Here is a 51,265-nt window from a genome sequence, read left to right on the forward strand (position 1 = left end):
TATCGGCGGTCGTGAAGTGGCAAATGGTTTCTCTGAGCTAAATGATGCAGAAGATCAAGATGCACGCTTTAAAGCGCAAGTGAATGCAAAAGACGCGGGTGATGATGAAGCAATGTACTACGACGCTGATTACATTACAGCGCTAGAACACGGTTTACCGCCAACGGCTGGCCAGGGTATCGGTATTGACCGTTTGGCTATGCTATTTACGAATACTCATACTATTCGTGACGTTATTTTGTTCCCAGCGATGCGTCCTCAGCAGTAATTAACTGGCAATAAATATTTTAAGCCTCTCTATTGAGAGGCTTTTTTTATGCCAAAAAATCAAGAACTTTTGTAGAAAAATAAAAAACTGTGCACTAGTCTTAAATATGAGACAGGTAAAGTCGGCAATAATGTAAGAGTTACCTTGTGAGAATAGTCCTATTCAATAGAATTAACCAGTTGAATCCTAAAAGTAATAATAAGGAATGATGTAATGGGAACCGAGTTTAAGATGGATTCCATCCCCGGCGCTTTAGTGGTAGTGGGGGGGACCTACGAGCCATGGTTATCAGTTTTAGAACAAGCTGGTTGGCGATGTACGCAGTGTTCTGATCTACGTAAAGCGGACGCCATTTTCTCCGAAATAGGTCCTTGTATTGGTATTGTGGATTTAACACGAGATGACTTTAGCCTAAATGGGATTGCAAAACTGGTGAGCACCCATAAACAGGTAAGGTGGATTGCTTTTATCAGAGAGTCTCAATTAAGTTCAGACACCATATGCCAATTTATCGTGAATTTCTGTATCGACTTTTTTACTGTACCTATTCCAGACTCACGCTTAATGGGCACGATTGGTCACCAACTTGGTATGCTTAAACTTGAGCAGAAAGTTTGGCCGCATAATGGCAATAATCATGATCTTGGTCTTGTTGGGCAATCTCTACCTGTAAGGCGATTGAGAGATCAAATTAAGCGTATCGGCCCAACAGATGTCAGTATTATGATTCATGGTGAGGTGGGCTGTGGCAAAGAAACGGTGGCGAAGGCTATTCATCGTTGCTCTTCTCGCTCGCAAAAACCCTTTATCGCGGTTAATTGTCGTGCTTTCTCTGACGCTCGCTTTGAAAATGAATTTTTTGGCCTACATAACCCAGATCAGGTTTCGTTGCTTGAGCAAGCGGCGGGAGGCACGATCCTACTTAATGACATATTTACCTTGCAGCCCAAACAACAAATGAACTTACTGAAGTTTTATCAAGAGGGCAAAGTAGAGACGGTCAATGGCTGGAAAGAGTATGATATTCGCATTTTAGCGGCAGATTCATCCGATATCGAAAAAGCGCTTGGTGACGGTTTGTTTAATGATGAGCTGTTCCATTGTATTAATGTTCTTAGAATTAATGTTCCGAGTCTGAAAGAGCGGGCAACAGATATTGGATTATTGGTAAATCATTATATTGGCCAGTTTTCTAAAGAATTTAATTCTCCAGTTAAATCTATCGACGATGATGCTCTTAAAACCCTGACTTACTACCATTGGCCCGGCAATGTAAAAGAGCTGTTGAACCAAGTTAAGCGAGCGGTGCTGATGACTGAAGAAGAAGTGCTGTCTAAGAAGCACTTTGAATTACCAGGTACCTATTCTGGTAAGCGTAGCTTAAAGAGCATTAGAGAGCGCTCTGAGCGAGATGCACTAATATTGGTACTCGACAGCCACAATGGTCAGGTAACACTTGCTGCCAAGGAGTTGGGCATATCGCGAGCGACGATGTATCGTTTGCTAAATAAGCATAACTTGATCGCGGAAGAAACGTTGTAAATAGTTAACTGTCCCAGTTATAAACCATCGCTTGATTGAGGTGGTTTTTTTTATCACTATCTGGAACCGTACACAGCCAGTCCTTTCTTTTATATGCCAATCTGCAATGTATAACCGTTTTTAAATGTGTCGTATGGCGATTTGTATAAGCTTTGCTCTTAATTACATTATTTTTGTGAAGTGTGTTTTAGCAACGGAATTATTTTATTGATCTGGTTGTTATTTGTTCGGTTGAAATGAATCACTACTAAGGCCTCTATATACAATGTATTGCTTCATCCTAGCGTGGCTTAGTCGCAAGAATATAGAATATTTCATGTTATTGTTTTTTTTTGTAACAAATTTGTTGAAAATAGCGACGCTTTGATTGAAAATTGACCATGAGTTTCGAGCTCACACCATTCAAATTATTTCGGATTATTAAGTTAACGTGGAGGCGTAAATGATGAATCGTAACATTACTATCAAGACTATCGCACTTCCGCGTGAGTGTATGAAACGACAATGGATGCATATTGCGCTGTTTTCAGCTAGCCCTGCATCTATGTCCGATACCAATAAACTTTAATATCCGTACCTCTAGAGGCTGCGGAAATAGCAGTCTCAAAGTCACTGAAAATTTTCTTTAGATCGCTATTTCTCTCCTCAATATTTGTAAAATTAGGAGACACTATTATGCGTACATCTGTTTATCTGACTCTTGCTACTTGGTTAATTAAAGCGGATCTTCACCATGAAGAGAGGGAATGGAAACGTCGCTATCGCCGCAATGCTTATCAGCTTCCTCTGCACAATGAGCATTTGCTGCGAGATATTGGCTTAGATAGCCAAGGTCGTCCACTCGGCACAGTGACGGTTGCTCCGGCTGTTGTTGCCAAACGTAAAGCTCGTCATCTTCGAAGGGTGTTACGGTCAACAATAGCGACGTAATCCTAGGCGGGCTGTGATATTGCCCGCCTAGAAATACACTTTTGCTTAGTTAGCAGAGCGTGAGCTTAGGCTCAAAATGTTAACGTCAATTAGGGACATGGGTTTGAATAACGTGTCCCTAATTCTTGAATATCGCTCATAAGTTCATCAGAAAGCGTAATGTCAATGCTATTAATATTTGCTTCAAGTTGAGATAAATTTGTGGCTCCAATAATATTTGATGCCACAAAAGGACGTTGATTAACAAATGCGAGTGCCATTTGTGAAGGATCAATATTATGTTTGTTTGCGATGTCAATATACGCTTGTGTTGCAGCAATACCCTGCGGTGTGAAATAACGAACAAAGCGTTCAAACTCGGTGCAACGAGCCCCTTTCGGTCTTTGACCATTAAGGTATTTTCCGCTTAAGCATCCAAAAGCAAGAGGGGAATATGCGAGCAGCTCAACACCTTCATGATGGCTTATTTCAGACAGGCCGACTTCGAAGCTGCGATTGAGCAAATTATAAGGGTTTTGTATGGAAACAATTCTCGGTAAATTATGTTTTTCAGCTAATTTTAATAGCGACATTACACCCCAAGGTGTTTCATTTGAAACGCCAATATAGCGGATTTTTCCAGCGTTAATTAATTCACTGAGTGCTTCTAATGTCTCAATCAAAGAGACGCCTTCGTTCCCTTCAGAGTAGGGGTAATTTAATTGACCAAAGCAGTTGGTTTGCCTTTGAGGCCAGTGAAGCTGATAGAGATCGATATAGTCGGTTTTGAGCCGTGTGAGACTATCGTCGATTGCTTGATGAAGGTTACGACGATCTAAACTCATATTATCTCTAATATAAGGAAGGGATCTTGGGCCTGCGACTTTAGTTGCAAGTATGACTTTTTGCCTTTTATCTGATTGTGATAACCAATCTCCGATGTAGCTTTCAGTTAGCCCCTGTGTTGTTGAGTTAGGTGGTACCGGGTACATTTCGGCGGTATCGATAAAGTTGACGCCGCGCTCTAGGGCAAAATCCAGTTGGTTGAATGCGTCTTTTTTTGTATTTTGTTCACCAAACGTCATTGTGCCCAAGGCGATTTTACTAACTTCAAGAGAGGAATGAGGGAGTGAATGATATTTCATTGAGCCTTCCTTGTTGCGATGGTTTTCTTTCACTATACCGCTTTTATCTAAAACTTCTGTTTAATTCCGACACTTCTGAATTTCTTTTACTAAACTGTAGTTTATTAATAAAGAATTAAAGCAATAAAGCATTGTCCACATGGATGACTAAAGGAGGTGGAATATGCAAAAACATCAGCTCGATCGGTGGTTACATGGGTATCATAAAGACAGCTATACCCCACCTAAACTCTTTGTAATTGGTTGTGCTGATATTTCACATTATTTATTAGCAGTGGAATATAAACATAAACTAGAACCGATTAAGGAAGATGATGAACCTATTCATTTTGAGTCCCTTGATTCAGTAAAAGAAGTGTTACAAAAACTGGGTGTTGAAAAGGCCTATCTTCGTTTACACAACGCCTATGATGAATGTGGTAGTGCAGGGGAAATGAATCGTTACTGCGATATCGAACTGAAACTACATTGAACGACTAAAGTAGGTCTCAAGAATGTAAGCCGTGAACTTGGCTCTTAGATAGAAACCACGTGGTAAGGTTTTGATAGGTTGACCGTTTACTCCATAAGCGCCAGTCGTTACGCGACTGTTAGCGGCTTTTGGTCGTATCTGCAAGATTTCACCATTGTGCGCAGTAAGTTGATTGATTTGACCTAGCGTGATGTGTTCCATCAACTCTTCCCAATCATTTTTTAGCATTAGTTCTTCTGCTGCTGACGGGCTCCAAATTAAAGGTGACCCTACTCGTCGCTCTGCGACCGGAATTTCTCTTTCACCCTCTACCGGCAACCAAAGCACGCGCGATAATTTATTACGAATGTGGCTGCGCTCCCATGTCAGTCCGTGCACACCAACAAGTGGGGCGACGCAGACAAATGTCGATTCTAATGGTGTTCCTGAATAACTAATCGGAATGCTTTTAAGCTCTATACCGATGTCGGGAAAATCTTGGGTTGGCTTACTCCCCGCTTTTGCGCCAAGGTGCCATTCCAACAATTGTCCAACCCAACCTTTATCTCGTTTTAGTGTTTCTGGGACGTGCATTTTCGCTTCTTGTGCGAGTTCACCAAATGTCAGGCCAGCAATGGCTCGGGCTCGGGCAAGTAATTCGGCTTCAGATGTTGGGGTTGCTTTCATAATAATGAATGTAATAAAGATGAATGACCCGTTTAGTTTACCATGGAGTATGGTGGCTGCCTGTACAAAAAAAGATCACAAGAGAGGCGGTTTGGATCTATGTATGAGTTATCCACAGCTTGATTTTTTATTTCTTTTATCTTTGATTGTCTGTATGAATAAACAGGTATACTGGTGAAACTAATGCTTGATTATTCGTGATTGATAAAATTGTTAGCTTACTGAGTGTGGATAAGCTTGCCTTTGGTCGATCTTTGACCGATCTAAGATCCTGCTTTGAAGTGCAGATCTATTTACGCTCTATATTTCTCCGTGCCTGTTTAATGCGTTGTTATTACTGGGTTTATTTTTTGGTGGTGATTTTTATCATGATGATGAGTAAGAAAACACTGATGAGTTAGAGTAGAAGATCAAAGATTCTTCACATGGTTATTCACAGAAAAGGTGAATAAATGTGGTCTAGGTCTCATTGTGATGTTGATAAGTAATGCAGTGAGCAAAACTTATCCATAGAAGTTCGATTAACTGGTAAATGTTCAAATTTACGGATGTCTACGTTTGCTCAACTTGGGGATATGTGGAAAAATCAAGGTAATGAAAATTTAATTGAGGTTGGCCAGTGATAGATGGCGATGGTTACCGACTAAATGTGGGTATTGTAATCTGTAACAACCATGGTCAGGTCTTCTGGGCTAAACGATACGGGCAACACTCATGGCAGTTTCCTCAGGGCGGTATTGACGAAGGTGAATCCCCTGAGCAGGCCATGTTCCGAGAATTATACGAAGAAGTCGGGTTAACAAAAGATGATGTAAAAATTGTCGGTGTTAGCCGCCATTGGCTAAGGTATAAGCTACCTAAACGATTGGTTCGTTGGGACTCGAAGCCTGTCTGTATTGGACAAAAACAGAAATGGTTCTTACTGCGTTTAGATTGTGATGAATCTAAGATTAATATGCAGCGCGGTAGCACCCCTGAGTTTGATGGTTGGCGTTGGGTAAGTTATTGGTATCCTGTTAGGCAAGTTGTCTCTTTTAAGCGTGATGTGTATCGTCGTGCGATGAAAGAATTTGCTTCTCTCGCAATGCCTTTTAAGGAACGTAAGTTTAAAGGCAAAAGAAAACACCGAAGAGGGTAAGTATGCTTTCGCAACTAAGGGAAATAGTTGAGCACGTATCTAAAGAAGATAATGTGCATGTGGCCCTCGAAATCTTAGTTAAACAGACTTGTGCAGCTATGCATACGGAATGCTGCACAATTTATCTGGCTAACGAGCAGCAACAGCGCTTAGAGCTTATGGCGACCCAAGGCCTAACGTTTCAAGGTGATACTATCCATATCAACTTTGACGAAGGTCTGGTAGGGCTAGTAAAGCGCACGGCTGAGCCGATCAATATCGCGCAAGCGGCCAAGCATTCCGCATTTAAATTTTTCCCTCAGCTAGGGGAAGATACCTACAATGCATTTCTAGGAACCCCTATCATTCACCGCAAGCAGGTGCTAGGGGTGCTTGTTATTCAACAAAAACAATCCCGTCAATTTAGTGAAACAGAAGAATCGTTTTTAGTAACACTTGCGGCGCAAGTTGCGGTACTTATTGCCCATGCCAAATCACAAGGGCTTGGTTTTTTTGACGATAATCAGCTAACGGTGGTTAAAGGAATTGCGGCTTCTTCAGGGGTTGCAATCGGTCCTATGTGGTGGGACAACACGCAGCCTGAGCTAAGTAACGTATTTCCAGCCTCTGCGTTAGATATAAATCGTGAACAAGAGCTGCTATCGCTTGCTATTGATAATGCCTTAGCAGATTTCAAGCGAATGCGTAAGAAGCTGGATCTTGAACTCAACAAAGATGCGTTAGCAATATTTGATCTCTTTACCCATTTGCTGAATGATCCCATGTTGCGAAAAGATCTGAAAATTCAGATAGCAAAGGGGGATAGAGCCGATTGGGCACTTCGCCAAGTGGTAGAGAGTTATGCGAACCGTTTTGCCAAAATGTCCGACATTTACCTTCGTGAGCGAGCACAAGATGTTCGAGAGCTCGGTCAGCGATTATTATTTTTCCTCCACAATTCTGAACAGCCAGTACACGAATTTTCTGAGCCGATAATTTTGGTTGTTAGAGAGCTAACCGCCTCTATTTTAGCGTCAGTACCCAAAGATAAGTTGCTTGCGGTCGTATCGCTTGAGGGTGCAGCGAACTCCCATGCGGCTATCTTATCTCGAGCAATGGGCATACCTGCGGTCATGGGCGTGAGTATTAACCCAGAGCTTTTAAGCGGCAAACTGTCAATTGTTGATGGTTATAGCGGTGAGATATTCCCGGATCCAAGCGCAGAGCTGTTAAGCGAATACCGTGAATTGGTGACGGAAGAGAGCGAGTTGTCTCGCATGGTTGAGCAGACGCTTGATTTGAGTGCGGCCACGAAAGATGGTCAACGCATTCAGGTGTTGCTCAACGCTGGATTAAGCGCCGATACCAGCATTTCATTGAACAAGGGTGTCGATGGTGTCGGGCTATATCGAACAGAAATTTCCTTTTTGTTGCAGCAGCAGTTTCCCTCAGAAGAAGAGCAGGTGCAACAATATCGCTCGGTATTACAGGCTTATCCGACGAAACGCGTTGTGATGAGAACGCTGGATATTGGGGGAGATAAGGCGCTGCCGTACCTGCCGATTGAAGAGGATAATCCATTTCTTGGATGGCGCGGTATTCGATTTACGCTCGACCACCCCGATATTTTTCTTATTCAATTACGAGCCATGCTAAGAGCCAGTCAAGGGCTTGATAATCTAAGTATTTTGTTACCAATGGTGACTTCGGTTCAGGAGCTAGATGGTGCGATTACGCTGATTAATCAAGCTTATGATGAAGTCGCGCAATTACAGCAAGATATTGTTCCACCGCAGATTGGTGTGATGATCGAAGTTCCTTCCATGCTTTATTTACTGCCATTTATGGCGGAAAAAGTCGATTTTGTTTCAGTAGGCACCAACGATTTGACACAATATTTGCTGGCAGTAGATCGAAATAATGCACAAGTCGCTGATATCTATGAGACATTACATCCTTCGGTGTTAGCGGCGATGAAGCATATTTTCCAAACATGTCAGTCTTATCAATTACCCGTGTGCATCTGTGGTGAATTAGCGGGTGACCCGATAGGCGCCTTATTGTTGGTTGGCTTAGGCTATGACACATTGAGTATGAATACCTCGAATGTTGCTAAAGTGAAGTATCTTCTTCGTCAAACCACAATGGAAGAATTGAAACACTTAGCCAGCCAAGCATTGCTGCAACCGTATGGCAATTCGATTTATAATCAGATGCGTGACTATTTTGAGGAAAAAGGCTTAGCTGGCTTTATTCGTGCCGGTAAATCTTAGTGCCCGCCTGTTGGAAATATTATGAACTTTGAACTTCTTTTTATGCTGCTTATTTTAGGAGCAGTAGTTGGCACGATGTCGGGTTTGCTGGGGATTGGCGGTGGTTTGATCGTAGTACCTGCGCTGGCTTATCTACTGCCGATGTTTGGCATTTCTGCAGAGTTGGTGATGCAAATCGCTCTGGCTACCTCACTCGCGTCTATCATTATTACTTCCGGTTCTTCCGCGTTGAATCATCTGAAACTTGGCAATGTGGATATTTTCGTCATTAAGTGGCTGTTGCCTGGTGTGATTGTTGGCGGTCTGGTTGGCTCGTTTGTCGCGGATTGGGTCCCTTTTCAATACTTACCTAAACTCTTTGCATTGATTGTATTGGCATTAGCGATCCAGATGATTTTGTCGATATCCTCGACATCGACTCGTCCACTCCCTTCCCCGGTAGTGACAAGTTGGTATGGGGCAATAATTGGCATGGTATCGAGCTTGGCGGGTATTGGCGGTGGTTCGATGTCGGTGCCCTTTTTAAGTAAGCATGGTGTAGAAATGCGTCGAGCTGTCGGCTCTTCCTCAGTGTGTGGTTGTGTGATTGCGATCTCAGGTATGATAGGCTTCATCTTCCATGGCACCAAGGCTGATGGGCTACCAGAATATAGCCTTGGTTATGTGTATGTACCTGCATTGTTAGCAATCGCGATGACCTCGATGCTGACGACGCGATTTGGCGCTAAGTTGGCGACAACAATGCCAACTCCGAAACTTAAAAAGATTTTCGCGGTCTTCTTAGTATTCGTATCATTTTCAATGATGTTTTAGCCTTTATTACCCAAACGTTAAGAGAGCAGTTTATGTCTCAGGGATTTATTGAATTTCCTAGTATTGACCCCGTTTTATTCGAGATTGGCCCTATTTCAGTTCGCTGGTATGGCTTGATGTATCTAGTTGGTTTTGCTTTCGCGATGTGGTTGGCGAATAGGCGTGCAGATAAGGCCGGTTCTGGCTGGACTCGTGAGCAGGTATCTGATTTGCTCTTCGCGGGTTTTTTAGGGGTGGTGATTGGCGGCCGTGTAGGTTACGTATTGTTTTATGGATTTGATACCTTAATACAAGATCCATTATACCTATTTAAAGTCTGGACAGGCGGTATGTCTTTCCATGGTGGGCTACTTGGCGTGATTACTGCCATGCTGTGGTATGCCCGTAAGAATGGTCGTACATTCTTCAATGTTGCTGATTTTATCGCGCCACTTGTGCCGTTCGGTTTAGGGATGGGACGTATTGGTAACTTTATGAACAGTGAACTTTGGGGGCGTGTAACCGACGTGCCTTGGGCGATTGTATTCCCTAATGGCGGCCCGCTTCCAAGGCACCCGTCTCAGCTGTATGAGTTCGCGCTAGAAGGCGTGGTGCTTTTCCTTATTCTAAATTGGTTTATTAAACGACCACGCCCTGAAGGTGCGGTATCTGGCTTATTCTTGTTAGGGTACGGTTGTTTCCGATTCCTTATTGAGTATGTTCGCGAACCTGATGCGCATTTAGGCCTATTTGGTGGTTTCATTTCAATGGGGCAGATCTTATCGTTGCCGATGGTTATCTTAGGTGCCTTGATGGTGGCATGGGCCTACAAGGTCAATAGCAACACGACACATAACGCAGCAAAGTAGTAGGAATTGTTATGAAGCAGTATTTGGATTTATGTCAGCGTATTGTTGATGAAGGCGTTTGGGTTGAAAATGAACGAACAGGGAAGCGCTGTTTAACCGTTATCAACGCAGATCTTACTTATGATGTTGCGGGCAATGCGTTTCCTTTAGTGACGACTCGTAAAAGTTTCTGGAAGTCTGCGGTTGCTGAATTGCTTGGTTATATTCGTGGCTATGATAATGCGGAAGATTTTCGTAAGTTAGGCACAAAAACTTGGGATGCGAACGCGAACCTTAATGAAGCTTGGTTGAACAATTCATATCGTAAAGGTGAAGACGATATGGGACGTGTGTATGGTGTTCAAGGGCGTGCTTGGGCGAAACCCGATGGGGGGCATATCGACCAACTTGGCAAAATTGTGGATGATTTAACGCGTGGTGTTGATGATCGTGGTGAAATCTTAAATTTTTATAATCCAGGTGAATTCCACATGGGTTGTTTACGCCCGTGCATGTACAGCCACCACTTTTCATTGCTTGGTGATACGTTGCATTTAAACAGTACGCAGCGTTCATGTGATGTTCCGCTGGGGCTGAATTTTAACATGGTGCAAGTCTATGTCTTTTTGGCCATCATGGCGCAGATCACTGGTAAGAAACCCGGTAAGGCTTATCATAAAATCGTCAATGGGCATATTTATGAAGATCAACTCGAACTTATGCGTGATGTGCAGTTAAAGCGTGAACCGCTTTCTGCTGCAACGTTCCACATTAACCCCAAGATTAAATCATTAAAAGATTTAGAGACATGGGTGACCATCGATGACTTTGAGGTCCGTGACTATCAGTGTCATGAGCCAATAAAATATCCGTTTTCTGTGTAACAAAAATGGCCGAGCATTACTCGGCCATTTTTATATGGTGCTAACGGAGAGGCTACCAATCAATACGAGTTCGATCGGTAAAGAATCCTGCCGTTGGGCCATCTTCGTTGAGTGTCGCTAGCCAAACGGCGGTATCAGCGCCTTCTCGTGGTGTCTTTGGTCTTACGTTATCACCATAGTCTGGTAAGTCATCGCTATTCATAGCGGAGTCAACCCAGCCTGGGCAGCAAGAATTGACTTTAATACCATAGGGCTCAAGTTCTTTGGCAAAGAGCACAGTGTTCGCATTAATCCCAATCTTTGATGCTTGGTAGGCAGCGCAAATATCTTCTTTAATCGGGGAGTTCATATCCGAAAGTTGCGCGAGTTGCCCAACTTGACTGGAGACATTCACGATGCGCGCTTGTTTGGCATTCTTTAGCAAAGGCGTTAGCGCTTTCGTTAACAAGAACGGACCTATTTGGTTGATCTCAAGCACTCTGCGGTACGTATCTTCATCCAGTTGGGAGGGGTGCTGCCCCATATCGACTAAGATAGCGGCATTGTTGATCAATACATCCAGTTGACCAAATTGCTCATCAATTAGATTGGCGATAGCAGGAAATATTGAGGACATGGCAAGATCGAGCTTTAGGTGCGAGGCAGAGTAGCCTTGTCGACGAAACTGATTGGCAAGTGGGCTACAAGATTGCACATCGGCCATAATGACATGGTAATCTTGTTCCATTAATAGAGCCGAAGTGGCTAGCCCAAGACCTTGATAAGCACCAGTAACTAAAGCAATCTTTTTCATTATGACCATACTCCCGTTTTAATTATTAGGCAGTGTAAGATAAATTTCTTATTACGGTCAGTAACAAACTCAAGGTTACTTTAGTTACATAGGTAACAGTTAGTCGTAGTACTCGTCTTCGATGATCTCTTCTTCGACGATCTCCTCCTCAATGACATCTTCTTCCACTACATCACCGACCACTTCACAAGCTTCTTCATCGTAAGCGCCATCGATTGCACCGCCTACCGCGCCTGCACCACCACCAATAGCCGCTCCTGCCGCCGCGCCTGAGCCACCATCCACGATACCGCCCACAACGGCACCAGTAATGGCTCCATCAACCGCGCCGTCGATAGCACCATCAGAGGTTTGATCACAGTAATATGCATAAGAAGGCGAGCTCAACATAGCGATAAGAAGAAGTGTTTTGATTTTCATAAGGAATTCACATTGTTATTGGACTTTGAGGTAGGGTAAATAACCGCTGAGAAAAACATAACCCACCGCAGGTAAACGTTTAGTCAGCATCGTGTGTGTTTATTGCTGTTGGTGATAATTAGCTTGCTTGTATCGGGTGCTCGCATCACTGTCGGCGTTTTGGGGCTGAGACATTAATAGGCTGAATAGCCCCTTCACCTTGCGAGCAACGGTCTGTGTCGCTCATAATAGTAAAAGAGGCGTTTGCAAAGGAGCATATTATGCGATGGTTTGGACTTGTATTGTTGGTGGTGTTAGCGGGTTGCAGCAGTGCGCCCTCGGAAATAAAAGTCGCGGATGAAAAGCAATTAGTGGCCTATAAAACGGCAGTGAGTGATGGAAATAGTGTCGTTGGCCAGCCAGCCAGATGGGGAGGGGTTATTGCGAAAGTCAGCAACCCTACAGAGGGTTCAAGTGTAGTAGAAATCAGCCAATTTGAACTCGATGACAAAGGAAGGCCAGATGAAACACAGCAAGGCTCTTCGCGTTTTGTCGTTAAGGTGGAACGATTTTTAGACCCTGCGGTGTTTATGCAAGGAAAACCGATGACATTTGTCGGGGTCATAGCGGCCAGTGAGACGATTAAGGTTGGTCAGCAAGTGTTACAAGTTCCGGTGCTTAAAGCATCGAATTACTATCTATGGACCAATGATAAGCGTATTAAAACCTACTATGTAGGCGATCCCTATTATGACTACTATTACGACCGCCATTATTATTGGGATTACGTGGATGAAGTGGATTTGATTGAACACTATGACGTGTACGATGCCTATGACTATGGTGACTACTAGCTATGCCCACAATTGGTAACAGATAACGAAAAAGCCCAACTTATCGTAAGTTGGGCTTCGTTTTTTCGTTCACCACTTTATGTGGAGCGGTGTCGTTCTTGGTTTTATGCTTATGCTGTTAGTGCGAGGATCGTACCCGGAATCACAACAAAGATAGAAGCAAGGTATCCAGCAACTACGGCTTTGTTTTTGATCGCCATCTCAGAAAGGTAGTCTGCCCCTTTAATTGGTAGCTCTCTTAAGAACGGAATACCAAAGATAAAGATGGTTGAGAATACGTTAAAGACCAAGTGAACCAGAGCAATCTGAAGAGCGAAAATAGCGAATTCTCCAGAAACAGCAGTCGCGGCAAGCAGGCCAGTGATACACGTGCCGATATTAGCACCCAGAGTGAATGGGTAAACATCGCGTACTTTCAACGTACCAGTACCAACAAGTGGAACCATTAGGCTTGTTGTTGTTGAAGAAGACTGAACTAAGACCGTTACGATAGAGCCCGAAACGATACCGTGGATAGGGCCACGACCAATCGCGTTTTTCAGGATTTCACGAGCACGTCCTACCATTAGGCTCTTCATTAGCTTGCCCATCACGGTGATAGCGACAAAGATAGTGGCGATACCAAGCACAATCAGTAGTACACCGCCTGTCACGTTACCAAATTGCATTAATGGCTCTTGGATAGCAGAGACGACAGGTTTTGTCATTGGTTTGATAAAGTTCAAACCGCCCATACTCATATCACCTGTTGCAAGCATTGGTGAAACTAGCCAATGGGAGACTTTTTCAAAAATGCCAAACATCATTTCTAATGGTAAGAAAATGAGGACGGCTAATAGATTAAAGAAGTCATGAATGGTGGCACTTGCAAAAGCACGCTTAAATTCAGTATTACAACGCACGTGGCCAAGACTAACCAATGTATTGGTTACCGTGGTGCCAATATTTGCACCCATGATCATCGGAATAGCGACGGTGACCGGAAGTCCGCCGGCAACAAGACCAACAATGATTGAAGTAACGGTACTTGATGATTGGATCAGGGCCGTAGCGACGAGACCAATCATTAACCCAGCAATAGGATGAGATGCAAACTCAAACAAGACCTTAGCCTGTTCACCCGTTGCGATCTTAAATCCACTGCCTACCATAGATACAGCAAGAAGTAGTAAATACAGCATGAATGCCAAGTTAGCCCAGCGTAGCCAACGTGTCGAATTCGACGTAGGTGTCGCAGCTGTCGTTGCTTGGTTAATCATAGTTTTCTCCGTGTGACCTTAATAAGTTTGTTGTAGGTCTGTAGTTGAATCTGCAGCGATAGTAGATCTGAAATATGACAGTAATATGACGATAATGTGTCGCTCGTTAATAACTGCGATATTTGTGGTTTTTTTAAAGTACTAATCGAGCGGTTTTGTTTTAACTTATTGATTTTTAATTGGTTTATTGATCGTGAGAAAAATAGATAAATAGACGATTTTTAATGAGTAAATTCGATTTTATCGTTTTATAGCGATCGTAATATGACAGCTATGACTGTGACTTATTCGGTAAAAGCGATGTTTGTGCTTGTTTGGTTCGGTTTTATCGATAATTGATGGGTTCGAGAGATTTTGCTATAAAGGTGTGGAGAATTTTAAGGCGGTAAGTCATGTCACATTTAAACTATAACCACGTGTACTATTTCTGGATGGTGTGCAAACAAGGCTCGGTAACTAAGGCGGCAGATGCTCTATTTTTAACGCCTCAAACGGTGACTGGGCAGATCAAAGCACTAGAGGAAAGAATGGATGGCAAGCTAACGAAGCGAAATGGAAGAAGCGTTGAGCCGACAGAGTTAGGCCAGCTTGTTTATAAATACGCGGATCGCATGTTTGGCTTGAGTTATGAAATGCTCGATATTGTTAATTACAGCCAACGCTCAAATATTCTTTTTGATGTCGGCGTAGCAGATGCATTATCAAAACGTTTAGTGAGCAAAATACTCATGACTACTATTCCTGATGACAACAGTATTCACTTAAGGTGTTTTGAGTCGACTCACGAAATGTTATTAGAACAGCTTTCTCAACATAAACTGGATATGATTTTGTCGGACTGTCCAGTAGATTCCAGTCAAAGCCCTGGGCTATTTAGTAAAAAGCTTGGAGAAAGTCGTATGAGTTTCTTTACTTCCGGCCATGTTGAGGGGGGGCATTTCCCTGAAATATTGGAGCAAAGAAAGCTCCTTCTTCCCGGAAGTCGAACATCGATGGGACGAAAAATTCACCAATGGTTCGATCGACAAGGCATTCAGCCCAACATTTTAGGCGAATTTGATGATGTCGCCTTGATGAAAGCTTTCTCCATGTATAAAGAAGACGTCATCTTTTTGGCTCCAAGCTTGTATATGTCCGAGATTTCCGATCGGCGCCCACTTCAGCATATTGGTGATATTGATGATCTTAAAGAAGAATATTATGTCATTTTTGCAGAGAGAATGATTCAGCACCCCGCGGTGAAAGGGGTATGCGAAGCAGACTTTAGCGAGTTGTTAAACGTTTAGGAAATTGTCTATCGTTAAAGAACCATGAATTTGTTTAAAAACTGTTACGCAGTTTGATTATAGCCATGTAAAATGTGATGAATTGTACTAATTGACAAGGCATGGCTATTAAGACAAAAGCTCGTGTCTGACGTTGCTGAAAAGAAAGAGGTAAAATATGAATTTGCAGGAGATGGAAAAAAACGCACCACAAGCGGTTGTTCTCCTAAAAGCGATGGCCAACGAGCGTCGTCTGCAAATACTTTGCATGCTGCATAATACTGAGTTGTCAGTTGGTGAGTTGTGCGATTATTTAAAGCTAAGCCAATCAGCGCTTTCTCAGCACTTGGCGTGGCTGCGTCGGGATGGGCTAGTGTCGACACGCAAAGAGGCTCAGACTGTCTTCTACACATTAAGCAGTGTCGAAGTTCGTCAAATGATTGAGTTACTACATGGCTTGTATTGCAAAGAAGAGTAAGCAGTACCGTGTTGGAGGATTATCGTTGCGTGAACGTAGTCCTTCATTAGCAACGAAGTATAAAAGTAATAGATACAAAAAAACCGGCCAAGGCCGGTTTTTTAATGCAAATCAAGTTCTAATTAAAGAGCTTTGATTGCTGCAGTGAAGCGAGACTTATGACGAGCCGCTTTATTCTTATGAATAAGGCCTTTAGTCGCCATACGGTCTAGAAGAGGTGTAACTTCAACTAGTGCCGCTGTTGCTGCTTCTTTATCGCCTGCTTCAATAGCAGCGATAGTTTTTTTCATGTAAGTGCGCATCATAGAACGACGGCTAGCATTGTGCTGACGACGTTTCTCAGCTTGGATAGCGCGCTTCTTAGCAGATTTACTGTTTGCCAAGGGTCTAACTCCCAAAAACTTAGTTCGGTGACAATTTAAGGGCGAGGAATATCCTCTATTTGCACTTAAATGTCAACTGATTTGTGCAAAAACCCAACGATATAAAACAAGTTTTGATATCTGGAGGTCTTCGCGGTTAAGATGGCGGGGATTCTAACAGTATTTTTCAACCAATGCTAATACTAATCCGCTCTTCAATAACAAAGACGATAGAAACCTTTCTGTGACAAGGTATTAGCAAGGTAATTAGGGGTTCAAGTGAGTAAAAGGCTTCTTAAGTCAGGCATGATTGTGAGTGCAATGACACTTGTGTCCCGAGTATTGGGACTGGTTCGCGATGTTGTCGTGGCAAATTTAATGGGAGCCGGTGCCAGTGCGGATGTGTTCTTTTTTGCCAACAAAATACCTAACTTTTTACGTCGCTTGTTTGCTGAAGGGGCATTTTCGCAAGCTTTCGTACCCGTTTTAACAGAGTACCATGCCGCGGGTGATAAAGAGAAAACTCGAGATCTTATTGCCAAGGCGTCAGGGACGCTTGGTGTGCTTGTATCGATAGTGACACTGTTTGGTGTCCTCGGTTCCGGTGTCGTGACGGCGTTATTTGGTTTTGGTTGGTTCCTAGATTGGCTTAATGATGGGCCTGCTGCGCCTAAGTTTGAGCTAGCCAGCTTGATGTTGAAGATCACCTTTCCCTATTTATGGTTTATTACCTTTGTCGCCTTGTCCGGTGCCATTCTCAATACCTTGGGGAAATTTGCGGTCTCATCGTTTACACCTGTTTTCTTAAACGTGATGATTATTGGCAGCGCATGGTTTATTGCCCCAGGTCTTGAACAGCCCGAAATTGGTTTGGCGATAGGTGTTTTTCTTGGTGGCTTTGTGCAGTTTGTGTTTCAAATTCCCTTCCTAGTTAAGGCTGGGGTATTAGTGAAACCTAAGTGGGGGTGGCGTGATCCTGGCGTTGTTAAAATTCGAACGTTAATGATTCCTGCTCTTTTTGGTGTGTCGGTCAGTCAAATTAATTTGTTGTTTGATACGTTTATTGCCAGCTTTCTTGCTACGGGTTCTATCAGTTGGCTGTATTACTCCGATCGTTTACTAGAGTTTCCGTTAGGGTTATTTGGTATTGCGATTGCCACCGTTATTCTTCCCGCCTTATCTCGAAAACATGTCGATGCCCATAGCCAAGGGTTTGCATCGACGATGGATTGGGGAGTAAGAATGGTGGTGTTGCTTGGGTTGCCAGCCATGCTTGGTTTGATGGTACTCGCTAAACCAATGCTGATGGTGTTATTCATGCGTGGTGAATTTACCCCTCATGATGTAGAGCAAGCTTCGATGTCTTTGTTGGCTTATGCGTCAGGGCTACTTAACTTTATGTTGATTAAAGTGCTGGCTCCGGGGTATTTCTCGCGACAAGACACCAAAACGCCAGTTAAGTACGGCATTATCGCGATGGCTTCTAATATGGTGTTTAATGCCATATTCGCTTATTTCTATGGCTATGTTGGTCTTGCGATGGCGACAGCCTTATCGGCGTTGGTCAATATGGTGCTGTTGTATCGAGGTCTTCACATTCAGCAGGTATACCGAGTAACTAAGCAAACGCTGATTTTTATTGCCAAACTAGCCGTGAGTGCCATCGTGATGGTGGCGGTGGTTGTGTGGCGTTTAGATGACATGCAACAGTGGTTATCTTGGGGGCTCGCACAGCGCGCTACAACGCTAACAATGTTGATTGTGCTTGGTGGGGCAACCTACCTATTTACACTCTTGCTACTTGGCATTAGAGTGAAGGATTTAAAAGCAGCGACAGATTAGCAATGTTTCGTTATAATCCGTCGGTTTCACACTGCTATTATTAACTTCAACAGGTGGTTTAGTCGTTTCATGGAACTTATTCGAGGCATCCACAACCTAAGAGATCAACATCATGGCTGTGTGTTGACGATTGGTAATTTCGATGGTGTACATTTAGGTCACCAACGTGTACTCGAACAGGTAAAAGAGAAAGCACAGCTTTTGAATTTGCCTTCTGTGGTAATGACATTTGAACCGCAACCGATGGAGTTATTTGCCAAAGATAAAGCACCGGCGCGTTTAACACGCTTACGTGATAAGTTTGAATTACTTGAGCAAATGGGCATAGACCGTTTGCTTTGTGTTAATTTCAATCGTCATTTTGCGGATTTGTCACCAGAGTCATTTATACGTGATTTATTGGTGAGTAAGCTCGGTGTTAAATACTTGGTAATCGGTGATGACTTTCGGTTTGGTAAAGGCCGACTAGGTAGCTTTGACATGCTTAAGCAAGCTGGAGAACAGTTTGGCTTTGAGGTCGTCAATACACATAGTTTTCGTGTCGGTGAGGCACGGGTCAGCAGTACGGCGATTCGTCAAGCATTAGCGAATGATGAACTTGATGCCAGTGCAAAAATGCTGGGGCGGGACTATACCGTATCGGGCCGTGTCGCTCACGGTCAAAAATTAGCGCGTGATTTTGGTTTTCCGACGGCTAACGTTTCTTTGAAGCGCCATGTTTCACCAGTAAGTGGTGTCTATGCTGTACAAGTGATGGGGATAGACTCTATACCACGAGGCGGCATAGCTAACATCGGAAATAAACCAACCGTCAATGGTACTAAGCAAGATTTAGAAGTACATGTGTTTGACTTTGAAGGCGATCTGTACGGAAAGCAAATTGAAGTCGCATTGCTTCACAAAATACGCAATGAGAAGAAATTTGACTCGTTGCAGCTGTTAAAACAGCAAATAGAATTGGATGCTGAAGTCGCAAGGGTGTGGCTACTTCAGTGTATGGGTTAGTGGGAGATTCCACCGCTAACATAATGTCTAACTGTCGCCCAATACAACGGAATTAAGAATCGATGAGTGAGTATAAAGATACCCTGAACCTACCTGAAACAGGGTTTCCTATGCGCGGTAATCTGGCTAATCGTGAGCCAGAGATGCTGAAGCGTTGGTATAAAGAAGATCTTTACGGTGAAATCCGTAAGGCTAAAAAAGGCAAAAAGTCATTTGTTTTACATGATGGCCCTCCATACGCGAATGGTGATATTCATATCGGCCACGCACTGAACAAGATTCTTAAAGACATTATTATTAAATCCAAAACCCTTTCTGGTTTTGATGCGCCTTACATTCCAGGTTGGGATTGTCACGGTCTTCCTATCGAACTGATGGTAGAGAAGAAAAAAGGCAAGCCAGGACAGAAGATTTCTGCCTCTGAATTCCGCGAAGAGTGCCGTAAATATGCCGCTGGCCAAGTTGAAGGTCAAAAAGAGAGCTTTAAGCGTCTTGGTATCATGGGTGAGTGGGATAAGCCTTATCGCACAATGGACTTTGGTACCGAAGCGAACATCATTCGTGCGTTAGGCAAAATTGCCGACAACGGTCACTTGTTGAAAGGCTTTAAGCCCGTTCACTGGTGTACGGATTGTGGTTCAGCGCTGGCTGAAGCAGAAGTTGAATATAAAGATAAAGTGTCGCCATCTATTGATGTTAAATTTACTGCCGCAGATGAAGCTGCCCTACTAGAGAAATTTACTCTAGCTGAAGGCCACGCTGGTCAAGGTGAGTTGTCTATTGTTATTTGGACAACGACGCCTTGGACGCTGCCTGCTAACCGTGCAGTATGTTTACGTGACGATTTAGAGTATGTATTGGTTCAAGTTGAAGCCAAAGGTGAACAGCAAGAGCAACGTATCATCGTGGCATCTGAACTTGCGAAAGATGTGATGGATCGTGCGGGTATCGAGCACTTCCATAATCTTGGTTTCGCAAAAGGTGAAGATCTTGAGTTAGCTCAGTTTAATCACCCGTTTTATGATTTTACTGTACCGGCCATTCTTGGTGAGCACGTCACGACAGACTCTGGTACTGGTGTAGTCCATACAGCGCCTGGTCACGGTCAAGAAGACTTTATTGTTGGTAAAAAATACGGCTTGGAAGTTGCGAACCCTGTAGGTTCTAACGGTGTTTACTTGCCAGACACGGAATTGTTTGCTGGCCAGCACGTTTTCAAAGCGAACGACTCTGTTTTAGAAGTGCTAAAAGAGAAAGGGGCGCTATTGCACCATCACGCGTATGAGCACAGCTACCCGCACTGTTGGAGACATAAAACACCAATCATCTTCCGTGCAACACCACAGTGGTTCATTTCAATGGATCAAGCTGGTCTGCGTGCTAAAGCACTAGAATCGATTAAGAATGTTGAGTGGATGCCTGAATGGGGTCAAAGCCGTATTGAAGGTATGATTGAAGGTCGTCCTGAGTGGTGTATCTCTCGTCAACGTACTTGGGGTGTGCCAATTGCTCTGTTTGTTCACAAAGAAACTGCAGAACTACACCCGGATAGCCCTGCTCTTATCGAGAAAGTGGCTAAATTAGTTGAAGAAAAAGGCATTCAAGCGTGGTGGGATGTTGATCCTGCAGAGCTGATGAGTGCTGAAGACGCTGATAAATACGAAAAAGTATTGGATACGCTAGACGTATGGTTTGATTCAGGCGTGACGCACTACTCGGTAGTGGACTCTCGCGAAGAGTACAACGGTCACAGTGCCGATCTTTACCTAGAAGGTTCAGATCAACACCGTGGTTGGTTCCAGTCTTCATTAATTTCATCCATTGCGATGAAAGACGAAGCACCTTACAAAGAAGTGCTAACGCACGGCTTCGTTGTTGATGGGAATGGACGTAAGATGTCTAAATCTATCGGTAACGTTGTGGCACCGAAAGATGTCACTAACAAGCTTGGTGCTGATATCCTTCGCTTATGGGTTGCTTCAACGGACTACACTGGTGAAGTCGCGGTTTCTGATGAAATCCTTAAGCGCTCTGCGGATGCGTACCGTCGTATTCGTAACACAGCACGTTTCTTCCTTGCTAACCTAAACGGCTTCAACCCTGAGACCGACTTGGTGCCTGCTGAAGAAATGGTGGCGTTGGATCGCTGGGCTGTGGGTCGTGCATTTGCGGCGCAAGAAGAGATTGTTAAAGCTTACGGCGAATATAACACTCACGGTGTGACTCAACGTCTTATGCAGTTCTGCTCCATCGAAATGGGTTCTTTCTACCTGGATGTGATTAAAGATCGCCAATACACAGCAAAGCAGGGCGGTCACGCTCAACGCAGCTGTCAAAGTGCGCTTTACTACATTGTTGAAGCACTCGTTCGTTGGATGGCTCCAATCATGTCATTTACTGCAGATGAAATCTGGAACGAAATGCCAGGCGCTCGTGATAAGTTTGTATTCACTGGCGAGTGGTATGAAGGTCTGTTTGATCTTGCTGAAGGTGAAGAGCTGAACAATGAGTTTTGGACTCAAATTCAAGCGGTTCGCGGTAGTGTAAACAAGCTGCTAGAAGACGCTCGTAAAGAGAAAACCATTGGTGGTTCACTGCAAGCAGAAGTAACCATTTTTGCTGATGATGCGTTAGCTGCGACGATCAACAAGCTAGAAGATGAGCTACGATTTGTTCTTCTGACGTCGAAAGCGCAAGTGAAGCCGTTGAGTGAAAAATCAGAGGCAGCACACAGTACAGACGTTGAAGGTCTGTTCGTTGAAGTCGCGGCGACGGAAGCTAAAAAATGTGATCGTTGCTGGCATCACACGCCTGATGTTGGCACTATTGCAGGTCACGAAGAAATTTGTGGTCGTTGTGTGACTAACGTAGAAGGTGAAGGCGAAGTTCGTAAGTTCGCCTAAACGATATAATGACAGAGCAGACGTTTTCATTAAAACAATCTGGAGTCCGCTGGCTATGGCTAGCGGCACTCATCTTCGTTGCTGATATTGCTATCAAGTTAGTTGTGATGGACAGCATGGGGTATGGATGGGCAAATCGTATTGAGATTTTGCCATTTTTCAACCTCTTATATGTTCATAACTACGGCGCTGCGTTTAGCTTTTTAAGTGACCAAGCAGGTTGGCAGCGCTGGTTCTTTACTGGTATCGCTTTTGTTGTTACGGGAATGCTGACCTACTGGATGAGCAAATTACCGGCAACGGAAAAGTGGAACAACATTGCTTACGCCATGATTATTGGTGGTGCTGTTGGTAACGTATTTGACCGTGTGGTACATGGTTATGTCGTGGACTACCTAGATTTTTACTGGGGAACTTACCACTGGCCTGCTTTTAATCTGGCTGATATGACTATTTGTATTGGTGCGGGCCTGATTATTCTCGACAGTTTCCGCAAAAAACAGCCGAGTTAGCGACATAATTTGAATAACCTTAAGCGCTGTACGTTGATTCGTACGGCGCTTTTTTATATAACAGCGTTTGATAACAGTAATTTTGAAAGTAGTCGTTTGATAATAAGCGCTTGATTACAAGGAAGCCGTAACGTGACAACAATAAAGCAAGATAGCGCAGTAACGCTGCATTTCACCATTAAACTTAAAGATGGTTCCGTCGCAGATAGCACTCATAACATGGGCAAGCCTGCCAAGCTTGTCATTGGTGATGGTAGCCTGAGTGATAACTTTGAACAGTGCTTGATTGGGATGTCTGAAACAGACCAACAAGCGATAGAACTAAAAGCCGAAGACGCGTTTGGCTTACCAAATCCTGATAATATTCACCATATGGACCGAGCCAAGTTTGTGGGTGACTCTGAGGTGGAAGTCGGTACAATAATGGCTTTTTCTGGCCCAGATGGGATGGAAATTCCTGGCATTATTACTGACATTGCCGGGGATTCTGTGACGGTGGATTTTAATCATCCGCTTGCAGGACAAGATGTAACATTTGAAGTCGAGATTCTCACCGTAGAATAACGTTTCGTCGCCCTGTTTCTAAAGAGTAAGCAACAATCGGTGTGTACTGATGAGTAATGACATGAAAATTAAATTAGCAAATCCACGCGGCTTTTGTGCTGGAGTCGATAGAGCAATTAGTATCGTAGAGCGCGCGCTTGAGCTATATCAGCCACCGATTTATGTTCGACATGAAGTGGTGCACAACCGTTTTGTCGTTGAAGGCCTTAAGCAGCGCGGTGCCGTGTTTGTCGAGGAGCTAGCGGAAGTTCCTGATGACAATATCGTTATTTTTTCGGCGCATGGTGTTTCTCAGGCGGTTCGTAAAGAAGCCAAAGAACGTGAGCTCACGGTCTTTGATGCGACCTGCCCGTTGGTGACAAAAGTGCATATGGAAGTGGCTCGTGCGAGCCGTAAGAATATGGAAGTGGTGCTTATTGGGCACGCTGGCCACCCTGAAGTCGAAGGGACGATGGGGCAGTATGCCAGTAGCACAGGCGGCATGTATTTAGTAGAGCGACCCGCTGATGTGGATTCATTGCAAGTCAAAGATCCAAGTAACTTGCATTACGTGAGTCAAACCACCTTGTCTGTGGATGAAACGGCCGATGTTATTGAGCGTCTAAGAGAAGTCTTCCCAGAGATCCAAGGGCCGCGTAAAGATGATATTTGCTATGCGACTCAAAATCGTCAAGATGCGGTACGTGAATTAGCTGAAGCAGTGGATGTCATGGTGGTCGTCGGATCGACCAATTCCTCGAACTCTACCCGCTTAAAAGAGCTTGCAGAAAAGTTGGGTACACCAGCGTACTTAACCGATACTCCAGATCTTATCGATTCAGCATGGTTTGAAGGTAAGGTGATTGTTGGTGTGACAGCGGGGGCTTCTGCTCCGGAAGAGCTGGTTAATCAAATCATCGATCGCATTCGAGATTTAGGGGCGAGCGATGTTGAAGAAGTTTTAGGGCGTGAAGAGAACATGTTCTTTGAAGTGCCAAGAGAGTTACAGATTAAGCAAATCGATTAACACCCAATTTCGAATACGTTAAACAAGCCCCAACTGTATTGCAGCTGGGGCTTTTTATTATTTGGTTATATGGGAATCAACGAGGGTAGTATTAACGACAAAAAAATCCGAGCCCATGAACAGGACTCGGATTGAATAGCGTCTTTAGGGGGAAGCGCTATAAGGGTTAGGCTGTTTCAGTTTTACCCTGTGGTTTTTCTTCTTCCTCAGCTTCAATATCGCCTTTTCCTTTCGACTTCTTCATCACGTATGCAGTGATAGAAAGTGAACCTACGATACCAAGGATGGTGGATAGTTGCATTGGTAGTCCAAAGCCTAGCGTGCTGTTATTTAGGATGAAAGTGATAACAACCGTTGTCATAAACATGGCTGGAACTGTCGTGACCCAGTGCAGTTTATTGTGACGTAGTAAGTAAGCGGAAGCCGTCCACAACATCATTACCGCTGTTGTTTGGTTAGCGAAGCCGAAGTAGCGCCAGATGATACCGAAGTCAACTTGAGTCAAGATGCCACCGATAACAAATAGTGGTAGTGCCATAAGTAGGCGGTTACGCAGCGTCTTCTGTTCCATGTTGAAGTATTCAGCAAGGATAAGACGGCTAGAACGGAACGCGGTATCACCAGAGGTAATCGGTAAGATAACAACACCAAGGAAGGCTAGGATGCCACCAAATACACCGAGTAGACCAAATGAAGCACTGTAGACAACATTACCTGGGCCGCCATTTTTCACCGCTTCTGCTAATGAATCGACTGAGCCAAAAAATGATAACGCAAGTGCACACCAGATAAGCGCGATAATACCTTCACCAATCATTGCTCCGTAGAAAACGAAACGACCATTTTTCTCATTTTCCATACAACGCGCCATTAATGGAGATTGCGTCGCGTGGAAGCCTGAAATCGCACCACAAGCAATAGTAATGAATAGCGCAGGCCATAACGGCAAGTCATTCGGGTTCATGTTGCTAAACATGTCGCTGATTTCAAAGTTGCCCATGACCGTGTGCTCACTCGACATCGCTACAGCAGTAATTAGACCGACCGACATGAAGATAAGCAGCGCGCCAAACAGTGGGTAGAAGCGACCGATGATTTTATCAACAGGTACAATCGTTGCGATGATGTAATACGCGAAAATTGCAATAACCATGGTTGTCATGCTCATAGACATATCAAACTGGTCGTTGACCAAGTTGGTGATCATGCCAGCAGGGGCTGAGACAAACACGACACCAACAAGCAATAGCAGGACAATGGCAAAAATGTTCATAAAATGTTTGGCGCCATTGCCTAGATATCGACCTGTGATAGTGGGTACGGAAGCACCGCCGTTGCGAATGGATAGCATGCCAGAGAAGTAATCATGCACTGCGCCGGCAAAGATACAGCCAAGTACAATCCAAAGCATTGCAGCAGGGCCATAGAGTGCACCCATAATTGGACCAAAGATTGGACCAACACCCGCTATATTTAGTAGTTGCACTAAGTAAACTTTCTTTGTCGACATGGGAACGTAATCCACGCCGTCAGCTTTGGTATGGGCGGGAGTTTGACGCTTTTCGTTAATGCCAAACACTTTCTCGATAAAAGCGCCGTAAAGAAAATAACCGCCAATCAGTGCGGCAACGCAGGTTAAGAACCACAACATAGTTTGTTATCCTTTGTTTGTAATAGTATTAAAATCTGTCAGTGATCATAACGTGACTTGATGGCTAGGATCGGCTGTTATTCGGTGAGTGGTGAAATAGCTGATTAAGTGGTCAATAGCTAGGTTAAGTGGTTTTATGGTCGCTTAAGAGGTCTAAATAATAGGTTGAGCGGTCGTAGAGAAGCGTGAGTTGCATCACTAAAGCCTGTGAATAGTGGCTTTCTTAAGGGAATACTGGCATTGTGTCAGCATTCATATGTGATACAAAAGGATGACGATGAAAGCCATTATTACTGTACTTGCTGGGCTATTATTATTTGGGTGCGCCAATGGTGTTGAAGAGCTCGCCAAGCAGGGAAGCTGGAATAAAATAGGGTATCAAGATGGCGTGAGAGGGCAATTGCCTCGCACGTACTCTGCGCTACAAGAGCTAGGTCCTGCTAACCATGCCGAATATGAACGCGGCTATCAAATCGGTGTCATCGAGTTTTGTGATGCGGATTTTGCTTATCAGATTGGTCTTTCTGGGCAGTATTATACTGGCGCTTGTGAAGGGCTTCCCGACGCACAGCGCTTTCGCATGGAATGGCAGCGCGGTTGGAGCGAGTACTCGAATTAAGCCTCTATTTGTATTAAGCCTCAATTTGAAAGAGTAATGGGACCTAATGGTCCCATTACTCTTTCAGCTGTAGGTTGTTTTTTAGCGCATAGGCTAGCTTGACGCCGGGTTCTTATCAGTCTCGAGAAGTCTTCGTGTTGGAAGTATTTGTATTGGCGTTGACGGCCTTTCGTAAGAAGCCTTCTTTTTCCATTAACTGTTGTTGTGCATCCTGTTTATTAAGGCCTGTCAGGATCATCAAAATGGCAAGTTTGACATTGTGGTCTGTGTCTTTTAAGGCTTGCTTGGCAACGTGTTCAGTACAGTCTGTTGCTTGCATAACGATACGAGCGGCACGGGCGATTAATTTCGCATTTGTGGCTTTTACGTCCACCATAAGGTTCTCATAGCTTTTACCAAGACGAATCATACTGGCAGTTGTTAACATATTGAGCACCAGCTTTTGCGCGGTTCCAGACTTGAGTCTTGTCGAGCCTGTTAACGCTTCTGGTCCCACAACCGGGCTAATAGCAATAGAGGCGATAGTCGCCAATGTCGAATCTGGGTTACAACATAGTGAGACAGTTGCTGCTCCAATCTCATTGGCATACTCGAGTGCACCAATCACATAAGGGGTTCGTCCGCTAGCCGCAATACCGACAACGACATCATTGGCGTTAAGCTCGATATTGATAAGATCGCCCTGACCTAATTCAGGATCATCTTCCGCGCCCTCTTTTGCTTTAAACATGGCATCATTGCCGCCTGCGATAATGCCAACCACCATCTCCGGTGACGTTCCAAAAGTAGGGGGGCACTCTGAAGCATCTAATACCCCAAGGCGTCCGCTGGTCCCAGCTCCGATATAAATAAGCCGACCATTGTTTTTGAAAGCATGAGTAATAGTATCTACAGCTCGCGCAATGTCAGGAATGACTTGTTCCACCGCGAGTGGGACAAGACGATCTTGCTGATTGAGGCGCTGGACAATATCTTGGCTTGATAACAGGTCGATATCCATCGTGTCAGAGTTGCGCCCTTCAGAAACCAATTGAGTCAGGGCATGCAGTAGTGCGTCGTTAGTCATAATGTTTCCTAGTTTGCGGAGTAAAGCACGCCAAGTGGCACGGCCTTACTTGCGCCTGTTACTGAAGGTAAGTTGCTTGGAATTTGGTGAATATAACAATGCGCTAACCACGCAAATGCCATGGACTCCATATAATCACCACTGATGGCTTCGCTGTCGGTTTTTGCCACATGCCAGCCATCAAGGAGTGCATTGAGGCGCTGCATAATGATTGGATTGTTAGCGCCGCCGCCACAAACTAATAATTTAGGGTGTGTGCCTTGTTGGTATGGAATCAGTGCATCAACGATCGTTTGTACCGTAAACTCAGTGAGTGTGCGCAAGGTATCGTGAACCGATAGTAAAGGCGTCTGTTGAGCGCATTGAAAGTCTAGCCACTCTTGGTGGTAGTATTCTCGACCAGTGCTTTTAGGGGCAGGGCGAGATAGGTACTCATCAGTAAGTAACTGTGTTAGCCATGGCTGGCTAACCAGTCCCTGCTTGGCTTCTTGTGCATCTTCATCAAAGGCTTTGTTGAGGAAAGTTGAGCACCAGGTATCCATTAGAGTATTTCCAGGTCCGGTATCAAATCCTATGACAGAGCCATTGGGCTGAAGAATCGATACGTTGGCGATGCCGCCAATATTAAGAATCACGAGTGAGGAAGTATTGGTGCCATAAAGGTAGCGGTGAAACGCAGGAACAAGCGGTGCCCCTTGCCCACCAAGTGCCATATCTTTACGCCTAAAGTCGCCAATAGTATTGATGCCGGTTTTTGCTGCCAGTATATGGTTATCACCTAACTGAATGGTAAAAGGCGATGCGCCATCTGGTTGATGAAATACGGTTTGACCGTGGTTACCGATTGCTGTGATTTGTTCGGGGGAATAGTTAGCTTTGTGCAGCAGTTGCACTGTGGCTTGTGCGTACAAGTGCCCTAGCTGGTGGTCGAGTTCACCAATGGCTCGTAAGTCAGTATGTTGACCATGACATATTGCAAGCACGCCCTCCTTGAGGTGGGCAGGATAGCTATGGAAATGCGTTTCTATTAGAGAAATTTGTTTGCCATTAATGGAGACTAACGCAACGTCTACGCCATCTAAGCTCGTGCCAGACATGACACCAATATAATACTCGGCTTGACTCATCGCGATATACTCCTTGCTATCTGGTGCGAAAACTCAGTCGTTACTTAGCGATAGTCATTGTAAATCAAAAATAAACGGAATAATCTTTTCGCACCCCTATTTGATAATAAAATTGCAGAGGACAACTAATGGGACCGTTATGGCTAGATGTAGAAGGTTTTGAACTAAGCGCCGAAGATCGTGAGGTTTTAGAGCACCCTACGGTTGGAGGTTTGATCCTATTTTCTCGCAATTATCATGACTCAGAGCAGCTCATTGAGTTAAACCGTCAAATACGAGCGGCAGCGAAGAAGCCTATTATTATTGGTGTTGATCAAGAAGGTGGTCGTGTACAGCGTTTTCGAGAAGGCTTTACGCTCTTACCCGCCGCGCAACGTTATGCGGAGCTGGGTGACGAGGCGCTAGCTAAGCAAGCGGGTTGGTTAATGGCGGCGGAGCTTATTGCTCATGACATTGATTTGAGCTTTGCTCCGGTATTGGATCAAGGGCACGCTTGTAAAGCCATCGGTAACCGTGCGTTTGGTGACGATATTGCGAGTATTATACGCTTTAGTAGTGCATTTATTTCTGGTATGAAACAGGCTGGTATGGCAACAACGGGTAAGCACTTCCCGGGTCATGGGGGGGTGATTGCTGATTCGCACTTGGAAACGCCATATGATGAACGGACTGATTTGTTTGAAAAAGATATCTTAATATTTAAACAGCAAATCGAAGCAGGGCTGCTTGATGCGATGATGCCAGCCCATGTTGTCTATCCTCATTACGATGAGCACCCTGCGAGTGGTTCGCCTTACTGGCTGAAGACAGTGCTAAAAGAGCAAATGAACTTTAACGGTATTGTCTTTTCTGATGATTTATCTATGGAAGGCGCGGCCATTATGGGAGGGCCTGCCGAGCGAGCATTGCGATCCATGCAAGCTGGGTGCGATATGCTCCTCATGTGTAATAACCGACAATCAGCCGTAGAGGTATTAGATAACTTGCCAATCACAGCGGTACCTAAAGCGCAGGTAATGCTTCGTAAGCAAAATTATCACTTATCTGAACTATTCAAGTCAGAGCAATGGCGAAGCGCTAATGATAAGGTCAGACGAGCGCTAAATCCTGAATAATAGTGCAATGAACGCTTGAGAGCTTAATTGTATAAGAGCTTGAGCGTTTATGATGTTTTGGGGTGTGGTGGCAAATAGACGCGCCCCAAAAAGTGGAACTTATTGAAAACCTAATGTTTCTTTCAGGTTTTTCAGGTAGCGCCGACTTACAGGAACAGAAAAGTCACTATGAGTGATGATTTCAGCCAGTCCATGCTCTAAAAGTTTGATCTCTTTTATGCTTTTCACGTTGATAAGATATTGGCGGTGGCAACGTAATAGCGGTGTTTTTTCTTCGAGTATTTTCAGTGATAGCTGACTATTGGCTTGTTGTGTCGGCGTTTTAACTTGAACTCCAGTAATATCGCTAAACGCGCACTCGACCTCTAGGGTTGGAATTATGACGATTCGGTTGTGTCCGACACAGGGGATCTGATCTAACGTCGCAGGCGACATAGATTGGACGAGATCGTGAGTTCTTTGCTCTTGTTTTAGCAGTCGATTCACGGTTTTGTTGAGCCTTGTTGGGTCAATAGGTTTAAGCAGGTAATCAAAAGCATTGTCTTCAAACGCTTGTACCGCGTATTGATCATAGGCCGTGACGAAGACGACGTTAGGCATGGAGTCAGGATCTAACATTCCTAGTAGTTCTATGCCGGTAATCTGTGGCATTTGTATGTCTAAAAAGACGACATCAGGCTTTAGGCTATTAATCTTTTTAAGCCCTTCAATAGCATTGCTTGCCTGATCAATCACGTTAATGCCTTCCATATCGGCCAGCAGCTCAATGAGCTCTTCGCGGGCAAAGCACTCATCATCAATTATTAAAGCAGTCATAGTGGTCATGAGGTCACAGTGTTCCTTGTGTGAACGTGATTTTCTTGCGCGGGAATAATAAAGCTCATTCGAGTGTAGGTGTTTTTTTCTACCTCAATTTTTAGCGCTGCGTCACGACCAAATTTGTTGCTTAGCCGTTTATCGACGATTTGCATTCCCAGTCCTTGATGATCGTTTTTGGGTGCACAATAGGTTCCTGCGTCATCTTCAACAATAATGCGATGCCCTGTCTCTGATTTCACGCTATAAATTCGTACGCTGCCCCCTTCTATTTTGGTGGAAATACCATGTTTGATAGCATTTTCAACCAATGGTTGCAGGGTGAAACTCGGGACTTTTCGGTCGAGTAGTGACGGTTCGATATCAATATCGACAGTGAGTCTGTCAGTAAATCGAGCTTTCTCGATCGTCAGATAGGCGTTTACATGCGAGAGTTCATCGTGCAGTGATACGGTATCGATATTTTGCTTTAGGTTACTACGGAAAAACTGGGAGAGGTGCTGAATTAGACTGCGCGCTTTGTCTGGGTCACGACGAGTGATGGCGCTAATCGTATTAAGGGCATTAAACAAGAAATGAGGGTTAACCTGTGCATGCAGTAATTTGATTTCTGATTGGTTAAGTAATGTCTGCTTATGAATATACTCACCATGGAGGATTTGGCTCGACAGCAATTGCGCAATACCTTCAGCCATTGACATGTTTATAGTCGAGAACAGCTTTCGTTTCGGCTCGTACAGCTTAATGGTACCAATGACTTTATTCCCTGCACGAAGGGGGATGATAAGTGCAGAACCAAGTTTACAGTCTTGGGAGATTGAGCATTGGTATGTGTTGTCTTTACCATCAAGATAGATGATGCGATTCTCGGTAATGGAATCCAATGTGCTCTGAGATGAGATTGGTCGGTTGAGCTTATGGTGGTCATCACCGATGCCAACGAAGGCGAGAATTTTATCATTGTCGGTTATTGCGACTGCGCCGACCTTTGTCTCTTCGTAGATAATACGAGCAATCTTACTGGCATTTTCAGAGTTGAAACCATGTACAAGGATACCAACGGAGCGCTCTGCGATGTTTAAAGCGCGTCGAGAAAATGTTGCTGAGTATTCTTCAAAGATGGTTTTACGATCTTGCAGGATACTCATAAATAGCGCGGCACCGATCGAATTTGCAATAATCATAGGTGCGGCAATGTCGCTAACAAGTGAGGCCGCTTGGTCGAAAGGTTTGGCGATGGCGAGAATAATCAACATTTGGATAATCTCGGCGCTAAATGTGACATAGAAAACAACGAGCGGATTAAAAAGCGCTTCTTTTTTTGATTTCTTAATGAAGTAGAGGTGCACCATACCGCCAATCAACCCTTCGGCGGTGGTTGATATGGTGCAGGCTAGATCGGTAAAACCACCTAAGGTGTAACGATGTATTCCTCCTGTTAACCCCACCGCAAACCCAACAAGGGGGCCACCAAACAACCCGCCCATGACTGCCCCAATGGCGCGAGTGTTCGCAATTGCATCGTTGATTTGTAACCCAAAATAGGTGCCAAGTATGCAAAATGAAGAGAACAAAATATAGATACTGAGCTTATGGCTTAGGTGGTTCGACAGACTGAACAGTGGGATGAAAATAGGTGTTTTGCTTAGCATGTATGCGAGCATGAGATAAACACACATCTGTTGAAGTAAAGAGAGGATTAAGTCCATCGGATGTCACCTAAAGTTGCAGTCTTGATATTGTATACCGAAATGATGGGAGAGGGGGATTCTTGTTGGTGTCTGTTATCTGTAGACATAAGGTTCAATAACAGGCATGGTGTAAAATTTAACTTACAGTTGTTGTTTTTTAAAGTTTACACTTGCATGTCGTATATATTTAAGTATATTGGTTTTCATTAGCTGGCTAGGTGAAAAAGCCTGTAAGTCAGGTGTAAGTTATTTTGTACGGGTAGGGTTATGAAGAAGAGTGAATTAAGTAATATTAACATTAGCGATGAACAGGTACTTATCACGCCAGAAGCACTGAAAGCGAAGTTGCCACTAAGCGAAAAAGCGAGAAAGTTCATTCAAGAATCGCGAGATGCGATTGCTGATATTATTCATAAACGTGATCACCGACTGTTAGTCGTTTGTGGTCCGTGTTCCATTCATGACATAGACGCAGCCAAAGAATATGCAAAACGCCTTAAGGCACTCTCTGCCGAGCTCAATGACCAATTATACATTGTTATGCGTGTGTACTTTGAAAAGCCTCGTACCACCGTTGGTTGGAAAGGTCTGATCAATGATCCGCAATTGGATGGCACATTTGATATTGAGCACGGTTTGCATGTGGGACGAGAGCTTTTGACCGATCTTGTTGAAATGGATATCCCTCTAGCAACGGAAGCATTAGACCCCATTAGCCCGCAATACCTAGCGGACACATTTTCATGGGCGGCGATAGGTGCACGTACCACAGAATCTCAAACCCATCGCGAAATGGCCAGCGGTCTTTCTATGCCGATAGGTTTTAAAAATGGTACTGATGGTAGTTTGTCGACAGCAATTAATGCGATGCAAGCTGCGTCTTCTAGTCATCGTTTCATGGGAATTAACCGTGAAGGGCAAGTTGCATTATTGACGACGCAAGGGAATGTGGATGGTCACGTTATATTACGAGGCGGTAAGCAGACGAACTACGATTCGGTCTCTGTTAATGAATGTGAACAAGAACTCGAAAAGCACAACCTAGATGCATCTTTGATGGTTGATTGCAGCCATGCTAATTCACGTAAAGATTACCGTCGTCAGCCGTTGGTTGCAGAAGATGTCATTCATCAAATTCGTGAAGGGAATAAGTCGATTATTGGTGTGATGATTGAGAGTCATTTGAATGAAGGTAATCAGAGCTCAGATATTCCATTAAATGAAATGCAGTATGGCGTGTCCATCACCGATGCCTGTATCAATTGGGATGCAACTGAGGCACTATTACGTCACGCTCACAAAGAGCTTGTCCCATTCTTGGAAAATCGTATTAAGGAATAATCGTATCCATGTCTGCTGAATTGACCCCGCTTCGTAACAAAATTGATGAAGTTGATAAGAAGATGCTTGAGCTGTTGGCCCAGCGCCTCTCTCTTGTTGAGCAAGTTGGTGAAGTAAAGAGCCAACATGGTTTGCCAATTTATGCCCCTGATCGAGAGGCGGCGATGCTGGCTTCGCGTCGTGCAGAAGCGGAGAAGGTGGGGGTACCACCACAACTTATCGAAGATATTCTACGTCGTACGATGCGAGAATCTTATGCAAGTGAAAAAGACTCTGGCTTTAAATGCTTAAATCCAGATTTACGTTCAGTGGTGATTGTTGGTGGTAACGGTCAACTGGGTGGATTGTTTGGTAAAATGTTTGCCTTATCTGGTTACCATGTGAAAGTCCTAGGAAGCCAAGACTGGGACCATGCCGATGAACTCCTTGAAGATGCTGGGCTGGTGGTGGTGACGGTACCGATTCACTTAACGGAAGGGGTTATCGAAAAACTCTCTAACCTACCCCAAGATTGCATCTTATGTGATTTAACGTCAGTGAAAAAACGCCCACTGACGACCATGTTACGGGTGCATCAAGGGCCTGTTGTCGGTTTGCATCCGATGTTTGGTCCCGATGTGCCGAGTATGGCGAAACAGGTGATTGTCTACAGCGACGGTCGTGGTGAAGAAGAGTACCAATGGCTACTTCAGCAGTTTAAAATCTGGGGAGCAAGCTTGTGTCAGATGGAAGCGGATAAGCATGATAATGGCATGACGTTGATTCAAGCGCTCCGTCACTTTACCTCGTTTGCCTACGGCCTACATTTGAGTAAAGAAAATCCAGATTTAGATACTTTAGTGACATTGAGCTCGCCCATTTACCGTCTAGAATTAGCGATGGTTGGTAGGCTCTTTGCACAAGACCCAAACTTGTACGGTGACATTATTCTTTCATCGGAAGAAAACATTGCGATGATTAAGCGTTTCCATCAGCAGTTCGGTGAAGCGTTAACCTTGTTAGATAACAAAGATAAGGCGGGCTTTGTTTCACAATTTGAGCAAGTGAGCGAGTGGTTTGGTGATTACTCTCAGCAGTTTATGTCAGAGAGTCAGAATCTCCTTAAGCAAGCAAATGATGCGATTCACCGATCTTAATAGTTGAAAAACATCAACTAAATAGAATGCATAAAAAACGCAGCGTAAGCTGCGTTTTTTAGTATTTATGGTTGAGATAGCTAGCTAGCCTTTAATGCGTATGTGCTTCTTCTGATGAAGGATCTTCGTTGCCCGCTGTTTTCATTGAGGCATCGACATAAGGTGCATTGGTTAAGTTAATCTGCAGTTTAACCACACTGGTGATCAGATCCACTAAGGGTGCCCACTGTACTTTCTTCTCTTTCTCGAACACATAATCAAAGTTTTCCGGGCTCCAATCCATTAGGTACTGCGGATTAAGTGTGCGTCCGAGAAAACGGACTTCATAGTGCAGGTGTGGCCCTGTAGAGTTACCACTATTGCCACATTGCGCGATCACGTCGCCTTTGCGAACAAATTGTCCACTCTTAGCTTTAAATCGATTTAGGTGTGCGTAAGAACTCATAAAACCAAAAGCGTGACGAATGGTCATGTAGTTGCCATAACCTTTTCGGCTTGGGCGAACGGTTTCTACCACACCATCGGCGGGTGCTAGAATTTCTTCCCCGGTTTTGCAGGTAAGATCAATGCCGGTATGCAGCTGTCTTTTGCCTGAGATGGGATTAGTTCGGCGGCCATAGGATGAGGAGATCCGTTGATAAGCCATTGGACTATCATTGGGAATCAATCTAAACATGGTTGCGCGCACTGCAGAATCAATAGCTGCTGCGTCAATTCTTTGTTCTAGCGGCATTTCTGTATCGTAGAGCTCTTCATCGACAAGACCTAGTACCGCTTCAACATCATTGACACGTTTTCCAAGGAGTTGCAGCTCGTCGCGCTTTTCTTCGAGTTCTTGAGAGAGGTCGTGGGTGGCGTTCACTTGCTCTTCAAGCTTTGCTTCCAGTACGGCGTTTTCTGTTTGTAGGCTAGACACGGTGACTTCTGTTGAGGTCAGTTCAGTCTGTGATTGTTGATACGAATAGCTCACTAAGCCAAAAGCAACGGGAAAAGCGGCTGCCATTAGAATCGCGGTATAGGTTCGCTTTCTTCCTAGACGTAGCGTTTTCTTAATCTTTCCCTGAGTTGTTGGTATAACAACCTTAATTTTATTTGGCATGATGATTTAAATTTGAACTGTCAGGATTGGGTGGGTTTATTGAAATTTTTGTGAGTTTTTACAGAAAAAGGGAAGGCAAATCACAAAAAAACAGGCCGCTATTATTAGCGACCTGAAGTGAAAACACAAGTTTATCTCAAATTCCAATGATTATTTTGAGATGCGCTTATATTTAATGCGGTGTGGTTCTGCAGCTTGTGGCCCTAGTGTTTTCTTCAACCAGTCCATGTATTCGGTATAGTTACCTTCATAGAAGTTCACTTGACCTTCATCACGGTAGTCGATGATATGAGTCGCAATACGGTCTAAGAACCAACGGTCATGCGAGATAACCATGGCACAGCCTGGGAACTCAAGCAGAGCTTCTTCAAGCGCACGTAGCGTTTCAACATCGAGGTCATTGGTTGGTTCATCGAGTAGCAACATGTTGCCACCAGCTTTAAGCAGTTTTGCAAGGTGAACACGGTTACGTTCACCACCAGATAGCTCACCGATGATTTTTTGTTGATCTGAACCTTTGAAGTTGAAGCGAGAGCAGTAAGCACGCGCTTGGATTTCAAAGTTGTTGATCTTAATGATATCTGAACCTTCAGAGATCTCTTGGAATACGGTGTTCTTGTCATTCATTGAATCACGGAACTGTTCAACCGATGCCAGTTTCACGGTATCGCCAAGCTCAATGGTGCCAGAGTCTGGTTGCTCTGTCCCACTTAGCATTTTGAATAGCGTTGATTTACCTGCACCGTTGGCGCCAATGATACCGACGATAGCCCCTTTAGGGATGCTAAAGGATAAGTCGTCAATCAGTACACGACCATCGAACGATTTGGTTAGGTTAGTCACATCAAGTACTTTGTCACCAAGACGCTCGCCTGGTGGAATAAAGAGCTCGTTGGTTTCATTACGTTTTTGGTGATCACCACTTTGCAGTTCTTCAAAGCGAGCCATACGCGCTTTTGATTTCGCTTGGCGGCCTTTAGGATTTTGACGAACCCATTCAAGTTCTTTTTCAATCGTCTTTTGACGAGCTTTTTCTTGTGATGCTTCTTGTTGAAGACGCGCATCTTTTTGCTCTAGCCAAGACGTATAGTTACCTTCCCAAGGAATACCTTCACCACGGTCAAGTTCAAGAATCCAACCTGCGGCATTGTCTAGGAAATAACGGTCGTGGGTAATCGCTACGACGGTACCAGTATAGTCAACTAGGAAGCGCTCTAGCCAAGCTACAGACTCGGCGTCCAAGTGGTTGGTTGGTTCGTCGAGAAGAAGCATGTCAGGTTTTTCTAAAAGCAGGCGACAGATAGCCACACGGCGGCGTTCACCACCAGATAGAAACTCTACTTTCGCATCCCATTCTGGCAAACGTAGCGCATCGGCAGCACGCTCTAGCGTATTGTCTAGATTGTGACCGTCTTTCGCTTGAATTAGGGCTTCAAGTTCACCCTGTTCCTTTGCTAGAGCATCAAAGTCTGCATCCGGTTCTGCGTAAGCTGCGTAGACGGCATCAAGACGTTTCATTGCGTCCGCAACATCCGATACCGCTTCTTCGACGATTTCACGTACCGTTTTTGATTCGTCTAATTTAGGTTCTTGTGGAAGATAGCCCACATTCAGTCCTGGCTGTGGACGAGCTTCACCGTCGATATCGGTATCAAGGCCGGCCATGATGCGAAGTAAAGTCGATTTACCCGAACCGTTGAGGCCCAAAACACCAATTTTAGCGCCAGGGAAGAAGCTCAAAGAAATGTCTTTAAGTATTTGTCGTTTCGGTGGCACAATTTTGCTCACTCGCGACATGGTATAGACGTATTCAGCCATTACCGATCGTTCCTAATATTCAGTCAATAGAACCTGTATTTTACACCACGCAGTCACTACCTTTCAATTTTCCTTGTCCGGCAACATGCACTCATTTTGGTACTGATGAGTCGAATCGCTCGAAATCTACTGCTATGAAGCAAAAAGAAACAAATTCTTAATGAGAAAGAGATTGGCATAAGCTTAGTAATCGTCTTAAATTGAAGATTAACCGTATCTTATATGCGTGTAGCAAGAGCGGAAAAATAATAACAATAATGTTTGTAGTGGTCGGGTTACCAGCACTTCAAAGGGATAAGGTTAGATGAATAAACAAGGAAATCGTTGCTTGCTATGGACAACGCTGTTGTCGTGTCTATTTGGGACAAGCATGGCTCAGGCACAAGATGAGGACAAATCACGGCTTAAGCAGCGAGAAGTCTACGATAAAGCGCAAGCGCTAATAGATAAAAATGACATCGCTGGCTATCAAGCATTGCGGCCATTAATCGCTGATTATCCATTAACACCCTATATCGATAATCGAGTGTTTTCGTTACAGCTGAAAGATAAGTCGGTCGCTCAGGTAAATACATTTATCGAGAGTAATCAGTCGTTTCCATTTTCTTACCGTATTCGAGCCCCTTACCTGGACCGATTAGCTCAGCAGAAGCGTTGGAGTGACCTGCTTGAGTTTCAAACTACGTATCCAAATGGCGAGCGATACCAGTGTCTTTATCATGTTGCTCAGCTAAAAACGGGTAATAAGGAAGCGGCGTACAAAGGCGCGGAGAAGCTGTGGAAGAGTGGTGAGAGTGTCTCTGATGCGTGTGATCCTCTATTTTCAGCATGGAATAAAGCGGGCTTTCGAGCCGATGAACATATCATTGAACGCATGACGTATGCCTACCAGTCACGTAATGGTTCGCTGATCAAATATCTCAATAAACAGCTTAAAACGAGTGCTGGAAAATCACAGGGTAAGCAAGTCGCCTCTTTATTTGCCTCTCCTAAAACGGTGACATCGTTCATTAATGAGTTTTTCCCTGCACCATATAAAGCGCTATTGATTGAAGCCGCCTTTCGTAAACTCGCTCGCTCTGATAGTGAGCAAGCCTATTCTTTATGGCCAAGCCTTGAGTCGAACAGCAACATTTCTGCGGATTCAAAGCAATCTATGGCGGAATATTTGGCGATGCGTTTAATTAATACTGAGTCGCCATCGGAAGCGAAATGGCGTGATTCAGTGCTAGTGAAAAGTGTCAATGACACCAATATCGAACGACGAGCGCGTCTTGCGATTCAGGAGGTAGATTGGCAAGGACTCTCGGCTTGGATAGCAAGGTTGTCTGAGGCGAAAAAGCAGAGCAGCCGCTGGCAGTATTGGTTGGCGCGTACAGAAATAGCGTTAGGGAACCCATCGGGCGGTGAGCAACGCTTGCAGGGCTTGGTTGGCGATCGGAATTTTTATAGTGCAGCGGCAGCGATCTATTTGCAGCACTCCATCGTGTATCCAATTTCTCAAGTTGTCATCGATATGGAGACGCTTGCGCCATATAAAACAAGCTTGATTCGTATTAGAGAATTAATTGATAGGGATAAGATTGCCGCCGCAAAATCCGAATGGCGCTACTTGCTGTCCCGTGTCTCTAAAGAAGAAAAAACAATGTTAGCAGCTTATGCTGGGCAGCAACGCTGGCATCATTTTACGGTAGTGGCAACGATTTCAGCAAAAATGTGGGATACCATGAACTTACGTTTTCCACTCGCCCATCGCTGGTGGTTTGATTTCTATGCGAAAGAGCTCAATATGGATAGCGTTATGCTGATGTCTTTAGCAAGACAAGAAAGCGCAATGGATGTAGAAGCCCGTTCTCCCGTAGGGGCTCGCGGGGTGATGCAAATCATGCCAGCAACGGCAAAATACACCGCTAAGAAACATAAGATTCCTTATAAAAATAGCCAAGAGCTCTATCGCGTGGGGAAAAATATTCAGATTGGTTCTCACTACTTAAATGAACTATTAGGCAATTATGAGGATAATCGCATTTTTGCTTTTGCCGCTTATAATGCCGGACCAAACCGAGTAAAACGTTGGCGTCAGCGCTCGGATGAACAACTTGATGTGTTTGCCTTTATTGAAACCATTCCATTTAAGGAAACGCGGGGTTATGTCCAAAATATACTGATGTTTCAAACTTATTATCGAGATAGGCTCGGGGTTGAAGGGGATTTTTTAACCTCGGCTGAACTGAATCACCGATACTAGACTACCAATGGTTAGGTGCTTAAGGGTAGAATACTCACTGGAACGTCTCTGATGGAAAAGTGAATGGAACCTCAATACCAAGACTGGCAACAAGTGCTGGATTTGATTCAACGAACCGATGGTCCAGAGCAACAGGCGGCATTAATGACAATGCTCCTGACTCCCGACGAAAGAGAAGCGGTGACCGCGAGGGTTAATATTTTATGTGAGCTGCTCAAAGGTGAGCTGTCTCAGCGACAGATCAGCCAAATGCTTGGAGTAGGCGTCGCCACAATTACACGTGGCTCCGCTGAAGTAAAACGCTTAAGCGACGCTAAAAAGGTATCACTGAGCGATTTGTTGCTCAAATAGTGAAGTAAAACTTAGTTTCCTGAGGTACTTATTTTCCTGAAGTACTTGGGAAATGGTCTGGATTCATAAAGGGGATCAGGGCAAGCACAAGGGCTTGATGATAAACGGAACTGCGAGTTAATTGATGATTGGTGAGCAAGGCAATAGCGCCACCTTTTTGTTTGATATTCTCTGTCCCAAACGTTGAATCCATGACATCTCCCAACTCAATATCTGGCGCAAGCTGTGCGATTACACTTGGTGGTAGCATTAAGCTTGCGCTTCGTGATTTTCCTACCTTGCCATTTGATTCTATGACCATCCATGCAAAAGTAGAGTCACCGTCTAGTCCTGCTTCAACCCCAACATAAAAATCTCCATCTTCTACCGTATGGCGGGCATTGCTTACTCGATTGCACGCACCTAATAGTGTCTCGTCGTTATTCATAGGTTGTTCAGAGACGTCACTTGGGACGCTAATACCTTGAAAGTCGAAAGCTAAGCCAGGAAAAGCGGAGTCGAAAGCACTTTTTACCGCATTGATTTTTGCTGGATTGAGTGACGCGATGACGACCTTTTGCATGATGTTCAATTCCATTTATCTAGTTAACAGACTCAATTCTAACGTAAATTTTCCTTGTTTATGTCATTAATTTTTTCCTGCAGGGTTACGCTATAAGTGAACCCGTAGAGGTTCATTAAAAGAAAATAATAATATATAGTACGATGTTCTATTTATTGCGCGCGTAATGACAAGAGATAATGGAAATGAAAATTAAAAAAGTAGTGGTAATGGCTGGTTTAATGACTTTAGTAGGGTGTCAGGCAACGCAGCGACAAAATGCAACAACAGGAGAATACGAAACGAATTCGGCAACAAAAGGTGCGGTGATTGGTGCTATAGCAGGTACTGCTGTAGGGATTGCCTCTGGTGGCGATAGTCGTGGTATTTTGCTTGGTGCTGCGAGTGGTGCTGCAATTGGGGGCGGTGCGGGATACTACTTTGACCAACAAGAAAAGGCCTTAAGACAAGAGTTGCTTAACTCCGGCGTTCAAGTCGAGCGAACAGGCGACAACCAACTGATACTTAGGTTAGAAAATGGAATCGGCTTCAATAGCAATTCTTATGCATTGAATAGCAGCATAAACAGTACATTAAAAGGTGTTGCTCGAGTGTTAGTCGAATATCCAGATACCAGTCTTGTTATCGATGGGTTTACCGATAGCTCTGGCAATGCACAGTACAATCAAGAGCTCTCAGAGAAGCGAGCTGAGCAAGTGCGCTCGTTTTTGGTTAGCCAAAATGTAGCAGCAGGACGAGCGGTTGCTCGAGGTAATGGTGAGCGATTCCCAATTTGCTCTAATTCTACTTCTGAAGGGCGAAAGTGTAACCGCCGCGTAGAGATAAAAATCATGCCGTTGAGTTAATATAACGCTGTGATAATAAATATAAACAAAGCCCCAGTGTGATGACTGGGGCTTTGCTTTTATGCGTTTAAATCGGGAATGACAGGTTTCACGTTGTCGATGGGGTAACAACCTAACACTTTTAGATACTTAGTGATTTTGATTAGCTCTTGAGTGGCAAGCTGCATTGATTCAGAGTCTTTATGTGCTTCAACATCCACATAAAACATTTCCTCCCACGGATTACCCATAATAGGGCGAGATTCTAGCTTCGTCATATTGATGTCGTAGCGTTGCAGCACGAGCAATGTTTCAACTAATGAGCCGGCTTCTTGCGAGGTCGACATAATGAAGGTCGTTTTTGCAGGGATCTGTGTAGAAACTTCGACAGGCTTTCTTGCAACAATAATGAAACGGGTATGGTTCTCTGTTTGGTTGGCAATATCACTTTGAATGGACTGTAGACCATAAAGCTTACCACTGGATGCATGGCCAATGGCTGCAACATCATCACGACCTAATTCTTGTACTTTCTGCATTGCATCGGCGGTACTTGCACATGATTCGAGAACAACGCCAGAAAGTCGGCTTAAGAATTCACTGCATTGCTGGTGCGGCTGAGGGTGTGAGTAGAGTGTTTTGATTTTCTCTAGTTGTATATCTTTAGTCGCCACCAAACAGTGATCGATAGGTTGAGTCAGTTCGCCAACAATATGCAATGTCGTGTGTTGAAGTAAATCAAACACTTCGTTGATAGAACCTGAGCTGGTATTTTCAATGGGTAGCACGCCGTAATCCGCATGACCTGATTCTACGGTTTTAATGACTTCTTTAAACTGATCGCAGTTTAGCTCTATCAGTTCGGTATTTTTACGAGAAAAGAATTCTCGGCTTGCTAAGTGAGAGTATGAGCCTTTTGACCCTAAGAAGGCAACGCGAGCAAGTGGCTTACGGCTTTGTTGCGGGTTGGCTAAATTCTGTAAGTAGTTCTGCTGTAATAAAACGGAATCTTCAATGATAGTGTGAAAGATCTTAGTAATATAAGGCGCATCGAGTTGGTATTTGTCTTTACCGTTATTGATGAGTTTGACGAGCAGTTGTTGCTCTCTTGAGGCATCTCGTACTGGCTTCGATGTTTCTACCTTACTTTTGGCCACCTCTATACTGAACCTGCGGCGTTCAGAGAGAAGTTGCAGTAATTGGTCGTCTAGTTCATTAAGACGTAGTCGAATCTCATCAAGAGAATATTTAGTATCGGTCATCGAATTATCCTTATAAAAAAGCCTCCCTTTTGGGAGGCTTTCCGTTCGTTTTTGACTTTTCTTTCGTAAACGACGATGCCCCCAAGTTTATTGGAGGAAAAAGAAGTCAAAAAGGAACGGAGGTGTGTATAACATTTCAAATTACTTTTTATTGAACCCAACCACACAATAGGGAAGCAGGCATAGACCGTCAAGCAAAAAAATAGCGCCCTTAGGCGCTATAGAAAAAATTGTGGTCGTTATTCGACTTCAGCTTCAATCTCTTCTTCGAATTCAAGTTTTTCGGAACGACGTGCTTCAGGCTTATGTCTTAATTTATTCAGTTGTCGTTCTAGCTTTTGTTCAACTTCATTGACCGCAGTGTAGAGATCTTCATGAGAAGCGGAAGCGACAAGTTTGCCTTTGGGTACCGTTATCGCAGCTTCAAATTTCATTTGTTTGTTCGGCTCTTCACTGAAAGCGGTTTGGCAACTAATGATATCAACTTGCCACTTCTCAAGTTTTTTAAACTTACTTTCAATGTGTTCACGGATTGCAGAGGTTATCTCAATATTTTTGCCAGTAATGTTTACTCTCATATGCGTTTCCTCTGTGACATCCCTTATGGGTTAACTCCAGATTACTCATTCAACAGTAAAAAAATGTGACCTAGATCACCAAAGTGGCAGGGCGTTATTCAATGAGAATTAAATGTGATCTATCGCAAAAAATCGAATGGAATCGTGTTAAAAAGGCTTTCTTTTATTCGAAAATTCATTAAATTTGAAAGAGTAATACGCTAAAAATCCACTGTTTTTGGGGCATTGTTACGACCTGAAAATCCTGCCGCACAAAAAATGCACGACAGAAAAATGTGATGTAAGTCACTCTTAATCCGTTTCTAGTCATTCAGCATCTTATAAAACGAAATATCACTATTTTTTGCTTGTTGCTCTTGCCGGATCTCTTTTAGTGACTCAAGTTGCTTGTAGATAACGAAGTAACGGTTGATATTCATCACATAGGTTACAGGCTCTGAGCTGATATTACGTCTTGCCATCAATTCTACGTTACCAAACCACTTATTTGCATCGTAGCCATGCTTTGTTGCAAGGCGCCTCATTTTTGAAATATTGCCAGGCCCTGCGTTGTAGGCGGCAAGCGACAAATAGACCTTGTCGTCCTCAGTGATAGCATCATCATTAAAATAGCGATCGCGGATAAATCTTAGGTACTTCACCCCGGCATGAACGTTGTTATCGATTTTGTTGATATTTTTGATGTTAACGTTTCTATCTCTCGCTGTACTCGGGAGGACTTGCATGATGCCGACTGCACCTTTAGGGGACACTTTGCTTTGGTCTAGTTTCGATTCTTGAAAAGCTTGCGCGGCAATCATGAGAAAATCGAATTCATATTTGTCTGCGTATTTCTTGAATAGGTCAGTCATGCCGTTTAACCGCTCAATCGACTTAGGATCGAGCGCTCTTGCAAACCATGAGGTGTTGTCTAAATATTTGTTATAGATAACATTACCAAGCAAGGTGCCTTCTTTTGCTGTTTTTATATAAGCATTCACCTGATTGGCGAGTAGCGGTGACTCTTTTCTCATTGCCCAAGCTATTTTACCATTACTTCGCAATGGCATGTCGGTATGTATATTTAAATCCTTGAACGTTTTACGCCAAAATTCGGCTTTATGGCTATCTAGAATAGTCGCTCCAATATAGCCCTGCTTTATCATTTCAACGAGCTCATAGTCTTGCAGTGTCTCCTCTAAATATTGAACAAAAACAGGAGCCAGGTTGTTGTCGGTTAATTTTTTGTTGAGTGTTTGAAGGCTTTCAAAATAGCTTGAACTTGCCCTTACCCAAACTTCTTTGCCGCTTAATGCCTCAATCGAGCTGAGATTAGGGTAGTCCTCAGAGGTAATAATCAATTCATTGATATCAGTAAGTATTGGGTTACTGAATTGAATGACATCTTCTCTACGGCTAGTAACGGTTAAGTTAGCTATGATGAGATCACCGTAACCCCGGACGAGTGATGGAATGAGATCGTCGCGAGGTACAGGAATGACTTGCACTTTTAAATGACGATATTTCTTTTTGAGTTGTTTCTCGAAATGATATAGCTGCTCAGCACCAATGCCTTTTGGCTGCCCTTTATCGATATAGTAAAAGCCAAGATCGGCAGCGACAAGTACTCGCAACACGCCACGTTTAGTCAGGCTATCTAGATCGCCAGTATAGGGATCATTAGATAGGGGAGTGAGCTCCAGTGCAACTGATGAAAAGCTAGTGAAAGCCAGCATCAAACATAATATAAATGTTTTCACATATAACCCTTGTTACTACTGTGTTAAAGGTAAATATATAAATGAAAACGATATTTTGCCAATTTACGGCATAAAAAAACGCCGCCCAACGGACAGCGTTTTTTCTATGTTTTTGTTTAAGCGTAGGTTTGACTCGTGTTTACTCTGGATTGAGTTCCATTAATGTCTCGGTGCGCTTAACTTGATCTTCCATACCTAATTTTTCATAGGCTTTCTTTTGAATCGTGAGAGATTTTCTCGCCGCTTCAGTATCTGGGAAGGTCTTTTGTATTTCTTGGCAGCGATTGATTGCGGCGATCCACGCTTCGCGGCGTAGATAAAAATCGGCGGTGGCAAGGTCGTAATTCGCTAGGCGATTTTTAAGTGCCACTAGACGCTTCTGAGAATCTTCAGCATAAGCGCTATCTGGATAACGTTTTAGTAGACGATCGAAATCAGAAAAGGCCGCTTTGACGGGTTCAGGATCTCGGTCTGAACGATCGATCTTGAAAATATCATGCATAAAGTTTCGGTCTTGGGCCATGTGAGTTAAACCTCGCATGTACAGTACCCAGTCTGAACGATTATGTGTTGGGTTTAATCGAGAAAATCGCTCTATGGTCGCTAAGCCTAAGGCTAAATCATCATTTTTGTAGTAAGCATAAATGAGATCAAGCTGAACTTGTTCAGTATAGGCGCCAAAAGGGTAGCGAGAATCTAGCGCTTCCAAGCGCTCAATAGCCGAAGTCCAATTACCACCTTGTAGTGATTCTTGTGCTTCTGAGTACAGTTGTGATGGTGGGACATCTGGAACGGTGACTTCTTTGTCAGCACAACCAAACAGCAAAGCTAGGGAAAGTAAGCTTGTCAGTTTAAGCAGTTTCATACTAAAACGAGATTCCTTGACGTAAATATTTGTCAGTCTCCATTACTTTTCACTCAAGTAACAGATACAATGTTGGGATACATTATCCACACTAGTGGTTACTTAGTCCCAAGGTTTTTTAAAAAGTTCGATATGGCTCAGCAGATTGAATTAACAAATACAATAAAAGACAGCCAGTTAGGTCAAAGATTAGACCAAGCTGTTGCTGAATTATTCACAGATTTTTCTCGCTCACGCTTAAAAGAGTGGTTACTTGAGGGAAAAATCTCCGTAGATGGAGAGGTTATCACCAAGCCGCGTACTCGCGTAATGGGTGGAGAATCGATCACAATTCAAGCTGAACTAGAAGATGAAGAGCGTTTTATTGCGCAAGACATTCCTCTAGACATCGTGTTTGAAGATGATGACATCATTGTGATCAATAAGCCAAGAGATTTCGTTGTTCATCCAGGAGCAGGCACTCCAGACGGCACGGTATTGAATGCACTATTGCATCATTTCCCTGCGATCGCTGAAGTTCCGCGAGCGGGTATTGTCCACCGCTTGGATAAAGATACAACAGGTCTTATGGTTGTCGCGAAAACGGTTCCTGCACAAACACGTTTAGTTAGAGCGCTGCAAAAGCGTAATATTACACGTGAATATGAAGCGATCGCGATCGGTAAAATGACTGCGGGTGGCATGGTCGATAAAGGCATTAGCCGTCATGCGACTAAGCGAGTGTTAATGGCAGTGAATGAACTGGGTAAACCAGCGGTCACTCACTATCGAGTTGCAGAGCACTTCCGAGAGCATACGAGACTTCGTCTACGCTTGGAAACTGGGCGTACTCACCAGATCCGTGTACACATGTCTTACTTGCAGCATCCGCTATTAGGTGACACTGCTTATGGTGGTCGTGCGCGTATTCCTAGAGGCGCAAGTGAAGAGTTAACGTCGATGATTCGTGCGTTTGATAGACAAGCTCTGCACGCTGTGATGTTGAGATTTGCTCACCCAGTTTCTGGAGAGGAGATGGAGTTCCATGCACCAATCCCTCAAGATATGGTCGTCATGACAGAAGCATTGAGACAAGATGCCAAGCTTAATAAGGAAGAGGACGACTACTAGTGTCCACGCTTCAACCAACTTGGGTCACTCATCCTTCCATCACTTCCGTGACGTCAACGCGAGAGGAAGGGGGTTCGAAAGCCCCTTTTGATGGATTGAATATCGGTACCCATGTTGGTGACTGTGCATCAGATGTGATGATGAACCGTCAAAAGCTAATGGAGAGGGCAAGTATGCCTTCTTCACCTATCTGGCTAAATCAAACCCATTCGACAACTATCGCCATTATTACCTCCTCTACGAATGACGTGATTGACGCGGATGCGGCTTTTACTCGCCAGCCTAATGTTGTGCTATCTGCAATGACAGCGGATTGTTTACCCATACTGCTTGCTTCCAAAGACGGAGATGAGATTGCTGCTGTTCATGCAGGATGGCGGGGGTTGGCTGATGGTATTGTTGAAAATGCGATAGATTGCTTCGCCGGAGATATTCAAGCTTGGATTGGTCCAGCGATTAGTCGTGATGCTTTTGAGGTCGGAGACGATGTCAAGAATGTGTTTTGTCGACTAGACACTAGATTTGAGCTTGCGTTTCAAGCGAAGAAAGAGCCGGGCAAGTGGCTAGCTGACCTTGCATTTATTGCCCAACTCAAATTAGAACGAGCAGGAGTGATGGATATTACGCAAAGTGGTTTATGCACGTATGCTGATCCTAAACGTTTCTTTTCCTATCGTCGTGATGGTCAAACGGGCCGAATGGCGAGCTTTGTTTGGATCAATCGCTGATTTTTATCTCTTAATCTTGAAAAATGCCTGCCGTGTAACCATCTTAATTTCATATAACGTCGTATGTCATTTGAGGGGGTTGCTATGCGCCTTGACCGTTTTACTAGCAAATTCCAAACCGCTATTTCTGATGCTCAATCTCTCGCGCTAGGGAGAGATCACCAATATATCGAACCTGTTCACTTAATGGTTGCCTTGCTTAACCAAGAGGGCAGTTCAATTCGTCCCCTGCTAACCATGCTTAATGTAGACGTGGTTCAGTTACGTTCAAAATTAGGTGAACTGCTAGATAAGTTACCTAAAGTGACAGGAGTCGGCGGCGATGTTCAGTTGTCTAGTGCAATGGGACAACTCTTCAATCTGTGCGATAAGGTGACGCAAAAACGTCAAGATACTTATATCTCATCAGAAATATTCTTATTGGCTGCCATTGATGATAAAGGTCCCTTAGGACAACTATTGAAACAAATGGGCCTATCTGAAGCGAAAATTAATCAAGCTATTGAACAAATTAGAGGCGGTCAGAAAGTTGATGACCCCAATGCAGAAGAGAAGCGACAAGCATTAGAAAAGTTCACTATTGATCTTACTGAGCGAGCTGAGCAAGGTAAGCTGGATCCTGTTATTGGTCGTGATGATGAGATCCGTCGTACGATTCAAGTCTTACAGCGCCGAACTAAGAATAATCCCGTGATTATCGGCGAACCCGGTGTGGGGAAGACGGCCATTGTTGAGGGACTTGCCCAACGCATTATTAATAATGAAGTACCAGAAGGGTTACGAGGGCGCCGCGTGCTTTCTCTTGATATGGGATCGCTTATCGCGGGTGCCAAGTACCGTGGAGAATTTGAAGAGCGTTTGAAGTCGGTACTGAATGAGCTTGCCAAAGAAGAAGGCAATATTATTCTGTTCATTGATGAACTGCATACCATGGTTGGTGCAGGTAAAGGTGAAGGGGCGATGGATGCAGGGAATATGTTAAAACCTGCACTTGCCCGAGGTGACTTACACTGTGTAGGGGCAACGACATTAGATGAGTATCGTAAATATATTGAGAAAGATGCTGCGCTAGAGCGTCGCTTTCAAAAAGTTATCGTTGATGAACCTTCTGTTGAAGATACCGTTGCGATCTTACGTGGTTTGAAAGAAAGATATGAACTACATCATCACGTAGAGATTACGGACCCGGCAATTGTTGCGGCGGCGAGTCTATCACACCGCTATATTACCGATAGACAATTACCAGATAAAGCGATTGACCTGATCGATGAAGCTGCATCGAGCATTCGATTACAAATAGATTCAAAGCCGGAATCTTTAGATAAATTAGAACGCAGAATTATTCAGCTGAAAATTGAACAGCAAGCCCTTAAGAATGAACAGGATGAGGCGAGTGAAAAGCGTTTAGTCATTCTTAATAGTGAATTAGTAACGAAAGAGCGTGAATACGCTGAACTTGATGAAGTCTGGAATGCTGAGAAGGCAGCCTTATCGGGTACGCAGCATATAAAAACAGAATTAGAACAAGCTCGAATGGATATGGACGTTGCCCGTCGTGCTGGTGACTTAAATAGAATGTCCGAACTTCAGTATGGGCGTATTCCTGAGCTGGAAAAGCAACTTGACTTAGCAACCCAAGCTGAAATGCAAGAAATGAGTCTATTGCGAAATAAAGTGACTGACGCGGAGATAGCTGAAGTACTGTCCAAACAGACTGGGATCCCAGTTTCCAAAATGTTGGAAGCAGAAAAGGATAAGCTATTGCGGATGGAAGAAGTGCTGCATAAGCGAGTCATAGGGCAGGCAGAAGCGGTTGAGGTTGTCTCAGATGCTATCCGACGCAGCCGAGCGGGTCTATCTGATCCTAACAAACCAATAGGTTCATTCCTTTTTCTTGGTCCAACAGGCGTAGGTAAAACTGAACTTTGTAAAACACTGGCGAACTTTATGTTTGATAGTGAAGATGCAATGGTCAGAATCGATATGTCTGAGTTTATGGAAAAACATTCTGTTGCTCGTTTGGTCGGCGCACCTCCAGGTTATGTTGGTTATGAAGAAGGAGGTTATCTGACGGAGGCTGTTCGTAGAAAACCTTATTCGGTAATTTTGCTTGATGAGGTAGAGAAAGCGCACCCAGATGTGTTTAATATCTTACTGCAGGTTTTAGACGATGGTCGTTTAACAGATGGACAGGGGCGTACGGTAGATTTTCGCAATACCGTCGTGATTATGACATCAAACCTTGGTTCATCTCGAATACAAGAAAACTTTGCTGTGCTGGATTATGAAGGGATCAAAAGAGAAGTTATGGAAGTCGTGACATCACACTTCAGACCCGAATTTTTAAATCGAGTAGATGAGAGTGTTGTATTCCATCCGTTGGGTGCGAAGCATATTGAATCTATCGCAGCAATACAATTAGAGCGCCTAGCGCAGAGAATGGAAGACAGTGGCTATCAGCTTTCTGTTTCAAAACAAGCGCTCGAGTTTATTGCCAAAGTTGGTTTTGATCCCGTATATGGAGCGAGACCATTAAAAAGGGCGATACAGCAAAGTGTTGAGAACCCACTGGCCAAAGAAATTCTTGCCGGAAAGCTCGACCCATCTAAGCCAGTGAGGCTGATCGTGAATAATGATAATGTCATTGCTAGTCAATAACTCACTCTAAACCGTCAAAAAGGGAGCGTTAGCTCCCTTTTTGTATTTTAAATAGACGCTTTGATGGAATTGTGTGCGAACGAGCGTTAATGTACATTTTTGTTTGATTTAGTACTTGCCAAGACGGAATCCTTCCCTATAATGCGACCCCACTGAGACGGGAAAGGTTCAACAAAAACCAATAACGATTCAGTAGGCTATCAAGCTCAATGAGCTTAGAAAAATAAGTTTTAAAAAGTGTTTGACACTGAGACTTATCTAGCTAAAATGGCCGTCCGTTTCGAGTAAGGCTCGAAACAAGCTCTTTAACAATATAGACCTATATCAATCTGTGTGGACACTTGTTGATGATAATCATTATGTTTACTTATGCTTTAGCAGAGATAAACAACTTCTTCGGAAGTAAAATGGTTTTCAATGAACACGTGACCTAAGGGTAGTAAGTTCGCTTACTGTCACACAGTCAAAATTCATTATCGTTCTGTTGGAACGATAATAGCTTTAAAATTACTTCTTACTTTTTTAAGTAAGGGACAGTTTTGAAGTCAGTATTCATTGAGCCGACAAAATCTTAAATTGAAGAGTTTGATCATGGCTCAGATTGAACGCTGGCGGCAGGCCTAACACATGCAAGTCGAGCGGAAACGACAACATTGACCCTTCGGGTGATTTGTTGGGCGTCGAGCGGCGGACGGGTGAGTAA

At 44.0% G+C, this 51,265-nt stretch carries 46 protein-coding genes, 1 rRNA gene, 1 pseudogene and 1 other annotated feature (1 of these 49 only partly in view); of the genes and pseudogenes, 30 read left to right on the forward strand and 18 right to left on the reverse strand.

The genetic code is table 11. The features are described 5' to 3' along the window. From lysS to L4D05_RS19030, 4 genes are all read left to right on the forward strand, one after another. On the forward strand, positions 1 to 268 hold the 3' end of the coding sequence (gene lysS, locus L4D05_RS19015) for a lysine--tRNA ligase (protein WP_428794940.1). It extends 1,250 nt beyond the left edge of the window; 268 of the gene's 1,518 nt are visible here — the last part of the coding sequence; the start codon falls outside the window, past its left edge; it ends in the stop codon at positions 266 to 268. Positions 269 to 481: 213 nt separating this feature from the next. Next, on the forward strand, positions 482 to 1,810 hold the full coding sequence (locus L4D05_RS19020; protein WP_428754578.1) for a sigma-54-dependent transcriptional regulator: 1,329 nt from the start codon (positions 482 to 484) through the stop codon (positions 1,808 to 1,810). A gap of 442 nt (positions 1,811 to 2,252) precedes the next feature. Next, positions 2,253 to 2,378, forward strand: a complete 126-nt coding sequence (locus tag L4D05_RS19025) for a hypothetical protein (protein ID WP_428794941.1) — start codon at positions 2,253 to 2,255, stop codon at positions 2,376 to 2,378. 107 nt (positions 2,379 to 2,485) lie between these two features. After that, positions 2,486 to 2,740, forward strand: a complete 255-nt coding sequence (locus L4D05_RS19030) for a DUF1127 domain-containing protein (RefSeq protein WP_428754580.1) — start codon at positions 2,486 to 2,488, stop codon at positions 2,738 to 2,740. Positions 2,741 to 2,829: 89 nt separating this feature from the next. On the opposite strand, the gene L4D05_RS19035 is transcribed toward L4D05_RS19030, so the two are convergent. Continuing rightward, a complete protein-coding gene (locus tag L4D05_RS19035) occupies positions 2,830 to 3,864 on the reverse strand; it encodes an NADP(H)-dependent aldo-keto reductase (protein WP_428754615.1) in 1,035 nt (344 codons plus the stop codon). Positions 3,865 to 4,027: 163 nt separating this feature from the next. On the opposite strand from L4D05_RS19035, the gene L4D05_RS19040 reads away from it, so the two are divergent. Next, positions 4,028 to 4,336: a DUF6482 family protein gene (locus L4D05_RS19040; RefSeq protein ID WP_428754581.1), complete on the forward strand. Its 309-nt coding sequence runs from the start codon at positions 4,028 to 4,030 to the stop codon at positions 4,334 to 4,336. Here the strand turns inward: L4D05_RS19040 and mutH are convergent. Further along, positions 4,328 to 5,002 (reverse strand): DNA mismatch repair endonuclease MutH, encoded by a 675-nt coding sequence (gene mutH, locus L4D05_RS19045; RefSeq protein WP_428794942.1) that lies wholly within the window; start codon positions 5,000 to 5,002, stop codon positions 4,328 to 4,330. The two genes, L4D05_RS19040 and mutH, sit on opposite strands and share 9 nt — an antisense overlap. Positions 5,003 to 5,621: 619 nt before the next feature. Here mutH and rppH point away from each other — a divergent pair. The 5 genes from rppH to L4D05_RS19070 are packed head-to-tail and all read left to right on the forward strand — an operon-like array spanning position 5,622 to position 10,916. Continuing rightward, positions 5,622 to 6,140: an RNA pyrophosphohydrolase gene (rppH, locus tag L4D05_RS19050; protein ID WP_250617519.1), complete on the forward strand. Its 519-nt coding sequence runs from the start codon at positions 5,622 to 5,624 to the stop codon at positions 6,138 to 6,140. Between the two features lie 2 nt (positions 6,141 to 6,142). Next, positions 6,143 to 8,392 carry a phosphoenolpyruvate--protein phosphotransferase gene (gene ptsP / locus L4D05_RS19055; RefSeq protein WP_428754583.1) on the forward strand — a complete coding sequence of 750 codons (2,250 nt, stop codon included), beginning with the start codon at positions 6,143 to 6,145 and terminating at the stop codon, positions 8,390 to 8,392. 21 nt (positions 8,393 to 8,413) lie between these two features. After that, positions 8,414 to 9,205, forward strand: a complete 792-nt coding sequence (locus L4D05_RS19060) for a sulfite exporter TauE/SafE family protein (protein ID WP_428794943.1) — start codon at positions 8,414 to 8,416, stop codon at positions 9,203 to 9,205. Positions 9,206 to 9,237: 32 nt separating this feature from the next. Beyond that, positions 9,238 to 10,053 carry a prolipoprotein diacylglyceryl transferase gene (gene lgt / locus L4D05_RS19065; protein ID WP_428754585.1) on the forward strand — a complete coding sequence of 272 codons (816 nt, stop codon included), beginning with the start codon at positions 9,238 to 9,240 and terminating at the stop codon, positions 10,051 to 10,053. Between the two features lie 11 nt (positions 10,054 to 10,064). Beyond that, positions 10,065 to 10,916 carry a thymidylate synthase gene (locus L4D05_RS19070; RefSeq protein WP_428754586.1) on the forward strand — a complete coding sequence of 284 codons (852 nt, stop codon included), beginning with the start codon at positions 10,065 to 10,067 and terminating at the stop codon, positions 10,914 to 10,916. A 52-nt stretch (positions 10,917 to 10,968) separates the two neighbouring features. Here L4D05_RS19070 and L4D05_RS19075 read toward each other — a convergent pair whose 3' ends face one another. Next, positions 10,969 to 11,709: an SDR family NAD(P)-dependent oxidoreductase gene (locus L4D05_RS19075; RefSeq protein WP_428754587.1), complete on the reverse strand. Its 741-nt coding sequence runs from the start codon at positions 11,707 to 11,709 to the stop codon at positions 10,969 to 10,971. A 99-nt stretch (positions 11,710 to 11,808) separates the two neighbouring features. Further along, positions 11,809 to 12,129 (reverse strand): YMGG-like glycine zipper-containing protein, encoded by a 321-nt coding sequence (locus L4D05_RS19080; RefSeq protein ID WP_428754588.1) that lies wholly within the window; start codon positions 12,127 to 12,129, stop codon positions 11,809 to 11,811. A 260-nt stretch (positions 12,130 to 12,389) separates the two neighbouring features. Between L4D05_RS19080 and L4D05_RS19085 the strand changes: the two genes are divergently transcribed. Further along, complete coding sequence (locus tag L4D05_RS19085; RefSeq protein WP_428754589.1) at positions 12,390 to 12,962, forward strand: Slp family lipoprotein; 573 nt, start codon at positions 12,390 to 12,392, stop codon at positions 12,960 to 12,962. A 110-nt stretch (positions 12,963 to 13,072) separates the two neighbouring features. Here the strand turns inward: L4D05_RS19085 and L4D05_RS19090 are convergent, their stop codons facing one another. Further along, positions 13,073 to 14,218, reverse strand: coding sequence for a Na/Pi symporter (locus L4D05_RS19090; protein ID WP_428754616.1), 1,146 nt, complete (start codon positions 14,216 to 14,218; stop codon positions 13,073 to 13,075). A 395-nt stretch (positions 14,219 to 14,613) separates the two neighbouring features. On the opposite strand from L4D05_RS19090, the gene nhaR reads away from it, so the two are divergent. Beyond that, positions 14,614 to 15,507 carry a transcriptional activator NhaR gene (gene nhaR / locus L4D05_RS19095; protein WP_428754590.1) on the forward strand — a complete coding sequence of 298 codons (894 nt, stop codon included), beginning with the start codon at positions 14,614 to 14,616 and terminating at the stop codon, positions 15,505 to 15,507. A 157-nt stretch (positions 15,508 to 15,664) separates the two neighbouring features. Then, positions 15,665 to 15,964 carry an ArsR/SmtB family transcription factor gene (locus tag L4D05_RS19100; RefSeq protein WP_265676406.1) on the forward strand — a complete coding sequence of 100 codons (300 nt, stop codon included), beginning with the start codon at positions 15,665 to 15,667 and terminating at the stop codon, positions 15,962 to 15,964. Positions 15,965 to 16,086: 122 nt separating this feature from the next. Here L4D05_RS19100 and rpsT read toward each other — a convergent pair whose 3' ends face one another. Further along, positions 16,087 to 16,347 carry a 30S ribosomal protein S20 gene (gene rpsT, locus L4D05_RS19105; protein WP_102469934.1) on the reverse strand — a complete coding sequence of 87 codons (261 nt, stop codon included), beginning with the start codon at positions 16,345 to 16,347 and terminating at the stop codon, positions 16,087 to 16,089. Between the two features lie 258 nt (positions 16,348 to 16,605). Here rpsT and murJ point away from each other — a divergent pair, with 258 nt between their 5' ends. The 6 genes from murJ (at position 16,606) to ispH (ending at position 24,158) form a co-directional block, all read left to right on the forward strand. Next, positions 16,606 to 18,168, forward strand: a complete 1,563-nt coding sequence (gene murJ / locus L4D05_RS19110; RefSeq protein WP_428794944.1) for a murein biosynthesis integral membrane protein MurJ — start codon at positions 16,606 to 16,608, stop codon at positions 18,166 to 18,168. Between the two features lie 69 nt (positions 18,169 to 18,237). Next, positions 18,238 to 19,173 carry a bifunctional riboflavin kinase/FAD synthetase gene (gene ribF, locus L4D05_RS19115; protein ID WP_428754592.1) on the forward strand — a complete coding sequence of 312 codons (936 nt, stop codon included), beginning with the start codon at positions 18,238 to 18,240 and terminating at the stop codon, positions 19,171 to 19,173. Between the two features lie 62 nt (positions 19,174 to 19,235). Further along, positions 19,236 to 22,076, forward strand: coding sequence for an isoleucine--tRNA ligase (ileS, locus tag L4D05_RS19120; protein ID WP_428794945.1), 2,841 nt, complete (start codon positions 19,236 to 19,238; stop codon positions 22,074 to 22,076). A gap of 8 nt (positions 22,077 to 22,084) precedes the next feature. Then, positions 22,085 to 22,588, forward strand: coding sequence for a signal peptidase II (lspA, locus tag L4D05_RS19125; RefSeq protein ID WP_250617531.1), 504 nt, complete (start codon positions 22,085 to 22,087; stop codon positions 22,586 to 22,588). Between the two features lie 132 nt (positions 22,589 to 22,720). Beyond that, entirely contained in the window at positions 22,721 to 23,152 is a 432-nt protein-coding gene (gene fkpB / locus L4D05_RS19130; RefSeq protein WP_428794946.1) for an FKBP-type peptidyl-prolyl cis-trans isomerase, read from the forward strand. A 49-nt stretch (positions 23,153 to 23,201) separates the two neighbouring features. Further along, complete coding sequence (ispH, locus tag L4D05_RS19135; protein ID WP_428754595.1) at positions 23,202 to 24,158, forward strand: 4-hydroxy-3-methylbut-2-enyl diphosphate reductase; 957 nt, start codon at positions 23,202 to 23,204, stop codon at positions 24,156 to 24,158. A gap of 166 nt (positions 24,159 to 24,324) precedes the next feature. On the opposite strand, the gene L4D05_RS19140 is transcribed toward ispH, so the two are convergent. Beyond that, complete coding sequence (locus L4D05_RS19140; RefSeq protein ID WP_428754596.1) at positions 24,325 to 25,809, reverse strand: carbon starvation CstA family protein; 1,485 nt, start codon at positions 25,807 to 25,809, stop codon at positions 24,325 to 24,327. Positions 25,810 to 26,086: 277 nt separating this feature from the next. Here L4D05_RS19140 and L4D05_RS19145 point away from each other — a divergent pair, with 277 nt between their 5' ends. After that, complete coding sequence (locus L4D05_RS19145) at positions 26,087 to 26,428, forward strand: DUF2799 domain-containing protein (protein WP_428754597.1); 342 nt, start codon at positions 26,087 to 26,089, stop codon at positions 26,426 to 26,428. A gap of 115 nt (positions 26,429 to 26,543) precedes the next feature. On the opposite strand, the gene murQ is transcribed toward L4D05_RS19145, so the two are convergent. After that, a complete protein-coding gene (gene murQ / locus L4D05_RS19150; RefSeq protein ID WP_428794947.1) occupies positions 26,544 to 27,494 on the reverse strand; it encodes an N-acetylmuramic acid 6-phosphate etherase in 951 nt (316 codons plus the stop codon). An 8-nt stretch (positions 27,495 to 27,502) separates the two neighbouring features. Then, on the reverse strand, positions 27,503 to 28,621 hold the full coding sequence (locus tag L4D05_RS19155) for an anhydro-N-acetylmuramic acid kinase (RefSeq protein WP_428794948.1): 1,119 nt from the start codon (positions 28,619 to 28,621) through the stop codon (positions 27,503 to 27,505). 128 nt (positions 28,622 to 28,749) lie between these two features. Between L4D05_RS19155 and nagZ the strand changes: the two genes are divergently transcribed. Beyond that, entirely contained in the window at positions 28,750 to 29,736 is a 987-nt protein-coding gene (gene nagZ, locus L4D05_RS19160; RefSeq protein ID WP_428794949.1) for a beta-N-acetylhexosaminidase, read from the forward strand. A 99-nt stretch (positions 29,737 to 29,835) separates the two neighbouring features. Here the strand turns inward: nagZ and btsR are convergent, their stop codons facing one another. Both btsR and L4D05_RS19170 read right to left on the reverse strand, forming a co-directional pair. After that, positions 29,836 to 30,561, reverse strand: a complete 726-nt coding sequence (gene btsR / locus L4D05_RS19165) for a two-component system response regulator BtsR (RefSeq protein WP_428794950.1) — start codon at positions 30,559 to 30,561, stop codon at positions 29,836 to 29,838. A 380-nt stretch (positions 30,562 to 30,941) separates the two neighbouring features. Continuing rightward, a pseudogene (locus tag L4D05_RS19170) lies at positions 30,942 to 32,261 on the reverse strand (LytS/YhcK type 5TM receptor domain-containing protein); the annotation flags it as partial. Positions 32,262 to 32,510: 249 nt separating this feature from the next. On the opposite strand from L4D05_RS19170, the gene L4D05_RS19175 reads away from it, so the two are divergent. Together L4D05_RS19175 and tyrA are read left to right on the forward strand one after the other, a co-directional pair. Beyond that, positions 32,511 to 33,584 (forward strand): 3-deoxy-7-phosphoheptulonate synthase, encoded by a 1,074-nt coding sequence (locus tag L4D05_RS19175; protein WP_428794951.1) that lies wholly within the window; start codon positions 32,511 to 32,513, stop codon positions 33,582 to 33,584. A gap of 8 nt (positions 33,585 to 33,592) precedes the next feature. After that, positions 33,593 to 34,720 carry a bifunctional chorismate mutase/prephenate dehydrogenase gene (tyrA, locus tag L4D05_RS19180; RefSeq protein ID WP_428794952.1) on the forward strand — a complete coding sequence of 376 codons (1,128 nt, stop codon included), beginning with the start codon at positions 33,593 to 33,595 and terminating at the stop codon, positions 34,718 to 34,720. A 91-nt stretch (positions 34,721 to 34,811) separates the two neighbouring features. Here tyrA and L4D05_RS19185 read toward each other — a convergent pair whose 3' ends face one another. Together L4D05_RS19185 and ettA are read right to left on the reverse strand one after the other, a co-directional pair. Continuing rightward, positions 34,812 to 35,819 carry a M23 family metallopeptidase gene (locus tag L4D05_RS19185; RefSeq protein WP_428794953.1) on the reverse strand — a complete coding sequence of 336 codons (1,008 nt, stop codon included), beginning with the start codon at positions 35,817 to 35,819 and terminating at the stop codon, positions 34,812 to 34,814. A gap of 150 nt (positions 35,820 to 35,969) precedes the next feature. Further along, entirely contained in the window at positions 35,970 to 37,637 is a 1,668-nt protein-coding gene (gene ettA / locus L4D05_RS19190; RefSeq protein ID WP_265676388.1) for an energy-dependent translational throttle protein EttA, read from the reverse strand. Positions 37,638 to 37,941: 304 nt separating this feature from the next. Between ettA and L4D05_RS19195 the strand changes: the two genes are divergently transcribed. Together L4D05_RS19195 and trpR are read left to right on the forward strand one after the other, a co-directional pair. After that, the gene (locus L4D05_RS19195; RefSeq protein WP_428794954.1) at positions 37,942 to 39,885 is read left to right on the forward strand and encodes a transglycosylase SLT domain-containing protein; all 1,944 of its coding nucleotides are present in this window, start codon (positions 37,942 to 37,944) and stop codon (positions 39,883 to 39,885) included. A 63-nt stretch (positions 39,886 to 39,948) separates the two neighbouring features. Continuing rightward, the gene (trpR, locus tag L4D05_RS19200) at positions 39,949 to 40,236 is read left to right on the forward strand and encodes a trp operon repressor (RefSeq protein WP_250617546.1); all 288 of its coding nucleotides are present in this window, start codon (positions 39,949 to 39,951) and stop codon (positions 40,234 to 40,236) included. A 28-nt stretch (positions 40,237 to 40,264) separates the two neighbouring features. Here trpR and yjjX read toward each other — a convergent pair whose 3' ends face one another. Continuing rightward, a complete protein-coding gene (gene yjjX / locus L4D05_RS19205; RefSeq protein ID WP_428754607.1) occupies positions 40,265 to 40,798 on the reverse strand; it encodes an inosine/xanthosine triphosphatase in 534 nt (177 codons plus the stop codon). 185 nt (positions 40,799 to 40,983) lie between these two features. On the opposite strand from yjjX, the gene L4D05_RS19210 reads away from it, so the two are divergent. Beyond that, the gene (locus L4D05_RS19210; RefSeq protein ID WP_428754608.1) at positions 40,984 to 41,643 is read left to right on the forward strand and encodes a YiaD family glycine zipper/OmpA-like lipoprotein; all 660 of its coding nucleotides are present in this window, start codon (positions 40,984 to 40,986) and stop codon (positions 41,641 to 41,643) included. Positions 41,644 to 41,702: 59 nt separating this feature from the next. On the opposite strand, the gene pheA is transcribed toward L4D05_RS19210, so the two are convergent. From pheA to bamD, 4 genes are all read right to left on the reverse strand, one after another. After that, a complete protein-coding gene (pheA, locus tag L4D05_RS19215) occupies positions 41,703 to 42,884 on the reverse strand; it encodes a prephenate dehydratase (protein ID WP_428754609.1) in 1,182 nt (393 codons plus the stop codon). 11 nt (positions 42,885 to 42,895) lie between these two features. Continuing rightward, positions 42,896 to 43,017: a sequence feature (Phe leader region), on the reverse strand. Positions 43,018 to 43,123: 106 nt separating this feature from the next. Next, on the reverse strand, positions 43,124 to 43,462 hold the full coding sequence (gene hpf / locus L4D05_RS19220) for a ribosome hibernation-promoting factor, HPF/YfiA family (protein WP_250617550.1): 339 nt from the start codon (positions 43,460 to 43,462) through the stop codon (positions 43,124 to 43,126). Positions 43,463 to 43,764: 302 nt separating this feature from the next. Next, entirely contained in the window at positions 43,765 to 45,177 is a 1,413-nt protein-coding gene (locus L4D05_RS19225) for an MltF family protein (protein WP_428794961.1), read from the reverse strand. Between the two features lie 163 nt (positions 45,178 to 45,340). After that, the gene (gene bamD / locus L4D05_RS19230; RefSeq protein ID WP_428754610.1) at positions 45,341 to 46,066 is read right to left on the reverse strand and encodes an outer membrane protein assembly factor BamD; all 726 of its coding nucleotides are present in this window, start codon (positions 46,064 to 46,066) and stop codon (positions 45,341 to 45,343) included. Positions 46,067 to 46,198: 132 nt separating this feature from the next. Here bamD and rluD point away from each other — a divergent pair, with 132 nt between their 5' ends. From rluD to L4D05_RS19250, 4 genes are all read left to right on the forward strand, one after another. After that, complete coding sequence (rluD, locus tag L4D05_RS19235; RefSeq protein ID WP_428794955.1) at positions 46,199 to 47,176, forward strand: 23S rRNA pseudouridine(1911/1915/1917) synthase RluD; 978 nt, start codon at positions 46,199 to 46,201, stop codon at positions 47,174 to 47,176. Further along, complete coding sequence (gene pgeF / locus L4D05_RS19240) at positions 47,176 to 47,904, forward strand: peptidoglycan editing factor PgeF (RefSeq protein ID WP_428794956.1); 729 nt, start codon at positions 47,176 to 47,178, stop codon at positions 47,902 to 47,904. The genes rluD and pgeF overlap by 1 nt, the downstream gene beginning before the upstream one ends. An 84-nt stretch (positions 47,905 to 47,988) precedes the next feature. Beyond that, positions 47,989 to 50,562, forward strand: a complete 2,574-nt coding sequence (gene clpB, locus L4D05_RS19245) for an ATP-dependent chaperone ClpB (protein ID WP_428794957.1) — start codon at positions 47,989 to 47,991, stop codon at positions 50,560 to 50,562. A 573-nt stretch (positions 50,563 to 51,135) separates the two neighbouring features. Next, positions 51,136 to 51,265, forward strand: a 16S ribosomal RNA gene (locus tag L4D05_RS19250); the annotation flags it as partial.

The sequence above is a fragment of the Vibrio nomapromontoriensis genome, assembly GCF_050337205.1.
GTDB classification, from domain to species: Bacteria; Pseudomonadota; Gammaproteobacteria; order Enterobacterales; family Vibrionaceae; genus Vibrio; species Vibrio nomapromontoriensis.

Excerpts from the sequence above, each read along its gene's own strand:
- nagZ (WP_428794949.1), top strand. The coding sequence starts at position 28,750 with ATGGGACCGTTATGGCTAGATGTAGAAGGTTTTGAACTAAGCGCCGAA.
- pheA (WP_428754609.1), bottom strand. The coding sequence starts at position 42,884 with ATGACCGATACTAAATATTCTCTTGATGAGATTCGACTACGTCTTAAT.
- lgt (WP_428754585.1), top strand. The coding sequence starts at position 9,238 with ATGTCTCAGGGATTTATTGAATTTCCTAGTATTGACCCCGTTTTATTC.
- L4D05_RS19225 (WP_428794961.1), bottom strand. The coding sequence starts at position 45,177 with ATGCTGGCTTTCACTAGCTTTTCATCAGTTGCACTGGAGCTCACTCCC.
- hpf (WP_250617550.1), bottom strand. The coding sequence starts at position 43,462 with ATGAGAGTAAACATTACTGGCAAAAATATTGAGATAACCTCTGCAATC.
- L4D05_RS19070 (WP_428754586.1), top strand. The coding sequence starts at position 10,065 with ATGAAGCAGTATTTGGATTTATGTCAGCGTATTGTTGATGAAGGCGTT.
- bamD (WP_428754610.1), bottom strand. The coding sequence starts at position 46,066 with ATGAAACTGCTTAAACTGACAAGCTTACTTTCCCTAGCTTTGCTGTTT.
- ispH (WP_428754595.1), top strand. The coding sequence starts at position 23,202 with ATGAGTAATGACATGAAAATTAAATTAGCAAATCCACGCGGCTTTTGT.
- L4D05_RS19020 (WP_428754578.1), top strand. The coding sequence starts at position 482 with ATGGGAACCGAGTTTAAGATGGATTCCATCCCCGGCGCTTTAGTGGTA.
- murQ (WP_428794947.1), bottom strand. The coding sequence starts at position 27,494 with ATGACTAACGACGCACTACTGCATGCCCTGACTCAATTGGTTTCTGAA.
- yjjX (WP_428754607.1), bottom strand. The coding sequence starts at position 40,798 with ATGCAAAAGGTCGTCATCGCGTCACTCAATCCAGCAAAAATCAATGCG.
- ribF (WP_428754592.1), top strand. The coding sequence starts at position 18,238 with ATGGAACTTATTCGAGGCATCCACAACCTAAGAGATCAACATCATGGC.
- L4D05_RS19060 (WP_428794943.1), top strand. The coding sequence starts at position 8,414 with ATGAACTTTGAACTTCTTTTTATGCTGCTTATTTTAGGAGCAGTAGTT.
- L4D05_RS19075 (WP_428754587.1), bottom strand. The coding sequence starts at position 11,709 with ATGAAAAAGATTGCTTTAGTTACTGGTGCTTATCAAGGTCTTGGGCTA.
- L4D05_RS19040 (WP_428754581.1), top strand. The coding sequence starts at position 4,028 with ATGCAAAAACATCAGCTCGATCGGTGGTTACATGGGTATCATAAAGAC.
- L4D05_RS19195 (WP_428794954.1), top strand. The coding sequence starts at position 37,942 with ATGAATAAACAAGGAAATCGTTGCTTGCTATGGACAACGCTGTTGTCG.
- nhaR (WP_428754590.1), top strand. The coding sequence starts at position 14,614 with ATGTCACATTTAAACTATAACCACGTGTACTATTTCTGGATGGTGTGC.
- L4D05_RS19100 (WP_265676406.1), top strand. The coding sequence starts at position 15,665 with ATGAATTTGCAGGAGATGGAAAAAAACGCACCACAAGCGGTTGTTCTC.
- L4D05_RS19155 (WP_428794948.1), bottom strand. The coding sequence starts at position 28,621 with ATGAGTCAAGCCGAGTATTATATTGGTGTCATGTCTGGCACGAGCTTA.
- L4D05_RS19085 (WP_428754589.1), top strand. The coding sequence starts at position 12,390 with ATGCGATGGTTTGGACTTGTATTGTTGGTGGTGTTAGCGGGTTGCAGC.
- L4D05_RS19030 (WP_428754580.1), top strand. The coding sequence starts at position 2,486 with ATGCGTACATCTGTTTATCTGACTCTTGCTACTTGGTTAATTAAAGCG.
- ileS (WP_428794945.1), top strand. The coding sequence starts at position 19,236 with ATGAGTGAGTATAAAGATACCCTGAACCTACCTGAAACAGGGTTTCCT.
- ettA (WP_265676388.1), bottom strand. The coding sequence starts at position 37,637 with ATGGCTGAATACGTCTATACCATGTCGCGAGTGAGCAAAATTGTGCCA.
- tyrA (WP_428794952.1), top strand. The coding sequence starts at position 33,593 with ATGTCTGCTGAATTGACCCCGCTTCGTAACAAAATTGATGAAGTTGAT.
- mutH (WP_428794942.1), bottom strand. The coding sequence starts at position 5,002 with ATGAAAGCAACCCCAACATCTGAAGCCGAATTACTTGCCCGAGCCCGA.
- L4D05_RS19140 (WP_428754596.1), bottom strand. The coding sequence starts at position 25,809 with ATGTTGTGGTTCTTAACCTGCGTTGCCGCACTGATTGGCGGTTATTTT.
- L4D05_RS19185 (WP_428794953.1), bottom strand. The coding sequence starts at position 35,819 with ATGCCAAATAAAATTAAGGTTGTTATACCAACAACTCAGGGAAAGATT.
- clpB (WP_428794957.1), top strand. The coding sequence starts at position 47,989 with ATGCGCCTTGACCGTTTTACTAGCAAATTCCAAACCGCTATTTCTGAT.
- rluD (WP_428794955.1), top strand. The coding sequence starts at position 46,199 with ATGGCTCAGCAGATTGAATTAACAAATACAATAAAAGACAGCCAGTTA.
- L4D05_RS19145 (WP_428754597.1), top strand. The coding sequence starts at position 26,087 with ATGAAAGCCATTATTACTGTACTTGCTGGGCTATTATTATTTGGGTGC.
- L4D05_RS19035 (WP_428754615.1), bottom strand. The coding sequence starts at position 3,864 with ATGAAATATCATTCACTCCCTCATTCCTCTCTTGAAGTTAGTAAAATC.
- ptsP (WP_428754583.1), top strand. The coding sequence starts at position 6,143 with ATGCTTTCGCAACTAAGGGAAATAGTTGAGCACGTATCTAAAGAAGAT.
- L4D05_RS19025 (WP_428794941.1), top strand. The coding sequence starts at position 2,253 with ATGATGAATCGTAACATTACTATCAAGACTATCGCACTTCCGCGTGAG.
- trpR (WP_250617546.1), top strand. The coding sequence starts at position 39,949 with ATGGAACCTCAATACCAAGACTGGCAACAAGTGCTGGATTTGATTCAA.
- L4D05_RS19175 (WP_428794951.1), top strand. The coding sequence starts at position 32,511 with ATGAAGAAGAGTGAATTAAGTAATATTAACATTAGCGATGAACAGGTA.
- L4D05_RS19080 (WP_428754588.1), bottom strand. The coding sequence starts at position 12,129 with ATGAAAATCAAAACACTTCTTCTTATCGCTATGTTGAGCTCGCCTTCT.
- L4D05_RS19210 (WP_428754608.1), top strand. The coding sequence starts at position 40,984 with ATGAAAATTAAAAAAGTAGTGGTAATGGCTGGTTTAATGACTTTAGTA.
- btsR (WP_428794950.1), bottom strand. The coding sequence starts at position 30,561 with ATGACCACTATGACTGCTTTAATAATTGATGATGAGTGCTTTGCCCGC.
- lspA (WP_250617531.1), top strand. The coding sequence starts at position 22,085 with ATGACAGAGCAGACGTTTTCATTAAAACAATCTGGAGTCCGCTGGCTA.